Below are 57,671 nucleotides of genomic sequence, written 5' to 3'. Positions count from 1 at the left end.
CGGTTCTTGATGATGGCGAGTAGGTGGTCGACGCCGGTGACGGCAAGGTTGCCGATGCTGCGCTTGAGGTGCGACCAGACGCCTTCGGTGGGGTTGAGGTCCGGGGCGTAGGCGGGCAGCCGGATCACGGTCAACCAGTCCCGGCCTGCGATCATCTGCCGCATAGCCGCGCTGATGTGGGTGTTGAGGTTGTCCCACACGAGGACGATCGGGCCGCCGAGCTGCTGGTGGGCGGCGTCGAGCAGGGCGATGTAGTCGGCTTCGGCGAAACTGCGTCGCTCACCCTTGCGGCCACGGCGGGTGATGGTGCGGTAGATCAGGCGAGGGCGTCGGCCGGGCTTGTAGCAGGTCAGGCCCGCGATGGAGATCCGCCCGGAGCCCTTGCCGGAGGTTCGGCACGGCCGGCGCATGACCGCGTCGGCCCCAGGTTCGGGCCTTGGGTGGGCGCAGCGTCTGACCGGTCTCGTCCTCGAAGACGATCCACGCCCCGCGCTGCGCCGCTACCCTTTTCCCGCCGGCCACACCTCCCGCTGCCACGTCATGACCGCCGCCTCGTCGCGTTCGACCGGCCGATGCTTCGGGACCTGCACCGACCAGCCGATACGGTGCAGCAGATAGGGTGCCACGCAGCGTGTACCGGGTGTGGAACAGGCGGGCGATCAGGTCCGACACCCGCGCCAACGTCCAGCGTTGATCGTCACCGAACCCGTGCGCGGACGGCCCCTCATCCAGGGCGTCGGCCAGACGCCGCAGCCGAGGCTCGTCGAGGCGGCACCGGGAACCACCGGGCCCTTTCGATGCCAGGGCGTCCTCACCTCCGGCCCGCCACTGCTGCCGCCAGCCGTACACGGCGGTCTGCGAGACCCGAAGCCGCGCAGCGATCTCCGGCACCGACACCCCGTCGGCGAACCACCCGGCGGCCTGCCGCCGCACCGCCTCACGCTTGGCCCGCCCCCGGGCGGACAGACCACCACCATCGGGATACCTCATACTCATCGACCTACCCGCAACCAGCGAGACCACGCATCACAGTGGACCAAGCTGGCCTTTCAGATTCTGTAGCCCTGCACTGATGCTCATCAGGTCCAATAGGCAGTGCACCGGCCGGGGTGGGCCCAGAGTCACCCGCCAGGACCCGCTCCGGCCTCCAGTCCTGCAAGCGGATGCGGTTCGCTGGTCAGCGCCACAAGCGCTGCGGCCGCCTCGTGAATGGTCGCGCCGACGTAGATGGCGGTCGTGCCGGCGTCGCCACCGCTGGCTGCCGGCGTAGGCCCGTGTGATGGCGTAGCCAAGGTTTCTCGCCACCCACGTCGAAGTGGTGTGAAGCAGCCAGTGGGTGTTGATCTGCTGCAGTCGTCCGGCGTCGCGTCGCGCGTGCCATGGACCTATGCAGCGGGCGTCCACAAGCCCCTGCAGAACTGGCTACGAGCGGAGCACGTTGCGGTACGCGGAGAGCCTGCGCGCCGTGGCCGACGCATTGCGTCCCGTCAGTCCGGTTCCGCCACGATGATCTTGCGCATCCAGGGTGGAACCGTGTCGCGGTCGCCGTCCAGTAGCAGGGTGACGTAGCGGGCTTGCGGGTTTCTGTCTGGCGGGATGTCGTCCCATGGCGTGTCACCGTCGGTCGCCACGATGACGATGTCGGCCCTGGGCCGCAGCGCTGCCGAGGCGGCGAGACCGACCCGCATGTCGGTGCCTCCGCCGCCGACCAACTCGATGTCCTCGATGCGGCGCACCCGCCGGGCCGAAGTGCTGGCCACGTCGCAGGAGAACACCCGTACGTTCTCGCCCCGCATGTGCTTGACGATTCTTTTGATCTCGGCCTTGACCTGGGCGAGCATGCGGTTAGAGACCGAGGCTGAGGTGTCGATGACGATGTCTAGGCGAGGCGGACGCGGCTGCCGCATCGCCGGCAGCGCGATACCGGGCGTGGAGCTGGCGCGGCGCGAAACACGAGCGAAGGTGTAATCTCGCAGGCCGGCGATTGTGGCCCTGGCGCGGCTGACCACGCTGTGCAGCTCTCTGCGCCAATCGACTCTGGGTGTGAGGACTTCGTCGGCAAACCGGAGCCAGCCGGCTGGTACGTTGCCGATACCCTGCTGGTGGGTCTTAATTTCCTTGGCGACCTGGCGACGGATCATCTCGGCCCGACCTTCGCTGACACTCCCGTCGTCGACGTCGTCACCAGGGCCGTCCTTCTCCCAGGGCCGCTGGCTGCCGCCCGATCCTGAGCCGCAGTCGTCGCGTTGTTCACCGTTGCCGTCACCCTGGTTCTCCTGGCCAAGCTCGCCACGGTTGACGTTGCTCTCCTGCGGGTCTGACGCGTCGGTGCCGTCCAGGTCACTCACGCCGTTCGTCGTTCCCGGAACCCCCACAGGTAGCGCAGCTTCGTACGCCTCGCGGCTGGTGGTGGCTCGAACCGTATAGAGACCGTCCGGCACGGCTGCGAGCCGGAAGTCGACGTGCTGTGCGGAGACCACCTGCACCTCGGTCACCGCCGAGGGAATCACCTTGCCGTCGGCGTCGAGGACGGCGACGGCCAAACCGTCGGCGAACCGGGTGTCGTCGCCCGCAATCGTGATTTTGGAGGGTACTCGGTAACCCCGTACGACGTTATCCGGTAGCAGGGTGATGGACGGTGCCGTGACCGATAGCCGCGCCTGCGCGCTGTCAGTGCCGCAGGTGACCGACACCTCATAGATGCCGCCGGGCAGGCTCCGCCTCAGGTCGAAGGAGATGGTGGTGAGGTCGTGGACCTTCGCGCTCGGCTCCTCGAAGACCGTGCGCCCGCCGTCGTCGACTATCGTCACCGTCGTGTGTCCGGCGAAGATTCCCCTCCGGGACCGGGCAGCGATTTTCGTTCCCGGGCCGTGGCCTGCACGGAGCCGGTCCGGCAGCAGGACGAGATCGGCTTCATGGCGGGTCAGCTCGGTGGCGGCGGGGGTGTCGAGCAGGAGCCGGTACATCTGTTCTGCGGTCATGCCGCGGCGTGCGCCGGGGATGTGCTCCCAGAAGTATGCCTTTGTGGGAGGCAGCACGGTGCCGGCGTCACGCAGTGTCTCGTTGATGGCGGCGTCGCTGGCGGTGTTGTATAGCGGGTGGTGCCTCTCCGGCGCCATGAGCAACGTCCACCGCTCGGCGTGTTTGTTGATCACATGACCGAGTTCGTGGAGCCATGCTCCCGCCACCTCCTCGACGGTGAGGTTGAGCACGAAGTCGGGGTTCGCGTACATGCGCCAGCGCCGGTCCACCGCGCACGTCTTCACCGCGCCGGTAATGACTGGGGCCATGGCGAACAGCGCTGTGCGCAGGTATGGGAACTTTTCCCCCGCGACGGCGCGGCCAGCGGCCAGCCGTAGCGCGGCGTCCTTGCTGACATTTGCCATGAGTGCGATCCCGTCCAGCGTGCCTACGTCATGTCGATGGCTCGGCCAGGTCAGGCCGGCGCTGCAACGCCTCTGGTCAGCAGCCCCATTTCAGTGAGGATCGGCGCGAGTGCGCGCATGTGCTCCTGCGTTGGCAGTGCACCCCTCGGGCGTACATCGTTCTGCGCCCACCGCCGCGCATACATGAACGCCATGTCGGCAAGACCGGCGTCAGCGATCTTCGCGAGGATTGTGCCGCAGGCCAGCCAACGCTCCCCGGTGATCTCCCGGGACATGGCAGTGAACACCGACGCCGCCGTCGCGAAGACCTTGTCACCTCGAGCGACCGGAACCACATACGACTCAGGGTCGTGCAGGAGGCCCTCCGGGTCAGGCAGGTCCAGCTTCCGGAGGAACTCGGTGAACTCGCCCGCGGCCGGAACACCGATCGCTCCATTGAGGAGCATGACGACCACCGTGTCGTTGCAGCCTGCCGCCTTCGCAGTGGAATAGAGCTTCGCCGCCATCTCCCAACTCCGCGGCGTCGGAAAGGCACGACCAGCGTCCTCGGACGAGGCAGGCATCTTGGTGACCAACTCCGGGCGGGCATTGAGGAACGCGCCGATCAGCGCCTTGCCCTCGGCAAAGCCGTCCTGGACGGCTCGGTCGTCCACCCGGGAAATGGTCACCTTGGGCCAGCCAATCGTGAAGCCGTCGCGGACCACGTCGGCGGGCAGCGCCCACTCCAGGTGCAAGAGACGATTCGCCAGCGGCGGCGCCAGGTCCCAGCCGTCGGCGGCGATGTCCGGCGGATTCGCAGCAGCGACGCTGCGGGTGCTCGCCGGTAGCCTGATGTCGCCCACCCAACCAGTCAGAATCGGCCGCAGCAACGCGGCCTGGGTCGCTGGCGGGGTGGTGCTGATCTCGTCGTAGAAGACGATGCTCCCCTTGCCCTGCATACCGAACTCCACGACCCGCTTGGCCCAGTCTGGTGGAAGCTTGCGTGCCGTCCCGGCCACAGGGTCGATCGCCGGAATGCCACCGAAGTCAGTCGGTTCATGCAGCGACGCAATGACGGTCTCCACGTGGACCCCGAGATCCTCACCCAACCCCTCGATGACACTGCTCTTACCCTGGCCAGGATCACCCCACAGCACCACGGGAACATCGGCAAGCAGCGCGACGCCGAGCGCCGTGATCGTGTCTGCGTAGTGCTGGTTCATGCTGTCGGATCTCCTCGCTTCTGCGCTAGCCAAGATCATGGCGGAAGGTTCTCCGGCGGAACAACGGCCCCCAGCCGTCCCGCGTCGGGGTCCAAGAACCGAGGCAGGTGAGTCGCGGACTCGGCAGGGCGTATGGCACCCGCTGTGTGACCCTGTCCGAGTCCTCGCGTACCAGTAGACGGCATCGATAATCTGAATGGCTAGTCTCGACTGGTGCGTGATCGGCAGGACGGGTGGGGGCAGGCGAACATGTCGGGTGGCACTGCCGAGTTCGACAGTCAGAGGTGGATGGCGACGATTCCACCAGTGCTGGCGTCCGCGCTCACAGTGATCGCCGCAGTTGGCTCCCGCCGACCACCCGGCTCGGACGAGGATTTCCTCGCCTGGGTGACTTCCGGGCTGCCGCCAGCGTGGACGTGGTGCGACTACGTGGTCGCCAAGGGCCACAACTCCGGTGTCATGCACCAGATTCAGATCGTGGGCGACACCGTGGCGTTCGCTCACCATGATGTCCGGGGCCGGGACACGGAGTTGGCGGCCGCGTCCGCTGCGGGCAGGCACCTGGCCTGCTACGCCATGGAGGAAGCGCTGCGCAGCAATGGTCCGCTAACCGGAGCGGCGGCGCGAGGCCGGCGGATCGGCGGCGATCAGGCCAAACGTCTCAAGAACCTACGCACGATTTGGTTGGCGTACCGGTGGATGCACGCTGGGCATGACCTGCGTACCCTGCAGCCCCACGTCCTAGCCGAGGGTCCGAGTCCGCGACAGAGCGCCGAGCCAGGACCCGTGTGCTGGATCGCCGTGCCGCGGGCACGCCCGTCCCGCGCGAAAGTCCCCACGCTGGCGAAGCCGGGCCCGGCGCAGCTGACCTGGGCGGTGCCGGATCCGGACGCACCTCTACCTGCTGTGGTGACCGACGCGGTAGCCGTCGTCGCGCCGCACACGCGGGTGACCTGCGCCCGGGATGTCGTGGTTCTGGTGGAGCAGGGCCTGCCGCCGGTGCAGACCCGCTGCGGATACCCCACGGGCGGCAAAGCCCACGATGGGAGCATGCACCAGGTGCGCGTCGTCGCCGACACGGTGGTGACCCACCACGACGGTGCCGACCGTGCTGACGAGGAGGCAACGGCGGCCGGGCAGGGCCGTTTCCTGGCGTGTTACGCGCTGGCGGACACGTTACGCAGCGCCGGGCCGCTGACTCGTTCTGGGCGGCGCGCCGGCCGGTATTCCGAGGAACATCCTGGATCGCACCTATCGAGCAGTCAGGCGCGGCGGGCCGAGCAGTTGCGCACGATCTGGCTCGCCTACCGGTGGCTGCGTCACGGCCATTCGCTGGCGAGGGTCGAGCCGCTGCTCGTGCACGGGCCGAGCCCGGAACAAGCCGGGGAATGGGTTGACGCGGGCGTGCCCCTCGATCGGGTCATAGCCTGGTACGGCCGCCGGGACCTAGCGGCCTGCCTAGCCTGGGAGCGGTCACCGCACCTCAGCGCGGAGGGAACGGCCGCCTTGGACGCCGACATCGCCAGTCACGACGGCACACGGTCGGCTGCGGGATGGAGTGCCGTGGCACAGCGGGCTTTGCTGGGCGACACCACAGGCGAGCGTCCGCGCGATTGGGTCAGCGACGAAGAACTCGACGCCGCGCTGGCGATGCTTAAGGCCGATGTGACCGGCGTGGCGGGAACGGCCGGCGAGAGCCTGCGGACGCTTCTACGTCGCGACTGGATAACCGTCACTACGCCGGACGACTGCCGCACTTACCAGGCGACGCTGACCGCCCACGGCGCACGCCGCCTGTTTCGACTGCTGTGGCGCGTCGACCGCTATCGCCTGGGAGAACTCCGGCTACCTCCGGCGGCTCGAGCGAACGAGGCGATCGCGGACGCTTGGCGGGCCGCCCAGCTCGCCGTGCTGCTGTGCACGGTCGACGTCTTCCGGCTGACCGTGGACGACAATTCACCCGGCAATCGCCCGTCGATCGCCCTAACCAATCACTTCGACGGGACGGTTCGGCTCGACGACGTCGAACACATCGGCCTCCAGCGCACCAACGCCTGTCGGAAGCGGCTCGACCGCAACACCATCGCCACCATCACCCGGCTCACCGAAGAGCTGGCGGCCCGGCACGGCACCCCGATGACCGTTGACCTGCGCCGATTGGCCACGACCGGTCCACGAACCCAGGACGCTACCCCCGAGGTCAACTGGTACAAGACTCTGCCGGCGGTGCTGGCCGATGCCATCACCGCAGTGGAGCCGGGCAGATGTCCTCGATCACCCGACGAATTCATGTCCTGGGTGGCGGTCGGACTGCCCCCGCTGACCGTGGGCTGCGGCCAATCCACCGACGGAGCGCACCGCAACTGGGCGACCCATGAGGTGCGCATCATCGACAACCGGGTCGTACTAGCCGACCACAACGAGCATCAGCGCGAGCACGAAGAATTCCTGGCCGCCCTCTCCGGTGAACAGCTGGCCTGTTACACCGTCGAGAATTCGCTGCACGCTTGCGGGCCGCTGCCGGACGCACCAGAACGCGACTACCGAAGGCGAGTGTCGCTGATCGAGTCGTACCGCACAGTGTGGCTGGCATACCGGTGGCTGACGTCCGGCCACACCGTCCACCAGGTCGCACCGCTGCTGGAACAGGGGCCGAGTCCCGACCAGGCCAGCGTGTGGGCGCAAGCCGGTGTCCCACCCGAGCGGATCGCCGCCTGGTACGGCAGGCAGGATCTGGCTGGCTGCCTCCGCTGGACCAGTTACCCACAAGTCAGCGCCGACGCCGCCGCAGCGCTTGACCGACACGGCGTCGGGCCGGACGGCGTCGCTGCCTGGCAGGCCCGCGACGTGCCGGTTGAGGACGTCGCAGGATGGCTGGACCGCCTACGCGAGGGCACCGTCGCCGACCACGACATCGCCGGCTGGGCGGCGGCCGGCATTACCGGCGACACCTACCTGCAGTATGGGCTCACCACCATGACATTGAAGAGGTTCCTGACATGGCGCTCGACCGGCCTGCCGCCGCGGCACATCGGTGCTTACGAGGACGCCGGCGTCCCGCCCAAGGTCGTCAAGGGTCTCGGAACCGCGCTCGGTCTGGCGTCGGATCCGGTCAAGTACGTAATCCCCAACCTGGGCTACGGCCCGAACGCCTACGGGTATCCCCAGAAGGCCAGAGAAGTCGCCAATCGGCTGCTCTACTACTCAAAGGAGGGAGCATGAACAGGCCGCCCCGCGGCATGGCAGCCAACGAGCCGCACCGCCGCGCCATCGGTGGTAGCCGCGAATCGTCTCCGTCCTGACCTGGGCTCTCTCTTCCACTCAAGCGCAGGGTCACCCCCAAAGGCGCGACCGCTTCCTGCCCACACGTGCACGGGTCATCGTCCTGGTGGCGCTGCTGCGCGTTGGAAATGAGGCGTCGACTTCCCCCCACACCGCAGGGTCTTCCGGCTGTGTCCGACCTATGACCGGCGCCGGCGCCCGACAGGGGCCCGTCCGTCCTGGTGAGAGTGGTGGCACCGATCATCAGGGACGGTAGTCGTCGTGGAGAACGACGCGGGAAAGCTCGTAGCCGCCTTGGGTACGCCAGTAGTGCAGCCGGCGAGCGGCGGCTGATTCCCGTTGTAGCGCTACCCGCCAGCAGGTCGCGCCGTCGGGGCGGCGGACGTATGAGGTGCCGGCCTCGCCGGTGCGTAGTTGGTGCGCGTCGCGCCCGGCGAGGTGCTGGGCCTGACCGGTGAGCACCTCGACCACGACCGCTACGACCTTTGCCCGGCTGATGCCCTCAAGCTTCTCCACGGAGTCGAGGAAATCCGGGTTTAGGACGTACGTGGCTAGCGGCTTGGCCGCCTTCTCGGCGGCGGGTACGCGCTGCGCCCATTCACAGGTGACCTCGTAGCGGAACTGTTCCTCGGGATCGAGGAAGAGCGGCTCCCCCGCAGTCGCAGGCTGGTCGACGCGGCTCTGCGCGCTCTTGAGCTGCTTGATCAGCCGCTGCCGAGCCAGGTCGGCGCCGCGGTAGCGGGTCTGTAGCTGTCCAATGGACCGAGTCGCTTGCGCGCACTCAGCTTCCAGCTCAGCGGCTCGGCCTCGTAGACCCGTCAATTCGTCGGCGAGGGCCTTGCGGGTCGCCCGCTCGGCCGCCAGCTCGTTGCTCAGCTGTGCGACACGCGCCTGCTCCCATACCGGCATGGCCTCGGTGGGTCGCGCCATCACCGGTTGCTGCGCCGGCGAAAGCAGGCGGACCAGGTCCAACGGCGTCGGCTGCCGCGGCGCCACATTCCGCACACCTGGTGACGGTGGCGCCGCCAACGGCGGTGAGTGCGCCGGGGGCGAAGGCGCCGCCACCGCCGGGGGCTGCGGGGCGGGCGGACGCAGCCACGGCGGCCCGCCCGCAAGCAGACTCGGCGCGGGCTTCGGCCGCTCTTCGTCATCGACATCATCCAACCGCATCCGCAGCGGCTCAAGCGCTACAAGGCGGCCAGTGACGATCTCGCCGACGCTGAACAGGCCGCTCAGCGTGTCGATGGGGTTGGTGGTTACCGCCTCCCGGCCGACCTCGACCGCGAGGCCGGGCAGCAGCCGCACGGTGACCGCGTCATCGGTTACCGCGGCCACCTCAGCCAGAACCGCGTCACCGGTCTCGTACGCCTCGTTCACTCCCTCCAGGGCGCTGGCGAGGTCGGTAAACCGCAGCGCGGCCCGCACGTCCAGGCGCCGCGAGTCCCGGTCGTAGCTGCCCGCGACTGACTGCCCCTTGACGAGCACCTGGTCCAGCGTCACGCCGGGAAGGGTCAACTCCTCCCACACCGTCGCCGCCGACATGTCTTCCAATGTGACCAGCGCCCGCGAACCGATGACGCCCTGCACCCGTCCCGACCGCTGCTGAGACTCCGAACGCGGGCGGGGCTCGACGAGTCCAGCTGCCATGGCCGCTTGCAGCGCATCGCTGATCAACTGATCGGTGATGCGCTTACGGTCGTCTGGCGAGTAGGCGAACCGCAACCTGCTACGCCCAGGGTCAGAAACCCAGGCATGATCGACCGGGTACACCCGACCCGCGCCGCCGTACACCTGTGTCATGGTGGGCATCACGCGCGAGAATGCCCACGAGACGTCGCTCGTGGGCATCAGCACCACCTCGGCCAGGTCGCCGACCGCCTGCTTGATCTCGTCCGGATCACCGAACGGCTGGTCATACCCCGCCGGAATCGTCAGCACGACGACCGGCCACCGCCGCCCGGGCACCAACAACCGGTGCGCTAGCTCGCTGGCCTCGTCCTCCGAGGCGATGCGACATACCTTCGGCCGCGGCGCATCAACGCCGGCTACCTCTCTGTTAGCCGATCGCCCCATAGGACTCGACCACCTCTCCAGTTGAGTTGCATCGGCGGGTGTCGGTGATCGAAGTCACCACGCTCTGCGGGGGCCACCCGAGGCGGTGACCAGAAGGGGTATGCGGAGCAATAGCCAGCTCCACATCACCACACAGCGACGCCGATCAGCATGAGATCGTCTGCCCCGTCGCCCAACGGCGCTCCGGCTATCGGCTGCAGGCCCGCCCCGACCACATCGTTGGCATCGCGTTGGAGCCAGAGCCGCCCTACCGCGGCGTCGCCGTCACGGCGGGCGAGGACGACACGACCTTCGTAAAGGTCGAGTTGTCCGGAGGTGACGGGCTCGAAGATCTCGCCGGGCGCCTCCGTCACCAGGAATCGGCGAGTCGCGGTAAGGGCGGGCCCGACGTCCGAGAGCGAGACCCGCAGCGCCCCGACGGGCGCTTGGTCGTGCTTGCCGAGGAGGCGGCTGAGCACGTCCGCCGCCACGCCGCGACGCAACTGCTCGTGGTGACGCTCGTTCCGGAACACCCGCAAGCAGCGGTAGCAGCTGGTCTCCGGGCCGCATTCACAGTCGCGGACCCGCTGCAGGGCATGGTTGAGTACGTCCCGCAGCCGCTCAGCGATCCGCCGGACGTGGCCGGCTCCCCCGGGCACGGTGTCGTACAGCATGATCACGCTGCGGCCGGCTTCGGTTCGGTAGACCGTCGCATCGATGTCGTCGCGGGAGATCTCGAGCGCGCGCACCGCCCCCTCCACCAGTGCGTACGCGACCGATCGCCAGGCGTTGTCCTCGACTCCGACCACGATGGCACCATCGAAGCTCAGGTCGAGGACGTCCGTCTGATATTTGTGGGCCAGCGACAAGTTCTCCATGCGGCCACGGCACTCGCGGCCGCTGAGCGGACTCTGGTGATCAACCCGACCGTCGATAGCCCGGCCGGCGAAGCCACAGGTCGCGCAAACGAGGAAGCCGCGTCCCATCGCACCGTCGCTGATTGCCACCAGCTCGCCACGGGCACCGGCCCGGATGGTGATCGCGCCTCCGGCGAGGTCCAACTTGTCCGCGTAGAGCTCCGCGCCGGGAGACACGACATGGGTTGCGCCGTGCCAGGCCCGGCGCGGCGCGCTGGTGGGCCGCCGGCCCGTACCGCGCGCCGCGACGAAGCCGAAGACGGGAATGGCGTACTGACGGGGTACGCCGACGAGGGCGGAGCCGCAGGCCGGGCACTCCGGGTCGAGGCGGTCGATCGAGTCGCGGTAGTGGCCGCATCCGTCGCACACCGCGTAGTAGCGTCGCTCAAGGTCGCGTCCGGGCAGCCGGTACAGGCCAGCCGACTGCCAGACCAGTCCCCCGGCGACGACCTCCGCACCGGGTGCGTACTCATAGATGGCCGACGAGAGGTCTCTGGAAAGCTCCAGTTGCTTTGCGATGGGGGCGTCCGCGAAGGCCAGCCGCAGCTCGACGGTGTCGACGGGAAACCCGTACTTCGGCAGTACGTTTCGGTTGGCAAGCAGCCCGAGTAGTTCGCGACGAGTGATCGTGTTCATCACGCGGCCGTACCGCGCGGCCTTGTCGTCTTGGCGGGCGGTGAAGGCCTCCTGCCGCTTCTGCTCGTACGTGTCGACATCCTGCTGCAGCTCGGCCCGGACCGACTCCAGCAGGTCGACCAGGTGCTCGACCCACTCTTCGGAGTCGACGCCGATGATGTCGCGCACCTCGGCCGGCAGCACCTGCCGCAGCGAGTCGGTGACCCGCCCAGGAACTGGGTTAAGGAAGTCGCGGACCAACGTGACTGGGGCGATCCCGTCGTCACCTGGCAGGAAGAACTCCCCTGCCGTTCGCCAGATGGTGCCGTGGGACCGAAATTGGTGCCGGAAGAATGCGGCGAGCGCGACGGAGTGAGCGTGCCGCCGATCAATCCGCACGTTGGTCAGAGGCACGTACGGGGCCCGGACCTCGCCGGCGATCATCCGGTCGGGCTCGGCGAACCGAGAGAGGTCATGCGAGCGGCGCTGGGCATAGGTGAGCACGAGCGCGGCTGAATCGGTTCGGCGGCCGGCCCGACCGGCCCGCTGGACGTAATTCGCGGTGGTCGGAGGCATGTTGCGCAGCATGACGGCTTGCAGCTCGCCGACGTCGACACCGAGTTCGAACGTGGTGGAGCAGGAGAGGGCGTTGACTTCGCCGCGGACGAACTGCTGCTGGATTTCGGCGGCTCGTTCGCTGGTCCACTGGGCGGTGTGTTCGAGTATGCGCAGCGGCACTGGGTTCATGTCCCTGTAGACGTTGCGGTAGTGGTCCGGGTCGGTGTCCACCGCAGGCGACGTCCACGGTTCGAGATCGCCGGTGCAGGCCATGGTGGGGCAGATGGCGCGCACGTTGAACGGGGTGAGCTTGCGGCACCTGCTGCACTGCCACATGGTCAGGCCGCCGGTCGTAGGCGTGCAGGTGATCAAAGCGGAGTCGAGCTGATGGACCTGCCCGATGCCGGCTTCGGTGCCGGCGATCAGCCACTCGGCCTGTGGCCCCTTGGTCAGCAGGCGCCACACGCCCTCCAGCAGTTGGATCGGGTCCGCCTGCCGGTCGAGCCGAGCAAGCACGCGGGTCACGAAGTCGGCCCGCCGGTTGGTCCCCCTGGTCGGCAGCCAGCTGAGCACCTTGCGGCGCGCGTCGGAGCCAGTGCCGCGTACGTAGATCGGGCCGAGCCGCGGCTGGAACGCCTCGTCGCGGGGGTCCACTCCGTCAAGGGCGCCGACGGCGCCCTGGAGCCGAATCGATCGGATCAACTCGGCGAGCAGCGCCCAGACCTCCTCGTCGCTGAGGCCGAGGGCAAGCAGTGGCTGGGGTGGTAGCCAGGCAGGGTTGCGGGACATGTCCCAGGCGATGAGTCCCCTGCCCTCCAGGGAGTTGCGTTCGTCAACGCCGACAGCCTCGACCTGCGCCCAGAGGGCGACCTGCCTCTCCCGAGCCTGTCGGCTCTGCCGCCGTTCGAAGATGCCGTACCGGTCGGCTACTCGGGAGGTGTGGTAGACGACGTCGGTGAGGCGAACCTCGTCGTCGGCCGCCGCAGCGGCGACGGCACCCTCGTGGAGCAGCCGCCGACGCTGCACCCGCTCGTAGGAGTCTTCGAGGTACGGCGCGAAGTACGCCGCGGACTGCCGGCTGTCGCTGAACAGCAGCAGCTTGCGCCCGCCGCCTCGCAGGCCTTGCTGGACGGGATCGGAGGCCACGGGCAGCTTCTGATAGAGGGCGGTCGCCAGGACCGAGGCGGAGGCTTCGTTACCGCTGGCGAAGAGTCGGATTAGGCCGGCTCCGCGTCCACCGCACGCGAGGCAGGCCGTGAGCTCGTCGCTGCGCTGCCGTAGGAAACGAACCGCGCGCACGGCGCCGTCCGGGCAGCGCGGGCAGTTGGCTGCCTTACCGATCTGGAACACCCCGCACCGGGTGCACAGCGCGCCCAGCTCGCCGGCCGCCTGGGCAGCACCGCTGAACATCTCCTCGTCCTCGTCGGTCGCCACGTCGTCGACCAGCGCCATCCACACCTGCTGCTCGTCGCGGGAGCGGCGGGACCGGAACACGGTGAAGGTGCCGATCCGCTCCAGCGTGCCCATCAAGTAGACGGTGCCGCAGCGGCGGCAGGTGCCGAACTCGAAGGCGGCGTCGCCGCACCGGCCGCAGCGCTCGTGCCGGGTCAGACTGACGTGCGGCCCGTTGGCTCCGAGGCAGGCGAAAGCTCCTTCCGTCGCACGGGCGAAGAGGTGGTAGCGGGCGGAGAGCACCGGTGTGCCGTCCTTGTCGTGGACGCTGTTGGCCAGGGCGACCATCGACGCGGTCGCGGACGCGCCGCTACTGGGGAACAGGGCCTGGGCGACCTCGTGCAGCGGTATCGGCCCGTGGGCGAGCAGCGCCTTGAGCCGGCGAACGCGCTGCTCGTACGCCAGCGCCTCGGCGGGGTCGTCCCCGGCGTACCCGTGCTCGCGGGCGAGGGCCACGACGGCACCGGCGGGGTCCGGCGCGTTTAGCAGTTTCTCGTACGCCGTGGCGGGCAGGGGTCCCCACTCGGGCCCGGGCGGCAGCTGGACCCGGTCGGCGGTGACGACGTCCTGCCTCGCTTCGTCGGCGGGGTCGTACTCGAAGGGGACGGGGAAGAGGGAGGCAGCGAAGTCGACTACGGCTCCCATGTCGCTACCGACGGTCGCGCTCGTCGCGATGCACTGCACCGGTCGGCCCGAATCCACCCGGTCGGCGAGTCGGCGCAGCAGCATCGCCAGCTCGGCCCCGCGAGCCCCGTCGTAGACGTGCGCCTCGTCGACGACGATGAACTGCCAGTGCCCGGCGTGTTCGCCCTCGAAGAGGTCCATGTCCAATGGCCGCAGCAGCAGGTATTCAAGCATGGCGTAGTTGGTCAGCAGGAGGTGCGGCGGTCGCTGCTGCATCTCCTCCCGGCTGAGCAGCTCGTTGGGCAGCGGCCGCTCGCCAGGGTTTTGCTGCTCGAAGACCTCCACGGCCTCCCGGCGACTCCGGCGGGTCTCACCCGTGTACCGGCCAAAAGTGATGTCCGGCGCCTCGGCGAGCAGGCCCCGCAGCCGCTTCATCTGATCGTTGGCCAGCGCGTTCATCGGGTACAGCAGCAGCGCCCGCACACCAGGCCCGAGGCTGCCCGCCGCACGTTCGGCCATCAGCCGGCTCAGGATGGGGATGAGGAAGCTCTCGGTCTTGCCGGATCCGGTGCCGGTGGCGACGACGATGTTGCGCCCTGCGGTTGCCTTCCGGACCGCCCGCTCCTGGTGTTGGTAGAGCGGACGGTCCATGGCCAGTCCGGCGCCCAGGCTGGCGATGCCGGGATCGAGCACGCCCGCGTCGATGAGCTGCCGGGGTGTGGCGCTGGTGACGTAGGGCGGGGTCGCCTCGAGCAGTGGCCCCTTGGTGATCTCCTGGTTGATCGCGTCGCCGATCGCAGCTTCGAGCGCGGTCGCGAGCCGGGGATCCTTCGGCTCCACGAGGGAACGAAGATAGCGCCGGTAGGTGGAGACGATCGCGTCGCTGGTGGCAAGGGGGTCGAGGATCATTCGGCTGCTCCGGCTCCGGTCAGGAGGAACTCCGCGAGGAGAAGGTCGATGGCCACGAGACGAGGTGCGCTGCGGGCGAGCGTCGCGTGCGAAGGCAGGGTTCGTGGCAGCAGCCCGGCCGGGGCCGCGTGCCCTCGGGCGGCCAACCGCGCCACGAAAGCGAACGCCAGCGACAGCGCGGGGAGAGCGAGCCACCCTCGAGTCGGGTTGCGCGCCTGTAGCGCGGCCACCACCCGCGGGCCGCCGCACTCGGCCAAAGGCTTTTGCAGGGCGCGCAGCAGCCCCTCTGCGTTGCTGGAGAGCCGTCCCAGGCCGGGCCGCACCCGTACCTCGAACAGGTGGCGTGCCGCAGCCATCCGTTCGTCGGCGTCGAGCAGGCCGCCGGGAACGACTCGCATCGCCCGCCATATCCGGTCGCGTTCCTCGGCTGGCAGCAGCGCGAACCTCTCGGCCGACTGGTCAAACCTGCCGACCGTCTCGTGCGGATCGGGGCCGCCGGCGAGCAGGTGCGTTGCCACCTCCCCGCACACCGCGGCGATCTGCTCGCGCAAATCGGCTTGAGAAGCGATGTCAGGGAGCCGGTGAGCCGAGGCGAGCATTGCGGCCAGTGGGCTCGCCGTCCATAGCCGCGCCTCGTCGGCTGCACTGACGTAACTGTCGGGAGGCAGGGAGATGAGACCGGAGTGCACCAGGGGCGCGACCACCTGGTCGGCCGAGGCGCGGTGCTTGGTCAGCGCGGCCAGCGCGGCGGCCGGATGCGGGCGCAGGAGCGCCGCGGCGCCCCGGATGTTGGCCGTGACGCCTCGGGCATGAAGGTCGTCCGCACGCGGGTAGAGGTCGAGCAGCAGGGGCGCGATGTCCGGTCGGTCGGGCAGGGCACCTGCTCCGGCCAGGTACGCCGATACCGCCTCCCCCGCCGGGTCCTGGCCGGTCGGCTGCCACTCCAGCTCGGCGAGGTCGAAGGCGTTGTCGCGGCCGGGCCACTCCGGCCAGTCCGACGGCAACCACGGATCCTCGATGCGCAGCAGCGCCACGAGGGGACCCGCCGTGGTAACCCACGTGGGGAGCCGGTCGCTGACCAGGTCGGCGCTAAGGCGTGCGAGGTACGGCGGTTCCCACGGCGCATACACCTGGTACAGCGCGGCCGTCAGCCCTTCGGCCCGCACGCCGTCGACCAGCACCAGCCGGTCGTCCTCGAGGTGCACCGCGCTGGCGAGGCGTCGAGGTACGCAGCGCGCTGCCGGGAAGTCCTGCCCGTCAAAGCGGACATCGAGCTGGGCGAGCCCGTGAGCGCCGACCGTGTCGGCGATGGCCGCGAGCGGGAACCGGGCCATCGGCTGCCCGTAGGTCGCTCCAGACGGAACAGTTTGCAGCTCGCGGCCCCCGGAACGGACGATCAGCCGCGCGTCCGCCACTCGCGGCAGCCGCACCAGCAGTTCGCCCTCACCGATCGTCTCGGTGTCCAGACGCAGTGGCTGCAGCGTCCATTCGCCGCGGCTGCCTCCGCCAAGCCGTTGAAGCGCCATGTGGGCGGGCGTTACCCGCACGGTGGTCGCGCCGCCCGGGCTGTCGAGCTGCAGTTCAACAGCGGTGTCGGTGGGGCCTAGCTGGGTCATTGCGGGCGTGACCGATAGGCCGGTCAGGGTGGGGTCGGCCCGGACGGTGGCCGGCTCCAGTCCGTCCGCCGTGATCTTCCGCCAGGCGGGGTAGGAGATGACGGACAACCCCTCGCCGAACTCGAGCGTGCGGGCCAGGCCGCGGCCGAGCGGACCTCGGACAGTGATCTCGTAGGGGCCGACCAAGGGGCGGGCAAGGTCCCGCCACGGGTCAACCGTCGTGTCGTGGTCGGCGGAGAGGCTCTCGGTGTGCAGGACCTGACCGGAATCGGGTCGACGGATCCGGATCGACCAGTCGGTGCTCACGCCGGGCTCGGTCGGCAGGGTCAGCCGTGGGGCCGTCGCGATGACCGGTGCGCCGGCGAGGCTGCTCACTCCCGGCAACGGCTGGGCGAGCTGCAGCTGGGCGCGGCGGGCACCCTTCACCCGGCGGGCCGTTCCGCCACCAAGCCGCAGCTGCGACACCTGGCGAAGGTCGGCGCGGCGCAGCGTCCAGCCGAGCCAGCCGTACGGGGCCGGCACGTCGTACGTGTCGACCAGGTCGCCATCCACCTGCAGCTCGAGCGGCCCACCGCCGTCACTTTCTTGTGGATACAGCAACCAGACCGGCTCGGGCGGCAATCCGGCCGTCGCCGGCACCCGTCGGCCGTCTTCGGTGAAGACCAACAGGGGATCCCGCGGGTCGACAACATCCTGCTCGTACTCCTGGTCGTAGCCGGCCAACTCCACCGTCACCTGGCGGGCAGGGCGCGCGATGGCTACCGCCGTTGCCGGTGCCGTCTCGCTGGTGCCAGGCCAACGCGATTGGCTGACGACCGACTGGACCTCGCCATCGAAGCGCAACTGCCACATGACGCGACCGTCCAGTGCGTCGTGGATCGGCGGCAACCACACCAGCAGGCCGCGGCCGAACGGCTCCAACTCCAGGTGGGGCCGCTGCTGCGCCGCCTGCGCGGCCGATCCGACGCGCTCCGAGCTGCCCGTCCAGTCGAGCTGCTCCGCCTCCGCTAACGCCTGAGCTTTGGCAACCAGGTGTGGGGAGAGTCCGAGTCCATCGGCGGTGAACCCCGGCTGCCGCAGCCGTTCCAACAGGTCGAGGCAGCGGTCGACAAGGTCCGCCGCGTAGTCCTCGCCGCGCTGGATGAACCGCTGCACCGGCTTGTCGGTCCCGTTCAGGCGCGACTCACGGCCGGGCGCGAGCGCCCAGGCGAGGAAGCTCTCACCGGTGAGTCCGGGCTCGCGGGCCTGGCGGTGCAGGAGGAGATTCAGCAGGTCGCCGAGGCAGTATGCGGGGACCCCGGCGTGCATGAGGATCTCACCGACGTTGACCTGCGGCAGACCATGGAACCGGGCCAGCCGGAAGTGATCGAGGTTGGCGCGGAAGGCCCTCCCCCACAGCGTCTGGTCGACCTGGCCCGGCGCCTCGTTGTGGACGGCGCTCCAGTAGTCGCCGTGCTCGTATCCGACGGCACCGATCCCGGCCAGGCCGACGACCAGGCACGCGGGGTAGTGACGGATGAGTAACCGCTGCCGGTTGAGGGGTGCGGTGTACCAAAACACTCGTCCCAGGGCGCGGATAACCTCTTTAGCATGATCCTCCGGCGCGTCGATCTCCGCGACGAGCGACACCGCGCGCAGGGCCGGCGCCCACTCGGATTCCCGAAGCCGAAGTATCTCGGTTGCGTGTGACACGGTCTCCCTCATGCGAACTGGGTCGGTGCCGTCTGGCGACTATGCAGGCGAGCTGCGATGGATTCAAGACAAAGCGAACGCCATGGCATTTACCCCGCCTGATCGGCCAGCAAGGTGGGCCCGGTCGGCCACGACGGTGGGCGGGTCAGGTCGACCGCCGCCCCACTTGGGGGACGCGAGCCTCTACTCCGTGCCCGCCCGGTACGGTCCGACCCCGGCAGTTGGTTGAAATGCAGGCCACCGCCGCCACGCCACCGCCACCGATCAGCACGGCGCGGCCCTGTTGCCCACCCACCCTAGAGCGGCCGGCGGACGCGGTGCCCGCAGCGAGGTGCCGTCTACGCGTCGTGTCGTGGCCAACGCCAGCGTCCATGCTCCGTGATTCGCCCTCCATATGAGTTTCTACCAGACTCAACGAGGCGAACGGCACGCCTGCAACGACTATTATGGTTGTCGGATTACAGCCCCGTCGCGGCGGACCCGTGATCCTCATTGCTCGCTCCGTGGTTCCTCTCAGCCATCTCCGCTCCTGCTCGCCTCTCGCCGACGCTTGACCCACCGCAGGAGTTGCTGGTCAGGGTGTGTACGTCCTCTTGGGGCAATGAGTACCGACACCATCGCGAGCGCGGAAATGGCCTTCGGGGACTCGCCGGTCGATGCCTCCAGAGTTCAAAGCAGCGGCCGTCCGCACCACGTCCGAGGCCGACGCTGCCGCCACCTCGAGCACTACTCGACCCGCCGGCAAGTCGACACTGACTCGATCTTGACTCTGAGCTTTGCGCCAGATCGCGGGGATCACGCGGACGTTGATGATCAGCTAGTGTGGCACCGCACCAGCCGGATACGTCCACACAGGGGTCTCTCGCCTGGCAAGTAGGGGGATGATGATGGCCGAGGTCAGGGTGAGGCGGTTTGTCGTGTCCGCCCCACCGCCGGGTGTCCCCGTTGCGGCCGGTGATGTGGAGTTCATCGATAGTGGACCCTTCGAGCTGAACCTCGCCGACGTGCTGCGGGTCAACGCGCTAGCGGTGCCCTACCGTGGGTATCTGTTGACAGATTTGGTGCAGCACGAGATGTCCCTCGTCATGTCGCTGTTTGGTCACACGCCACCTGGCGCGGCTCTGCGTCGGCACGAAGCGTTCGACGGCTCATCGTCGCACATCCAGCGATTTGTCACAGAGGTGCTGGCGCTTGGCGCACTCACTGCGGTAGTGCGGGACGAGGACCCCAAGCTGAGTAAAGTCGCCCATTTCGACGCATTACCATTAGAGCTTCAGCGAGTGTATCCATCGAGCGGCATTCGGCCTGACCTTCGCTTCGCCGGCCAAGATGCGGTTCTGGCCGGCGAGGCGCGGGGCCGGAGTAGACCCCCGCCTCAAACCGTCCTGACCTCCACTGCTCAACGTCACCGACTGGATCAGCTACTTGACTGGAGCCGGCGACCCGGCTGTGATCCAGTAGCCATGGCGTGGAGTTGGATGCAGGAGAGCCGAACCACTATTGATTTCTTCCGTTTTGGCGAGGATGCCGCTGCGCCGTCCGCGGACCCAGCGGTGGTGCACCGCCTGGAGCAAACATTCCGAGATACCGATCCCACTCCGGACGAGTTTACAGAGAAGTATATGAATGCAGCTGTGCATGGCATCTGGACCAGCACTACGGGTAAAGCTCGGGAGCAGACCGCCAAGCAGCGCATCATCGATCGCACCATGGAAGACCGTGAAGACCAGCTCCTGGAAACGGCGCCCCGTCAGTCAGTTTCGGGAATGAGCTCGCGGTGGCGAGGGCGTTGGCGGGACGCTCCCACCATCGCAGGTGTGCCGGGGCCACGGCTGCTTCTCGCGGTCAGTCCTGAACGTGAGGGACGGGCCACCAACACTGCAGACGGCAGCCGCCTGTACCGCAGTCGGGAGATTGGCCTTGAAGTTTCCGCAGCCGGCCGTGTCCTTGTGGCGCTCGATTGGCGTAAGCGATCAGAGATCGAGGCAGGCAAAGCTGTCGAGCGTGAGCTTGAGGCCACGGACCAATGAACCCATTGAGCCGTTCTTGTGTAGCAGCTCATGTGGTCGAGCCTGACGAGGGCGTACGAGCCATATCCCCTACTCGGTCCCGACACGCACCTCAGTCAGGCATTCGGCGCGCTCGGAGGACACTTCGGACGATTGGTCAACTGTTGTAGACCGTACGGTGGCTCGCGGCGTCACCTGCGGGCGGGGCAGACTAGGCTGCCGGTGAGTCTAGTTAGTACTGCAACGGCAGTAGGCGAATCGTCTTCGGGTCGTGCTCGTTGGTCAGCTCGTGACGGACGTTGATGTCGACCGGTGGCATGCGGAACTGGACCAGCTCCATGCTCGGATCGGGGTGCGGTTTCGCCGGTCGGAGCCGCGTCGGCGGGCGCGGCAGTACCTGTGTGGGCTGGTCTCGGGCGTGGACCGGAAGAACGGGTGGACCCTGGCTGAGCAGGCCGGGGAGGTGTCGCCGGACGGGATGCAGCGGTTGTTGCGGTGGGCGGACTGGGACGTCAACGCGGTCCGCGACGACGTGCGCAACTATGTGGTCGAGCACATCGGCGACCCCCACCGGGGTGCTCATCGTCGATGACACCGGCTTCCTGAAGAAGGGCACCCGGTCGGCCGGGGTGCAGCGTCAGTACTCCGGCACCGCCGGGCGGACGGAGAACTGCCAGGTCGGCGCGTTCCTGGCCTACCGCTCATCCAAGGGCCAGGCGTTGATCGACCGGCAGCTCTCCTACCCGCGTCGTGGACCGACGACCGGAAGCGCTGCCGGGCCGCCGGCATCCCTGACGAGGTGGAGTTCGCCACGAAGGTGCAGATGGCCCGCACCATGCTCGCCCGCGCCCTCGACGCGGGAGTGCCGATCGGGTGGGTGACTATGGAAGAGGCCTACGGGCAGTCGAAGTCCCTGCGCGTGTGGCTGGAACGTCGGGACGTGGCGTATGAGTCGCCACCCGCCGCAACGACGACATGATCACCACCACCATGGGTATCACCACGACTGGAGGCCCTTCTGAGCGATCGTCACGGACATGAACGACTGGACTTCGTTTTACTCAACCACGGTGGGCGACGGAGCAGCTATTATTCATCCTCCAAAATTTGCTCCGTGGAACAGTCGCCCATTTTCACCGATTCGAGGAAGTCTTGCCAGAAGGTATCACCCTCGGAGAGAAAATCCGCCGATTCAAGAACTGACGGATCGAGTGAGGACGGATCCACCGAAATCAGAATACCGGCTACGCGGAATCCCGCTTCCTGCCACTGAGTGAAGCTTGCCTCAACATCACCGATTTCACCCTCACCATAGAATGGAAACGCATCAGTCAGCGCCTCGATACAGCGCTTGAACGCGACCATGTCACGATTCACGTGGAAGATTGAGGTGTCCAGCGCACCAACGTCGACAACATGAACCACACTCAAGGTGCTGGTATCCAGACATACCCGCTCTTCGTCTGACCCAGAAACCCCGAAGGCGACGAGTTCACGTCCGGATCTCGTTGCCACGATTTCAGCGACCGGCAAGGCAGAGTAGAAACCATTCAGCAAGTCAGCGGGAACACCAGCCTCCAGCACCAGTTTTGCACGGCGAGAGACGTCTACTGGAATCTCTATCGAGCACAGCTCGTAAATCGGCCCATTTTTCACGTTTGCAACACCCACCCAACCGCTGATCAGCCTTACCTAGATCCTACCAAGAATCAAACTGATCTTCAGCTTGAGCGCCTCATTGGATTTGGCGCGAATCGACGCCTGCTTGGCTCTATTACTGTGGTTCCATGGAAAACTCCAGGTAACCTTGGGAATTCCCCTGACTTTCGCCTGACATTTGTTAGCACAAGGGGCTCGCTCCGTATAAAGCGCCTTCACGCGCCGACTACCCGCCTGCTTCAGCACATCATCCTCGGCATGGACCCGCTTCCCTGAACGCCCTGTCAGGATTCTACCGTCTTCAAGAAGGACTGCCGCGTAGTTTCCACTCCTCCCCCTGGCCTTATCGAGGAGGCGTCGAGCTTTGATCGCAGCACTTAGTTCGTCCTCGCCGTAGGGAACGTAACTGCCAACCTCACAGATATCATCGGAGCCACCTGTGTTATGGACCAAGACATCAAAGTTGCCGACACGAACGTAGTAGGTATGGATGTCGTCGACGGTCAGGTTGTGGACGGCAGCAATGGCATCGTAGGCGACGATCTCAATCACGGTTGCGCGAGCGCCATCGAGGCCTTGCAACTCGTCACCCGACTTCAGATGAGCAGCCCCCAACCATCGCTTCTGATTGGCGATCCAGAACGGATGCTCATCTGTGGCAGTTACGACTCCGTCACGGGCACCGTCACCATCTGAGTCAATGACGACGTCGATGAGCCTCTTCGACCCATCCCCCTTGATAACGGCAGTTACCGGCCGGGCCCCCTCTTCGCCGGTTTCGGGATTGGCCGCGATAACAACGTCATCCAACTCAATGGATTCAATCTCTTTGTAACTGCCATCCGCGAGCAGCACGAGTGTTCCGGGCAGGAAGCTGTTACAGCCTGGTGATCTCTTTTTGGCCTTGCTTACCTGCTTGACCGCCCCTACACCCCGGGCAGCGGTCTTCGCTTGACGAACTCCAGGCACCATAGATGCCACGCCCATGGCGCAGGCCGCTCCGCTCCCGCCCGCACAGGTCTTGATGGTGTCGATAGCTCCCGCTACCGCCGCCACTGCTCCCGCAGCGGCGGCCACTACTTGAGCCGGGGGCGGGAGAACAGCCGAAACCATCGCGACGGCACCGGCGACCGCCGATATTGCCCCAGCATTGTTTACTACGGCCTTCGCTGCCGATACAGCGGCGCCCGAAACAGCCTTCCCTACTTTACTCGCCGCATTCTTCACGCTACCCCAGAAGAGACCGTCCGGGTCAGCGAAGGTAATCGGATTACTGTTGGCATAAGCGAAAGGGTTTAGCCGCTGCGGATCATACTCATCGGTCTGGGGATCCACCGAAATGAACGAACCCAGAGTGGCGTCATAAAAGCGGGCACCCAGCAACGACATTCCCGTCGGGTCGGCAATGCCGCCTACGAACCCGCGCTCCCCCGATGGCCAGAGACTACTGACCCCTTGCATCCGCTGATTACCATACGGATCGGCGTACTTTACGGTTTCGACCCTGGTTACCGAGTTGAGCGCCCACATCGCAGAATCGTGCTGATCCGAGGCGAGCCAAATGACATCATTGCCACTGGCGGCAGTGGAGGTTGATCGGGAGGCGATGATATCGCCGGAGTGCTCGTAGTAGCGAGTCCCAACAGTGTCCGAACCGACTATTTTCAGTTCTTGCCCGGAAACGAAAACAGTCGCCTGACTGCCGGGGTCAATCCGAGCTATCCGGTTCCCGTCGGCGTCGTAAACCATCCGGGTCACGCCTTGCGGACCAGTGATCTGTGAAAGGTTTCCCTGCTCGCTCCAGTCTAATGTCTCGGCGACCCCGTCGACCCGGCGGTAGGTGAGATTCCCGGTGGCGTCCCAGTCGTAGTGGTCGACCCGGCTGCCGGTGGTCACCGTGCGGACCGCGTGAGGCTGGTCGGCGCCCGCCTGGGCGTACCCATAGGCGGCGGTGGTGCCGGCCTGGTGGTCGGTCACCGAGGTGCGGGACCCGGCCTTGTCGAAGGCGTACGACTTCCAGTAAGGGGAAACCCCTCCCACGGTGCTGGCGTTCGGTGCGGGGGCACAGGTGTCGACGGCCTGGGTCCAAGCTTGGGTGAGCCGGCGGAGGTAGTCGTACTGGAAACACTGGACGTCGCTGTCGCCGGGGCGTACCTGGTCGTCGTTGTCCTGCGGCTGGTTGGCCATCGACAGGACGTTGCCGGCGGGGTCGTACCGGTAGGAGAGCGCGGCGACGTTGGTGACGGAGGCGTCCCGGTCGAAGTAGAACTCGGTCAACCGGCGGGTGGCGTCGTCGTAGACGTAGGTCTGGTAGGCCTGCGGGTTGCTGCTCGGGCCGAGGCGGCGTTGCAGCAGCTCGCCGTAGGGTGAGTAGGTGGCGGCGTCGACGTAGACGGTGTTGGTCCCCGAGGGGTAGGAGGTACCGCCCACCCGGGTGACGTTGCCGAGGTCGTCGTAGGTGTAGCCGATGATTTCGCGTTCGAGTGCGCCGACCTTCGGCACGCTCATCCGCTCGGGTGAGCCGTCGATCCGGTAGGTGTAGGTGGAGACGTAGGTGCCGGCTGCCGCGGCCAGGCCTGGCATGGCGGGGATCACCGATTCTTCGTCGGCGATCTGGTAGGCGTTGTTGTAGGCGAAGATCTCGCGGGTGAACTGGTGGCCGTCGACGATCGATGTCTGCTTGGTGAGGTGGCCCTTGGCGATGGTGTCGTAGGTCCACTCGGCGGTGGTCTGGCCGTTGACCAGGCGCTTTTTCTGCCGGCCGAGGAGGTCGTACTCGGTGGCGACGACGTGGCCGAGTGCGTTGGTGGAGCTGGTGACGTCGTCGGCGTTGTCGTAGGTGAGGGTGGTGATGCCCTTGTCGGGGTCGTCGGTGCGCACCTCCCGACCGCGAAGGTCGTACTCGTAGGTCCAGACCTTCCCTGTCGGGCCTGTCACGGTGGCGAGGTCACCGCGGGGGGTGTAGGTGTAGCTGGTCGTGTCGTAGGTGCCGCTCGGGGTGCCGGCCTGGTACTGCCGTAGTTCGGTGGTGCGGCCGTGGACGTCGCTGATGGTGGCCGTGGCGGTGTCACCCTGTGGTGGGGTCACCGCGACCTGCCAGCCGGTGGTGTTGCCGCCGTAGCTGGTGGTGGTCGCCCAGAGTTGGTTGTTGCCCGACCAGCTGGCTTCGCGGGTGACGCGGCCGACGGTGTCGTGGTCGAAGACGGTGCGGATGCGGTCCGCGCCGGGGTTGGCCTGCAGGAGGGTGGTGGCGGGTGGCCCGGTGGTCTGGGTGGGTCCGGCCTCGTATTGGGTGAGTCCCCGGTGGTCGTAGCCGGTCGAGGTCACCAGGCGGTTGCCGCCGAGGGCGTCCTCCTGGGTCTGCACTGGGCGGTAGAGCGAGTCGAAGAGGCCGATCTCGGTGAGGTAGGTGCCGTTGGGGCCCAGCCGCTTTGCGGTGACGGCCAGGGGTCCGTCGTTGCGGACCAGGTAGCCGAATTCGAGGTTGGGGGTCTGGGTGGCCTTCGACCGGCCGGGCAGCCACACCCTCGTCAGTCGCCCGAGGGCGTCGTGGGTGAGTTCGGTGCGTTTGTTGTTGGCGTCGACGACGGTGACGGGTTCGGCCCAGGCGGGTTGTTGGTGGGTGGTGATCTGGTGGCCGAGGGGGTTGGTGGTGAGGGTCTGGGTGACCGGTCCCGGCCCTGCGGGGGTGTAGGCCGTGGTGGTGACCTGTCCTCGGGCGTCGGTTTCGCTGGTGACCCGGCCCAGGGCGTCGTAGCTGCTACGGGCGGTGGTGGTGTAGACGGGCCCGCCGTCCCAGGTGTCGAGGATGTCCTCCCTCGTCACTAGCCCCTTGGACGGGGTGGCGCCGTGGGTGTTCGAGCCGTCGTGGTAGGTCCGGGTGTCGGAGACGACGTCGGCGGGGCGGGACGGGGACACCGCACACGCCTTGGCGACGGTCTCGACCCGGGTGACGGCCGCCCGGATCCAGGCGGTGTCGTTCGTGGCGTAGGTGGTGCGGGTGCAGGTCTCGTCACCGGTCTGGGCGGTGTCGCCCGTCTCCGAGACGCTGACGGGTAGCCCGTCGGTGTTGTAGGTGGTGGCGGTCTCGGTGCGTGCCCAGGTTCCGGGGGCCAGACGCTTGCGGGTCTTCTCCAGGGTGGGGCCGGTGAGGTAGGCCCGGTCGGTGCCGGCGTCGTGGGTGCGGCTGGCGGTCTGCCGTGTCCAGTACTGGGTGCTGGACGACTCGATGATGGTCGTGTCGTCGAGGGTGGCCTGCTCCAGTGGATTACCGGCCAGCGCGGGATGGTCGGGGTACGAATTGCCGTCGGAGTCGCTGGCCTGGACGCTGCGCCGGGTGCCGTTGGGCAGTGGCTGGTCGTCGAGGCCGCGGTAGAAGCGTTGGCGGGTGGTGAGGGGGGTGCCGCTGCTGGGGTCGCCGACCCGGGTGGTGACCTGGGAGTAGCCGCGCCACTGCCCGTAGGTGCGGTGCTTCTTCTTGGTGAACTCGTTGTCGTCGTAGGCCCAGAGGACGTTGGTGCCGCTGCCAGAAGTGTTGTACTCGTAGCGGGTGGTCGTGGCGGGCTGGTCGGCGGTCCGGTCGATCTCGGAGATCTCGGTGACCACGTACTTGTGGAACCAGTCGCGCTTGGGTTCAAAGTACCCGTCGGGGGTCCAGTAGACCGGGTAGCAGCGCCGGGAGTTGTAGGCGACGTTGGTAGGCAGATCGTTGGTGTCGCAGTCGGGTTCGGAGTAGGTGACGTGGAAGTCTGCGCCGGACTCGGTGCGGATGGTCTGGATCCGCCAGCGGGAGAACAGTGGTGCGCCGGCGAGGGCGTTTGCGCGGTTGGCCAGTTCGACACCGGTGAACTGCACGGCGGGGTCGGTGACGGTGCCGCCGACGTGGCCGGCGCGGACGATCTGCTTGAGCCACAGGGAGGCCGAGCCGGCGACGGTCGGTGCCTTGAACTCGTGGGTGAGGGTCCAGGAGTCGACGTCGGTGAAGGTGCTGGAGCCGGCGCGCACCTGGGTGGTGATCTTCGTGAGGCGTTTGGTGGTGAAGAAGACTGGTGCCAGTTTGTCGGTGCAGGGGGCGGCGGCGCAGTTCTTGTCCCAGGGCACGTCGGGCCAGTTGGCGTGGACGGGTTTGCCGTCCTCGTGGCACGGGGTGGCAAGGCAGCGGTCGTCGGTGGTGAAGAGGACCTTCGCGGTGGCGGCCAGGGTCGGGTGCGCGGAGTGCAGCCCGTACTCGATGCGGGTCAGGTAGCCGCCGCGCTGGTAGGAGACCCGGTTGTCCTTGTCGCCGGCCGCACCGTAGTGGCCAGTTTCGGTGCTGTAGTAGTACCGGACCGTGTTGCCGTGGACGTCGACCGCCTTGTCGAGCATCCACCGCCACGCCTGAGCACAGGAGGAGTCCTTGAAGTCGGTGGCATGGCACGGCTCGCCAGAGTGGTTGCCGAAGACGGGGACCGTCCAGCGGGAGTTGGCGGTGGCGACCTCGCTGGCGAAGTCGTACCGGGTGCCGTCGGGGGTGGTGATGGTCCACCGTTCGGTGGTGGCGGCGCTCGGGGTCGCGGCGCTGCCGGTCAGTTCGATTCTCCAGTTGCTGTCGTGCTGCGCCCGCCAGGTTCCGGTGGTGTCGTCCTTGATCAGTGAGGTGTTGGTGCCGTTGAGGGAGAGGGTGACGTGGGGTGAGTCGCCCTTCCAGCAGTGGTCGGCGGTCTCCTTGGTCTTGTTGTTCGGGTCGTCGCCGCTGACGGCGTCCCGGTCGTCGGTGCAGGTGACGTAGGTGCGTTCGATCAGGCCCGGGGTGTACTCCCAGCCGTCGCCGACCCAGGACGCCTGGTTGTTGGCGCCGGCCATCCGGCCGTCGACGATCTGGGAGGAGTAGTTCAGGGACACCTCCGGCAGGGGGCCCTCTGCCGGGGGGATCCGCACCGGGTTCGTGTAGGTGAAGGCGCCCGAGCTGTCTCCGGCGGTCCACGATCCGGATGCCTTGAGGTCGGTTGCCTTGTAGTCACCCTCGTCGGAGGACTCGTCGGCGGTCATGGCGAAGACGGTTCGCTGACCGCTGGCGGTGGTGATCTCGGTGGCCAGGGTGCCTGCCGCCGGGTCGTTGGTCGTCTCGACCCGCTCGGTGTGCTGGCACTCCGACCGGTCGGGGGTGGTGGCCGCGCAGGGGGGCAACTGACGAAGGGTCAACCGATCCCCCCACCCCGCCCCGTAGAGGTTCCGGAACCCGGTGTAGTCGAAGGTCGCCTCGACCGTTCCCGGTTGGCCGTCGACGACGATCACCGGCCCGCTGACGCCGAGCCGCTGGGAGTGCTCCTCGTCGAGGACCTGGACGTGCGTCTGGGCGGGGGTGCGGGCGCCGTCGACAGGGGTGACCGTCACGGGCAGCCCACCGGGCACGGTTCGTGCCATCGATGTCGAGGCCGTGCTAGCGGTGAGGGTTGCCCGGCCGGGCTGCGGCCAGGTGGTGTCGGTCGGCGGCGCCCACCTGCCGCCGTCATCGGGTAGGGGGGTCCGGTCGACGGGGACCGGCCGGGCCGGCTGGACCTTGTCGGCCTTGACAGCGCGGTCGCCTCGCGGAGTCTCGACCGCCTGGGCGGGTTGCTCCACCACGGCGAGAGTGGAGGCCACCAACACGGTGATGGCGCTCAGGGCGACCAGCCGTCGGGGGCCGGACAGGGTCGGGCGGGGCTGCGACATGACACCTTCCTGACAGGGAGGGGGAGGTCGGTGGGCCGGGGTGGCAGACGAGTGGGGGTGGTTCCACCCCTGCGGTGGGTCAGTCGACGCTCAGGCCGGCGATCCCGTCAGGGTCGAGGGTCGAGGTCCAGATGCGGACGTCGTCCACGACCCCGCCCAGCGGCGACCAGCGTTGCCCGCCGGTGTCACCCTCACAGCCGATCAGCAGCGGCCCGGTGGCTGCCCACGGGGAGGCGGGGCCGTCGGTCTCGCCGTGCAGCACCCCGTCGACGTAGAGACGGACCTTCCCGGCGAGCAGGTCGTAGACGCCGGTGAGGTGGGTCCACCTGCCCAGCTCCGGGGCCTGTGCGGACTCGGCGGTGTGCCAGGTCGGGGTGCCGCTGCCGGTCGAGGGCAGGGCGAACTGCCAACGGTCGGTGGCGGCGGCGTACCTGAGGGAGAAGCCGCCCCGGGCCGGTCCCGCCTGGGACACCAGGACGTGGTCTGCGGTGGTCTGTTCGAGCATCACCCAGGCGGCGACGGTGAAGGAGGCGTCGGTGCTTACCGCCGGGCCGGAACTCTCGGCGCAGGAGGTGCCGGTCAGGTCCAGGCCGAGGGCTCCGTCGCGGCCGAAGCCCCGGTCCCGCGACCAGGTGTAGGTGCCGTTGACGGTCAGGTCACGGCCGTTGCCGGAGACGTCGGTCAGGTGGGTCGGGGTGTCGCTGGCGGGGCCGTCCAGCGGCCAGAGCCCCGCCAGCCGCACCCCGGGGTTGCCGCCGTGGACGTCGGCGACCTCGGTGGCGGTGAGGGCACCGCGCCAGGCCCGCGCGGTGGAGATTGCCCCGGTGACGTGGTCGGCGCGGGTGGCGGCGTACCAGGAGCAGCCGACCGTGAGGGCACCTTCGGCCCGCCAGGGGGCGGCGGTCCGGGTTGCCGTGGAGGCGAGGGTGCCGTTGACGTAGAGGCTCATTCGGTTGTCGGTGGCGTCGTAGACGCCGGTCAGGTGTGTCCAGGTGCCGACCTGGGCGGTCATGGGGTTCGGGGAGCCGGTCCACTCGGTGGCGGAGGTCTCCTGGTCGGTGGCCTTCATCGCCATCGCCCAGTAGGGCGCGCCGCCCGAGTGCCGGGTACCGAGGTACCAGCCGCTGACCCGGGTGCCGTCCTGGGCGAGAACGGTTTGGTTGGTGGTGCCGGCTTCGGCGAGTTTGACCCAGGCGGCCACGGTGAAGGACTCGTCGGTGCGCAGGACCGGGCCAGTGACGGTGGCGCACTGGTCGCCGTCGAGCTGCATGGCCGACTCCGGGCGGCCGTACTGGTCGTCGACCCAGGAGGCGGTCTCGGGTACCTCCGCGTCGGCGGAACGACCGGTGGCTTCGGTGCCGCTGCCGCGCATTCGCCAGTCCCCGACGAGACCGGCGGGCAGTTCCGTCATGGCCCGTCCGATCAGGCTGTCGCCGAGCAGCCCCTGCCAGACACCCACCTGGTCGAGCGACCCGTCAAGCCGGTTCCATGTCGTGGTGGCGCTGCCGGCGCACCCGAGCAGGAGGCGAGATTCCCCGTTCCAGGGCGTGAAGGTGAAGGTGTTCTCGGCGGCCAACGTTCCGTTGAGGTACAGGCGCATCACTCGTGCCACCGGATCGACGGTGGCGGCGAGGTGTTGCCAGACCCCGACGGCGGGTGCGGCGGCTACTGCGGAGGCGGCGCCGAAAGCGGCGGTGTCCCCGTTGGTCACCGACAGCCGCCACTGGTCGGTGTCCTTGGCGTAGCCGAGCACGAAGGCCGGGGCCGTCGAGCCGGTCTGGGCGATGACCGCAGCGTCGTTGCTCTTGGAGGCCAGCTTCACCCAACCGGCAACCGAGTACTCCACGTCGCTGCGGATCACCGGGGTGGTCTCCGCGCAGCTCGTGCCGTCGAGGTTCAGGGCTGCGGTCGGATGGCCTCTGCGGTCGGTGCCGTAGCCGACGCCGCCGTCGATCGTCAGGTGCCGGTCCTGTCCGGAGTCGTCCAGGCCGTCGCCGTCGAGTCGCCAGGAGGCCCGCGGCTGGACCTCGGTGATTCGGCCGGTGAAGAAGTTGAAGGCGGTACGGGCCGAGTAGTTACCGGCGTGGTCCTGGGCCCACACGTAGACCACGGTCCGCCCGGCTTCGGGCGTGAAGGTGATGGAGGCCGTACCGGTGGAGGCGACGAAGGTTTGCCTGGCGTCGACTCCGATGCCGTAGGCGAACTGCTTCACGCCGGATCGGGCGTCGGAGGAGGTGAGGCTCAGGGTGACCGGTTGGCCGACGACCGGTGTCGCCGAGGTCCGGGCGACGACGGGGGTAATGGGAGGGGTGTGGTCGAGGCGGAAGTGGCAGTTGCCCGTCCATGCGGTGTTGTCGACCCCGTCGGTGCCGCGGACCCGCCAGGTGTAGTTGCCCTCGGCGAGTTTGGGGGTGGTCCAGCCGCGTTCCGCTCCGGAGTTCGTCCAGGCGGAGGTGTGGTCTGCGGGGCTGGTCGGACCGTTCAGGTCGAACTGGACCCGGACGGTTCCGTCGCCGTCGTTGGCCTTGCCGTAGAGGGTCGGGGTGGTGACGTTCAGCCACGGCCCTGGGGAACTCGTACTGCAGGTACCGCCCGGGGCGGTCCGGATCGCCGCCGGGGAGGCGGGCTTGTGCTGGTAGGTGGCCGTCAACCGCACCCGGGTCGGGTCGAACCGCGCCCAGTGACCGCCGTTCTCGGAGGCCATCCGCAGGCCGAAGGTGATCGAGGTGAAGTCCGAGTCGGCGTGGCGCTGGACGTGGTGGCCGATGTTCGAGCCGTTGAAGGCCATCCAGTTCGGTGCCTGCCCGCAACCCCCGTTGGCCTGGCCGACCTTGGTCTGCAGGGCGCCGCCGTGCAGCCACTTGTCGCTCATGCCGTTCCAGCTGGCGGTGTTACTGACCAGGGAGTTCGTCTGCCAGATACCGATGGACTCCCCCGCGCACCAGCCCGTATGCAGCAGGTAGGCGTCGACGCTGGTGGTCCCTGTGATGCGCTTGCCGCGAAGGACCGAGACGTCGAAGTAGAAGTGCGACCGCCAGATGTCCGAGTGGTTGTCCCAGTTCGAGCCGACCCGCGCCGCCTCTCGGGGATAGGAGGTACCCGAGGTCCACTGGCTGTTCGGGCTCGAACTGTTCACCGGGGCCCAGTTCGTCCACCGCTTGTCGTAGGTGGGGTCGATGAAGATCGGGAAGCTGGGCTGTTCGAACACCTCAGGCGCGGCCGCGACGGTCAGGGTGCCGTCGCCGACCTCGACGCTGACGGGTGCGACGGTCGCCGAGTCGGCGGGTCCGTGGACCGTGGAGCCGGCTGGGACGACCTGCCGTGAGTTCGGGCCCTGCCGCTCGGAATCGGATTGGCTGGTGGGGGGTTTCGAGTCCCATGCCGTCGCCGGGGGCGCGGCGGCCAGCAGTCCCTGCGGCCCGGTGATCGTCACCCCGCCCGCGACGGAGGTGACCTCCGCCGAGCCGCCGACGACGTAGTGCGTGGCGCGGACGGCGGGGTTACTGGCCGCTGCCGCGCTCTTGACCACGAGCAGGTGCGAGAAGCCCGCCCGGTCGGCACGGACGACCAGGTCGACGTCGGTGTAGACGTTGGGGTATGTGATGGTGTCGCCAGCGATGACACCGGTGGGAAGCGGTGCCGACCAGCCGAGCGTGAAGTCGGCGCCCGCACCGGTCATCGTTGCGAAGGGGCCGGAGCCCCCCGGTGAGAAGGCGACGTCGGCGGTGGAGGCCACCGGACGGATGAGACCGTCGTCGTCCACCTGGAGGTTGGTGCCGATGGTCCGCCATCCACCGTCCTGGAGGGTCCACTGCGGTTCGAGCCACGACTCGAAGGCGAGATCACCGGAGGGCTGGGCGAAGGCCTTCGTGGTTTCGGAGGCTGCACCCAGGACCTCGACGGCGATGTCGCATGCCGCGGCGAGGGCGAGGGCCTGGCGTTCGGTACCTGCCGTGGCGGTACCGCCTTCCGCCACACCGGCGGGACAGTTGCTCTCCCCGGCGCTCGCCCGGTCGGGTGACCCGGCGACGGTCAACGAGCTAGTGATCAGCGAAAGGACGAGGGCGGACGTCAACCAGGCAGGGCGTACCGAGGGCAAGATGGCACCTTCGCGGATTAGCTCGAAGCGGATCTTGGCCGACACCCTACTGAGGCCCTGACCAGCACAAAAGGGAGTCGATCAAAAACTCATTGCCGTCCGTGACCGATTTTTACCTCCCTGTCACGGATCGATCTTGGCGTTCAGGATCACCTCAGGAAGGCCGCCGACCTGCGACATCGCGTCGGGGAACCTGATCCGCAGAGGACAGATGTCGTTTATGTCCATAGTCACACATGACGTCAGTGAGACCGAGCAGTCCAAGATCAGGGTATGTCCCACTATCCAGATCCAGATCGTTTGGCACTCATACCGCGAGACCGGCGAGACTGGCAGCAGCGGCGGCTTCGCGAACTGTGCGCCCTGCCCTGCCCCGAGGGCAGATCTACTCCTGGGCCAGGGACCAGTCCGCGTCGCCGTCGGTCACGGTGGCGTCGCTGAAGGCCGACGAGTTGGCGCGCGGCCACGTGCCGCCGGGGAACGACGACGAGTCGACCGCCTCGCCTCGTAGGAGGATCATGGCGGTGGCCTGGGCCGAGAGGAACGCGGTCAGAGTCGCGATGGCTGTAGCGATGACGGCTGTGCTGTAGCCGGCTTCGCCGATGATGAGCGCTACCCCGGCCCAGGAGAAGACCGCTGAGCCGAGGGCTGCGATGGCGACGGAGGTTGCCAGGATCAGCTTCGCCAGCACCACGGCGAGGGTCCCGTAGAAGGCCGCTCCGGCTGCAGCGCAGGTCAACAGGTTGACGGCAGTACTTGAGGCGATCGATCCGATCTGGGCTGCGGCCTTGGAGTGGCCTTCCACGCTGCCGACGTAGGCGTCTCGCGCTTTGCCCGACCAGTCGGAGTCGTCGACCACCAGGTGCTGAGCGGTGAGTGCGCTGGATACCCCGGTGGCGGTGCCGCGAACGTCCATCCAGTTCCAGGCGTCGACGAACATGAAGATCGGTGCCAGCTCGCCCTGCAACAGGTCGAGGTAGAGGTCCTTGATTCTCTTGCCGGCGCTGACGCTTTCCCGGCCCATCGTCAGGACAGCGTCGGAGACGTGCGCGGGCATGTACCAGCGGCCAGCGGCAGCGACCGACGCGGCCGAGAGCGCGCCGAGCTGCCGGTCGAAATCGGCCAGGCCCGCTCGGATGTCGGCGATCAGAGCCTCGTACTGCGCCCGATTGAAGTCCACCTGGCCAGCCTGTTCAGTAGAGGTTGTTGAGTCGGTGGGCGTTGCTGCGGTCTTCCTCGTCGTAGGTGTCGGCGACGAACCGCAACGTCCGACCCACCTCGGCCAACGCTGCTCTCCCCTCGTTGCAGCGCCCGCTGACCTGCTCGACGACGTCGTTGTACGGGGACACGATGAGCTGGAACAGCCCAGCTTCGACCCGGTTCAGGCTCATGGCGGCGACCTTCGTGCCGATTCGGCCGACGGCGGCGCTCTGCCCGTCCCACTCGATGGCCTCTTGGCGCAGCGTGTTGGTGGCGACGGAGACCTGGTCGCGACTCGGCGACTTCATCAACGCTCCTGGGGCCGAGGGCTGGCATCGGCCAACCGCACCAATGTCGCAAGCGCTTCCTGGGCGAGGCCCTCCAGGTTCTCGGCCTCGCGCCGCTGATGGGCTGACCGCTCCCGGAGGATGGCGTGTGCCCCATGCAGAGCCTGGCTCAACTCGGCGTTGATCTCACGGGCTGTCCTGGTCGCTGCCCACGCCGGCTCGATCTCGCAGCCCCGCAGACCGTCCGTGGACAGGGCAATGCTGACAGTACGTTCACGGTTGCGGCCCATGGCCGGCTCTGGTGGCGTGGCGCTCTGTGCACGTACCGCCTGGAAGGTCGTCAGGATCTCCTCGTTCAGCGCGAGGTGATCCCGTCCCGGCCCGTAGACGGGCACCTGAGGCAGCGGAGCCAGAGGCTCATCGGTGTGTTGACGATCACTGCGAGCCTTGAACCGATCCGCCTCGGCCGCCCATGCGTCACTGTCGAATCCCGCAGCCCATGCCCGCTGCCCCTCGGCTATCGCGTCTTCGAACGCGGACAGCACAGCCGATCCAAGATCCCGGGGCTCCACCCGACGCTGCCAGTCCGGTGCCACCTCGATCGCGATGGGCAGCCCTTCCGCTCCGATGGACACCTCGGCTGCTCCGCGCGCATCGGTGCCTGCCGTCCGACCGGGTGGCGGCTGGGACTGCACCGACGCCAGCAGGGCAGCCAGTTCCGTGGTCTGCTGGTGGAGCCGACGTAGCTTCTCTACCACCTCGTCGCTCATCTGCTTACCGCCGTCCTTGATCGCGTAGGGGCAGACGGGCAGCAGATCGTATGGCCAGCCCGCCGAGACCACTGAGCGAGAAGATGCAGTGGGCTAGCAGCCAGAACAAGCCAGCCCACTCAGCGGTGACGAGGAATCCCACCGCCAGAGTGGCCAGGAGGCCCGCCGCGATCAGTGAGGCGATGCCGACTGCTCGCCGAAAGCCGGATGACACTCGGGCCTCGTTCCAGAGCGCCGTCGCCGCCAGGAGCACCGTCACCACCGACGCGACCAGCACCGCCTGCGAGCCCGTCAGTCCGAAAGCCGCATCATCGGCGACTTCCGCAAACGACCTCACCAGCAAGGTCATCACCGGCAGCTCAAAGACCGGCCCGGCCGCCAAGAGCAGCAACAACGTACGGCTTGTACGGTTGCCATCCGTGATCGACGTCGCGCTCAATCTTCCCCCGCCTGCACGCTGCCACCTGACAATACTGTGCAACCGATCAGTGACTCATGGTGATTCTGCCAGTCTGCCAGATCGGTCGACCAACGGGCATCGTCCGGGACAGTGGGGTGGGGGGGTCAGCTGAAAAGGACTGTTGTCGGCAGTAAGCGCAATGCGTACCACCTGTGCTGCCGGTGCAGTGGAGACCAGGCTAGACCGGGGCCCCGGAACTCCGCTCTGCCTGCCCCGGGGCCGACCGTTGACCTGCTCGTTCAGGTCACCCACCCGCTGTCGAGCATCCGCCGGCCTCCTACGAGGCCTTTCGGGTGCGGGATCTCGGTCGAGGCACCGGACGTACTACCCCACGGTGCACTCCCACCCGCACCCGACGAGGCATTGCCCAACGCGCTCGCACTCAACGGCGTTCCGCTGACCTGGACCGGGGAACGCCCACAGGCGATGGCCTGTGTCGGATGCTGCTCCACGCCCGCCCGCCAGCACCAACACGCGATGCCCCTGCTCGGCTCGGCCCGCTACCACACGGCACCCCACTCGGCGGCGCCGATTCCGCCGTCGCGGTGCGCATGTTGCGAGGCGTCCATCCAGTTCGGCGGCGGCGAGGGCTCCGTTGGCCAGCAGGATACGGCCCGGCCAGGCGGCGATCTGATCGGGTTCGCTGGGTTCGGCAAGCTGCCAGGGATGAAGCTCACGACCGGTTCGAGGGGACAGCCGGCGAGACACCCAACCCGTGGAGCGGGACCTGGTGGAGGTAGAGCTGCGTGGCGAAGGCACCGGGCGCGGTCCCCCGGTCGGAGATGACCAGGGCCGCTCCGTTGAACACGCCATGGAGTCAATCTTCGGGGTGCGGCCCGGTCGGGACCTCGGCCACGATCCGCATCGGCGGCTGCTCAGTTGGCGTGGCCGGGTGGCAATGCCTCCGCGGGCAGAACCAGTACCGTCCCATCCGCCCGCTGAACGAGGCCGATCTCGACATCGGGCAGTTCCGAGGCAGCTACCGATTCCTCGCTCGCGAGTTGCCGTAGGCGGCCCGGCCAGGCGAGCAGGCTGTTCACTTCACCCTGCGTCAGCAGTCGATTCGTGAAGCTCTTGGTGGGAGCGCGGAGTTGAAGTTCCGCCAGATCGACCAGGAGCGCGCGTAGATCACTCTGGAGTTCGTCCACGCTTCGCTGCTCGTCCTGCAGCATCGCCGTGAAGCGGCGAAAGTTGAGCTCTGGAGACTTCTGGGCGTGCTCCACAGCTTGAAGGACCGCGACCCGACGTTTCGTGGCGATGGCCAGCGAGGCGAGCCGGAGCTCGATGCGGAAGGTGCCGTTGGGCTGATCGATCCCGGGGAACGCCTTGATGAGATCGGCGATCTCCACACCCTTGGACGAGAACGCTGCGAGTTTCGCCCGCCAGGTGGCGGCCCTGCGGGTGGCGGCGGCGATGGCGGTGTCGACGGTGTGCACTGCGGCGTCCAGCCCCAGGGAATGTCCGGCCTCACCCTTGTCCAGCAGGAGCGCGGTCGCTCTCTCGACGGCTGTCGTGGCGCCATTGAGCCGGTCGCGTTCCGCGTCGAGGTTGTCGGCGGTCAGCTCCTCGAGAAGTTCGGTGACTCTTTCCATGGCCTTGCGGCGCTGCTCTTCGGCGTACAGGCTCGCGGCGGTGGCGACGGCAAGGAGAACGAAGGATGCTGCAGCGGTGACCATACCGGCGCCGGTAGCGGCTCTTGCGGTGCCGCTCATCACCCCGGTGGTGCTTGAACGTGACGCGTCGGCCACCATTGGGACGAAGGTCGCCTTCCCCACGATCCCCGTCTTGCCGAGGATGTCACCGTAGATTCCGTTGACGCCGGCCTTGGCCGGCATGAACCGGACCATGCCCTCGCCGAGCTGCGCCGCCACCGTCCTTGGTACCACCATGCGGTACAGCGTCTCCGTTGACCTTCCGGCGCCGACCATGCTCATGGAGGCATTCGCCGGCACCTTCAACAGGTTCCGCAGTGCCACGGCAAGAGGCGAAGCGGCGTCAAGGAGCCTTCCACCTCGAAGGTGGACCTCCGAGGGAAGCGGATAGGCCTCCACCGTGACGAGCGGCGTGTCGAGAAAGGCGGCGAGCGCCTGCCGCAGCCCCGCAAGCCGTGCAGGGGTCATTCCCTCGTAATCCACGGGGAGCTGTGCGGCACGCGAGATCCTCTCGGGATCGATCCGTCGCCAGTGTCCAGACCGGCACCTGCAGATCGTCCGTCACGCGTTTCCGCCGATCCTAGTCGAGGCGAGCACCTTCGGAAGACTAACCACTCGCGACGACCGCAGTACTGCCGGCCACTTGGTGACCCGAGATGCAGGCGACGGGTCTCCCCTATCGACATCCAGATCGGATAGGGAGCGGGTTTGTGGTCATCGTAGGGCCTCCGGCGGGTGCGTCCTGAATGCCGGATCGCGGTAGACACCTGGGCCGCCGATGGTGGTGGTTGACCTTGTCGCCGTGTCGAAGTCATCGGTGGCGCGTCGGGTGGGGGTGATGCTGAGGGTCCGAGCTGCCAAGCTGGTCGTGAGGGTGTAGGTGGTGGCGGTGGCGGCGGTGATGATGGCGAGTGGCCAGGGGGCGTGGGTGGCGTTGGTGGTGGGGTCGGTGGCTCCGATGGCGACGGCGATGACGGCGATGACGCCGTTGAGGGTGAGGTGGTAGGCGAGTGCGGCTTCGAGTCCGCCGGTGTGGGTGGTGAGCCAGCCGAGGGCGATGCCGGTGGTGAGGACGCCGAGGGTGCCCCATCCGCCGGGTCCGTGCAGGGCGGTGAAGATGGTGGCCTGGACGGTGATGGCGGGCCAGGGTGTGCGGGTGAGGCGGCCTACCGTTTGGAGGATGACGCCTCGGGTGACGTATTCCTCGGCGGCGACCTGGCCGACGATGAGGCTGAGCAGGACGGCGAGGGTGATCAGGGAGGGGCCGAGGCCGATCCAGGTCCGCGACGGCGGTGGTGATGTTGTGCTGGTGTCGGGGACGGCGAGCAGGACGGTGAGGGATCCGGCGCAGAACACGACAGGGACGCAGACTGCGGCGATGACCAGGCAGACGGCCAGCCACCGCCAGCGCAGCCGCCCAGCGACGCTGCTGAGGGTGCCTACCCGGCGTTTCTCGCCCCAGCGGACGGCGAGGAGGGTGGCGGGCAGGATGCAGGCGATCTCGGCGAACGACAGGACCAGCCCGGTGTAGGGGCCGAGGACGGGCAGCCCTTCCGGTGGGAGGTGTCGGGTGATCCGGGTGACGGGGAGTTGGGCGACCTGGGTGCCGATCAGGACCGCCGCCATGGTCAGCAGGGAGCGGCGTCGGGGGATGTGCTGGCTGAGTCGGTGGTAGGGGGTGCCGGTCGCCGACACGGACGAGGGCATGAGGGTGGGATCTCCAGGGCGTGGAGGGGCGGGCACGGGCCGGCACCAGACCGGGCGCGGTGGGCTGGTGGGGTTCAGCGGCAGGTGTGGGGTGTCGGCGGCCAGGTGAGGGTGTCGAGGTGGCAGACGAGGCACCACCCGCAGGGCAGAACCTGGTCCAGCCGGGCGTCCCCGACATGACGCGCGACCGCGGCCGGAGAAGGTGGCGTGACGGCCTGGCCTGTGACCTCCGAGAACAGCAGTGCCATACCGATGACCATGAGCAAGAGAGAGCGCGCCTTCCGTGGGACATGACGACTGGCGTCGCCGGCCGGTCAGCCGGCCGGTGGCGGTGGTCGGGGTGCCGGTTGTTTCTGGTCGCGGACTGGCGAGACCGCCGTTGTGACTCGACCGGGCCGTCTATCGGTGGCAGGTGTGTTGGAGGCGGCAGGCGGTTTCGTCGGCGATGCGGCGGTGTAGGTCGGCGAGTTGCTGGTCGGTCATGCGGTTGAGGTCCCTGTCGTTCGGGGCGGATGACGGGGTGGGGTGGCCCTCGCCTGGGCGTGGGGTGCTGTTGGGTGCGTAGTGGAGGCCGGGGCCGTTGCCGTGGGTGTTGGCAGTGCTGCCGCAGCGCAGGATGCTGCCGTCGGTGTGGTGGAGGCAGGTGGGTGTGTCGCCGGTGAGGGTGCCAACACCGGTGGCGCGGTAGAGGATGGTCTGTCCGGTGCCGAGGGTGGCGGTCCACCGGTCACGGCCGGTGGGGATGATTTCGTAGACGGTGATGGTGTGCCAGTTGGGGAGGTCCTGGTAGTCGGCGCGGATCCGGTCGGCGATGGCGGTGGGTGACACCCAGGTGGGGTCGAGGCGGTGCACGGTCAGCGGCGCCAGCCTGAGGCCGGAATGTCGGGCGGGGACGGTGGTGATGGCGGAGATGGCGGTGGCGGATCCGCGTGCGGTCATCGGGGTGACGTAGGTCGGCCGGCCGTCGGTGGTGAGGGTGTATTCGGCGGTGTTGGCGGAGTTGACGTCGTCGTCGGGCAGTTCCCAGCCGGCGCGGCGGAACAACCAGTCGGTGAAGGATCCGGTGGCGGTGGTGGCGTCGCGTTGCTGCGCGGCGAGGCTCAACGGATACGACGGGCCGGGCACTCCGGTGGTGTCGGTGGTGATGGTCAGCTCGCCGGTCTTCCCGTCATAGAGGGCGACCCCGGCGGGTTTCTCGGTGACGACCAGGATCCCGCTCTGCCGTTTGAGGGGCACGACCACGATGGGCCGGTCGTGGTCGCAGTAGGCGTAGATGTCGTCGGCGGTGAAGCGCACCCACCGCTGGTGGGTGGAGATCTGGCGGCCGAGGTTGTGGCCGAACAGGCCGCCGGCACGGGCGTCGGCCCGGTGGTGGTCGAACTCGCACCGCCCTGCCGGGCCCTGCCCGTCGCCGGTGGCGGGGGTGGTGAGGACGGTGGCGTAGCCGGCGAGCATGCCCCGCCGGGTGACCAGGGTGGCATGGCGGCCCTGGTCGGGCAGGTGGGCGTCGCTGACGATGTCACCCCCGTCCGGTAGGGCGGATCGGGCCTGTGCCTGGGCGACCTGGAACGGGGTCCGGCCGGCGAGGTCCGGAACCGGGGTGGTGGTGACGGTCAGGGTGCCGGCCAATGTCCGGTCCTGCTGGTACTGGGTGTGGGTGATCCACCCGACCGCCACGATGGCGCCGATCAGGCAGCCGGCGAGGCCGAGGCCGATCATCGGTCGGTTGTCGTACTCGTCGAGGCGGGCGCCGAGGCTCCCGAGGCCGGCGGCGATGGCCAAGCCGACCGCGACGGCGAGCGCGACCGGGAGGATGGGGCGGAGTTCCCAGACGGCGATGGTCGTGTAGTAGGGGGCCAGCCCGTAGCAGCCGGCGGCGAGCAGGACCGGGCCGCCGAGCAGGAGCGCGGGCTTGAGGATGCGGTTCACGACGTGGGCTCCGTTACCGGCTCAGTAGTGGTGTGGAAGTTCAGGTGGGGTGCGGGGGGTCTACGCAGGAGGTAGCGAATGGTGGAGGCCCTGACCGGGGGGATGAGGCCGACCGTGTGCCAGCGGGTATCGGCGGGGTCGGCCTGATAGCCGTGATCGCCGAGGCTGGCGGCAATGCCGGGCAAGTGCGCGGCGCCCCACACCATGACCACGTCGGTGTCGGTGGCGATGGCGGTGGTGACGGCGGTCGTGGACCGGGCGTCGAGCAACACCCGGTCCAGCGCCTCTTTCCGCGGGTCAGGATGGGGGCGGCGGCCGTGGGGATCGTTCCCGTGTGCGACGGCTCGCGCGATGTGGCGCAGGCCGAGGGCGAGCAGCGCGTGGAAACGGCAGTGCTGCCAGGGCTGGGTGTCGGGCCAGCCGAGGCGTTCCCGGCTGGTGGTGAGGTGGGCGCGCATGGTGTCGTGGCCGACGGCGCGGATGATGTCGAGGTCGGCCATGTCGACGGTGCGCCAGGTGGGACGGTGCAGGACGGGGTGTTGGGAGACCCAGCCGAGCATGCTCATGCGCAGGGCCTCCAGTTCACGGCTGGCCGCGAGGTCGTCGAGGACGGCCCGCTCCTCGGCGGTCGGGGTGCCGGCGGGGGTGAGGTGCTGGGAGCCTTCGTGCTGCACCTGCCAGCCGTCGTGCTCGTAGGCGGTGATGTCGTCCAGGAGCACCTGGTAGTAGCCGGGCTCCCCGAAGTGAAAGGTCGAGACCACCAGCAGCCGGTGCCCGGTGTCCGGGTTCCTGAACGCGGTGACGGGGGTCTGGAGAGCGAGAGGGCGGCGGCGGCCGGTGGGGGGTCGCACGCGAATGTGGGGCAGGGTCATGGTCCTCAACTCGGTAAACAGTCGGGCTCGGTGTTAGGAAGGCCGACCCCAGCCGGCACCGGCCGGGGCGGGGCGAACGACCTGGTCGTGTCCGGCGGGTTTCCGCGCCGAACGCACCCCGCCGTGTGGGTTTATGGCGGCGGGTGGGACCGGCGGCCGTGTGTGAACAGCTCGTACTGGAACAGCGAGGTGGGCGTCGTGGTGAGGGTTTCCTGGTGTGCCAGGAGGGCGCCGGTGGTGTGGTCGAACGTCAGCGTGGTGGTGGAGGCCCCGGCGGTGAGGCTGACCGCGGTCCCGGGTCGGCCGGTGATGTCTGCGGCGTCGGGGTCGTGGCGCAGGGTCGGGATGGTCGCGAGGACCCGTAGGAGGGTGGCCCGCTGGTGGTGGTCGAGGTAGTGGGCGCGGTTGATGCTGACCGCCGCGGTCAGCAGCACGGTCGGTCCGGCCTCCGGTGGTGCGGTGGCGCGTATCCGGTCGGACAGGGTGGCCGGGTCGGTCGGGATCGGTTCGGGCAGTGCGGGTGGCAGTTGTCCGGGCATGTGCTTCTGGCGGGTGGGTGTGGTCTGGTCGAAGATGGTCAGCTCGGTGGGGTCGGGTAGGCCGGTGAGCAGGGGTCGGTCGGGGGCGCGTCGGTCGATGGTGAGGCCGGAGCCGTCGGGGTGTCGCCAGCGTTGGGTTTCGGTGCGGGCGAGGACGGTGGTGGCTCGGGCCCACTGCCAGGTGTGCAGGTAGGAGTAGGGGCCGGGGTGGGTGTCGTCGGGCGTGGCCGTGAGCCGGTCGGCCAGTCGGAGTAGCGGGTGGTCGCTGGCCTTGGTGGCCGGTGTGGTGGCGACGGCCGACGGGGTGGGTGCGCCGGAGTGGTGCGGCCTGGTCGACTCGGGCCCGGCAGGCGTCGAACAGGCGGTGGCGGCGGTGAGGATGACGGCACCGGCTGTGCAGCCGGCGACGGCTCGGCCGAGACGGGGCGGCCGACGCGGGGCTGCCGGTCGGAGGACAGTGGGGTTCATGACAGGGGCCTCGCTCATCGGTGGCAGGTGTGGTGGAGGCGGCAGGCGGTTTCGTCGGCGAGGCGGCGGCCGGTCGGCCGCACGGGGACGTGGGGCAGGGTCATGGTCCTCAGCTCGGTGAACGGTCGGTGTGTGAAGGGCCCACCCGGCCGGTGACGGCAGGGCCGAGGCGACCTGGTCGGTGCCGGACGGTGGGGCTGGGTTTCAGCCGGCCGGCGCCGGGTGGGCAGGTAGGGGGCGGGCGGTGCGGCGCAGCGGCCACAGCGCGGGCCCTGCGGGTAGGTGGAGGGGCAGGTCGGGGTGGTATCCGCACGCGGTGAGGTGGTCCCGCAGGCCGGTGGTGGTGACGACCGTGTCGACCGGCAGCCCCTCCTGGTCGGCACGCTGGTGGCGGTGGTCGAGCAACTGTCGGGCGGCGCCGATTCCGCGCAGGCTGGGGTGGATCCACAGGTAGGTGAGCCAGTGGTGGGGTGCGGCGGACCGGTAGCTGTCGACCGTGGTCTGGAGTTGCGCGTAGCGGACGGGGGCGCGTCCGGTGTCGGGGCCGAAGTGGTGCCGTGGGGGCGGGACGGTGTCGGGGTGGGTGTGGTGGTGCCACACGGCGACGCCGGTGACGTCGTCGAGCACGTCCACGTCCCCGTTCTCGACGGCGTGGGTGATGTCGGCGGTGAGCAGGGGATGGAGGTGGTGGTAGCGGTCGCGGGGTGTGGCATCCGTGGGGAGGAGCCATCGGGTGAGGGGGTCGTGGACGGCGGCGGCGGTGAGCATCGCCGCGATCACAGCCACATCACCGGGCAGGGCTGTGCGGAAGTGGTGGACTACGGGCACGGTCATCGGATGGGGTCCTCACTGAAGCAGTCGACAGGCGGGAAGACGGTGCTCGGGAACGCGGCGGGCAGCCCGGCCGGCCCGGGACGCCACATGCGCCAGACGGCGGGGCCGTCGGGCAGGGTCAGGGGCGGGCAGGTGTGGTAGCCGAGCCGCTGGTAGAAGCCACGCCGGGGGCTGGTGGTCGCCACGTAGGCGGCCACACCCTGCGCGTCCAGACGCCGGTGGTGGTGGTCCAGGAGAGCGGTGCCGAGGCCACGGCCCTGCCGGACGGGACGGACGGCGAGGTGGGCGAGGTGGTGGTGCGGCGTGTCGGGGTGACCGACCTCGAACAGCGCCTCCATCAGCGCGAACAACGGCCCGTACCGGCCGGTGGCCTCCGCGAGCGACGCCTGATGCGTGGGGGCGGGTGGGGGTGGCGGGCGCAGGCGGGGGTACCAGACCGCCACCGCGCTGCGGTCGGCGACCGTGTCGACGTGCCCGTGCTTTAGGCCGTGGGCCAGGACGGCGGTGAAGTAGCGGTGGTAGATGGTGGGGCGGTCGGTCGGGTCGGGGATCAGCCAGCCGGCGACCGCACTGTCGTGGAACGCCTCCGCGAGAACGTCCGCGAGGGCGTCGACGTCGTCGGGTGTGGCCTGGCGGATGGTCACCCGGGCAGTGATGGTCATCGGAGGGTGCCCGGCACGGGTTCACCCAGCGGCGACACACTAGTGGTAACCAGGGCTGCGAGGGCAGCGAACAACTCGTGCACCGGCGGCTGCACATCCTCGACCACCTCCCGCAGGTACACGCGGGCACGCAGTGAAGCCCCGGCCAGGAGCGCGGTGTCGAGATGCGTGTGCAGAACCAGCCCGGCCAGGATCCGGTCACTGTCACCCAACGGAGCGCGGTCCCGTAGCTGCTGGGACAACCGCACCCACGGCCACGCCGCATCAAACCGGTCAACGGGCCGGTAGCCGGACGGCCTCCCCCGCCGCCACCACCGACGGGCCGGATAGGCAGTCAGCAGCCCGGTCTGGCACATCCGGTACGCGACCTGACTGTGCGCCGACTCGGCGACGAACGCCAGCCACACCCGCGTCGACTCCGGCTTCACGGCCGCGATGCGGTCCAGCAGCACACCCTGCACCATGTCCGCCGGCCGGTGGCGGTCGCGCACCTGAACCTGCCCCTGGTCGAACGTGATCCGCCCGCTGACGTGCAACTCGGCGAGCAGCGCGGCGGCCAGCCCGTACGCCGCCACCGGACGGGGCAGCCGCGGCTGACCGGTGTCGTCGTGAGCGAGGAGGTGGAACTCGTCGGCGAACCGGTGCCCGTCACCACCCCGCGCCTGGAGACACCCGGGTGCGGTAGTGGGCGGGGCGTGGCGGGGCACGTGCGAGCGGGCGGCGGAGCGAGTGGTCACCGCAGCGGACCTTCCTGAATCGAAACGGACTCGTCAGAGGGGATGCCGAGCTGGTGGAGCAGGAGACGGCCACCCGGGTGGTCGGCCAGTTGACGGACCGCCCAGGTCTGCTGCGGGCAGGGGCCGTCGGCCGGGCAGGCGGGGCAGACGCCGCCGTCGGCGTGGGCGCGGACGGTGCGGGACGCGGCGGTGAAACGGTCGGTCGGGTGACCGCTCTCCTCCAGGCGCGTCATGACCCACCCACTGCGGGAGGGGCCGGTAGTGCTGCCGGGTCGAGGTCCACGACCACCGGCAGGTGGTCACTGGCGGCACGGCTGACCGGGGTGTCGACCACCGTCATCCCCGACACCGCCCGCAGCACCGGCTTCGTCGCGTGCACCATGTCGATCCGGCGAGCGATACCCCGCACGCTGTACGGACACGACGGCCAGTGCCCCGTCGTCGCCTGCCACGGACGGCGGGCATGCGCGGCCACGTCGTACAGGCCACCGGCCTCCCACACCGCCGCCGGCCGCCGATCCGCCCGGTGACTGGTCCCCGGATGGGTCGGCTCATGGCACTGATGCACCAGATCCGGCCACCACGGATGACCGGTGTACGGGTCAGGATCGTAGAAATCACCGTTCACCCGGGCCGCGCCGACCGCGTTGAAGTCCGACCCGACCAGCACCGGCCCCGCCGGTGCGGTCACGGCCGCCAGGGCGGTCTCGGCCTGGTCCAGACGACGATGCCGACCGAACGCCGGAGCGTGATACGACGCGAACGTCACCGGACGGCCCGCCACGAGGAAACCGAGGCGGACCAGGGAGCCGTAGCCGACACCCCGCCACCCACCATGGTGGTGCACGGCGGGGCTGTAGGTACGGAACGTCTCCGGCAACGGAGTGAGACCGGGACGCCACAACAACGCCACATGCAGGGTGTGATCGCCCACCGCGACCGCGTGGACCGCCCGGCCGCCGGACTCCTGCACGGTCGCGGTCAAACCGGTTCGCTCCCCCACCTCGGCCACCAGCCGGCCGGCACGACCGGGCGGGCACTTCAGCTCCTGCACCGCGAGCACGTCGGGTTTGATCGCGCGGATGGTCTGGATGACCTGCCGCTGCCGCTCACCCTCCCGCGCGCTCTCAGGAGCAAGGGTCAGGTCGAGCAGGTTGTAGGTCGCGAAACGCAATCTCATGGCACATGGCCTCCTGACGCGAATGGTCGGCCTGACTACACCTGCGTGATCCGGCCTCGGCAGCACCGCTTGCTCCTGTTGCTGTCTGTTGAAACCATTCGCTGGGGTCGTCGGCGTCTATTCGGTCGCTTTTCCTTGCCAGCTTTGTTCTCAGGCCAGTAGACCCACGCCGACGCATGTCGGAAACCTTCGACGCGAATCTCCGACGCGGACCCGCCCGCCTCCAACTAAGCAGGGCCGGGCCGCGCGACCGGGTGTCGTCGTCTCGCGGGAACAATGACCACCGAACCCCGGTCACGTCTCAAGTTATATGGACGGGGGTGGGCGAAGAGGCAACCGCGTCCCGCAGATCAGCGGGACGGAGTTCCGAGTGCGGGGGCGAAGCGGGCAGCAATCAATGCCGTCGGGCATCGGTTTTGGCTGGGGTGGAGGATGTTGGACAGCTTCGACGTGGAGATTCGACATGCGATCCGCGTTTGAGAGGTGGTTGCCGAGTCGCGTTCCAGTCGACGTCAACGACTTTGGCATCGATAGATCAGAAACCTGGTCGCACGTTGACGGTGACCACCGGCAGTGTGCGGCGCTCGCTCACGGCCCGTGTCGAAACTCGGTGTCGAGGGTGTTCGACATGCGTCAGTGACCGATTAGCTGGACGGGAAGTCCGGCGAGGCGGGCCAGACGATGGCAACGCTCCGGGAATCGGGCGGGCGCTTGGAGGGGTCATGAGTAAGCGTCTGGTCGTCGATACCCGTGCCAGTTCCTGTTACTTCCGTACCTCGGTCGACGACGGCCAGCGCAAGGCGCTGGTGCAGATTACCGAGCGGTGCAACCTGCACTGCGCGCACTGTTTCGTTTCCTCGACGCGGATCGGCGTGGACATCACGCTCGATGACATGGTCGAGGTGGTTCTGCCCAGGCTGCGGGCCGCTCGGGTGACCCGGTTGACTCTCACCGGTGGGGAACCTTTCGCGCACCCACACCTGGTGGAGATCTGCGCCGCATCGGCGCGGCTGGACCTACCGGTGAAGATCTGCACGAATGCCACTCTCACCAGCGACGAGCAGATCACCGCCCTCGCCGAGCTGGGCAACGTTCGGGTCAACGTCAGCTTCGACGGGTTCCGCCCCGCCTCGCACGGCCGCTTCCGCGGCAGCCGCGACTCCTTTGAGGTCACCCGCGCGACAACGCGCAGATTCGCCGATGCCGGGTTGCTGCACGGAATCCTGTCCACGCCCAACGTGCTCACCAGGCCGCAGGAGTTCACCGAGCTGGCCGCGTTCGCCGCCGAACTGGGCGCGCAGTATCTCTTGATGAACCCGCTGTCGAGCTTCGGCCGAGGCGTGAAGTCCCACGGCCGGCTCGCCCCCCCCCCGGAGCAGACGATGCGGGCGATCACCGCCGCCACCGCGCCGCTGGCCGACGACGTCGAGCTGGTGCCGATCCGGTTTCCGAACGACGACCGGCCGCTGGCTGGCTGTGACGCCGGCACCCTCATCTACGTCTTCGCCAACGGCGACACCGCCGTCTGCCCCTACCTGGTCTTCGCCGCCAGGACACCGCAGTCCCGACATGCCGACCGCGAGTTCCTGGTCGGCAACATCCTCGAAGCCGAGGTCGCCGATGCCCTCGACCGGTACCAACTCCACGACCGCTACCCGGTCGGGGCCAACCCGACGTGCGGCGCGTGCGGCTTGAACAGGTCGTGCGGCAAGGGCTGCCCGGCCGCCGTTGTCGCCGCCGGCGAGCGGATCGGCGCGCCGGACGCCGAGCAGTGCCCACCCGAGGCCGCCCGGCTGCCGCTGATCCCGATCCCACAGGTCAAGGCCTGACCCGCCGTGTTCGTCGTGATCGAGGGGCCCAACGGCGTCGGCAAGACCACCGTCGCGGGTCTGCTGACCAAGCGGTTACGTCACCGCGCCGGTCAGCCCGTACACCTGACGAGCGAGCCGACCCGGACCCGCCTGGGTGAGCTGCTGCGCGAGGCCGAAGGAGTCATCCACGGGCGAGCCTTCGCGCTCGCGATCGCCGCCGACCGCACCATGCACGTCGAGGACGAGATCATCCCCGCGCTCGACGCCGGCATGATCGTGGTCAGCGACCGATACGTGCAGTCGTCGCTGGTGCTGCAGCGGGTCGACGCGGTCGACGTGCACGAAATCTGGAGCTACAACCGGTACGTCCTGCAGCCCGCGATCTCGATCTACCTGGTCGACGACCCGCAGGTCATCGCCGCCCGGCTCGCCGAGCGGCCCCGCCTGAGCCGGCTGGAAGCCACCGCCACCCCCGAGCGCGAGTTGCAGTTCTACACACAGGCGTTCAACTTCCTCGGGCGCCAGTCGTGGCACCAGGAGCGGATCGACTGCCAGGACCGGAACCCGGACGAGGTCGTCTCCGCCATCCTCGACACGCTGGACCCGCTGCTCGCCCCACGCCCAGTGGCCTGACAGGCTCGCCCCGTGCTGTCGATCCTGACCCTCAACATCCAGGCCACCTCCCGGCAGCGCGCCGAACCGCTGCTGCGGTGGCTCGCCGCCCGCCCGGAGCAGATCCTCCTGCTGACCGAGACCAGCGGCGGCGACGGCAGCACCTACCTGCTCGACCAGTTCCGACACGCCGGATACCAGATACTGCGCACGCCCCTGCCGGGTGACCGCGGCGCGGCGATGATCAGCCGTGTCCCGGTCACCGCCCGGCCGGACATCACCGCCGGGCTGAGCATCCCCGGCCGGGCCGTCGCCGCCACCACCCACACCGAGCCGCAGGTCACCGTCCTCGGCGTCTACGTGCCCTCCAGCGACCGCGCTAACGACAAGGTCGAGCGCAAGCGCGCCTTCGTGGACTCCCTCGTCACCGTGATCGGCGCCCTGCCGGTCGGCGAGCGGGCGCACCTGGTGCTCGGCGGCGACTACAACGTCATCTCGCGCGATCACCAACCGCCCTACCCCGGGGTGTGGCTGCCGTTCGAGTACGCCCTGTTCGACGCGCTGAACGCCGCCGGGCTCACCGACGCCCACCAACACCTGGCCCCTGGCGTCCAGCAGCACAGTTGGTTCGGCCGGGCCGGCAACGGCTACCGCTACGACTACCTTCACGTCGGCACCGGGCTGCTTGACCAGCTTCGCGCCGGTGAATACCTGCAGGAGCCCCGCGAGCGGCGCCTCAGCGACCACGCCGCGGTCACCCTCGGTCTGGAGTTGCTGGTCGACACCCTCGACGTGCGGCCCGTGCCGGGGTCGGTCGAACCGGCGACGCTGTTGTAAAGTCCCGACCGGGCAGCGCGGATTAGCGAGTCGTAGGTGTCGAAGGTGCGCCTCAGCGACAGGCCCAGCCCTGCAGCGAACCGATCGAGCTCGGCCTGGATCCGCTCTCCCGGCTCGTCGGGCGCGACGATCCGTTCGATCTCCAGGAACGCGCCAATGTCGTCAACCTCGTCCACGCACAGCGACATCGACCCGAGCGTGGACGTGCGCCGGGTCTTGCGGATCCGCACCGTCGGGTAGAAGCCCATCTGTTGAAGAGCGGCGTGCATCTGGTCCCGGTCGGCCACCTCGGTCTCGTGCTCGACACACGACAGTTCGTTAGCCACCGGCGTCTTGACCGTCAACAGGTGTCGCCCTCGCTCGGTCCGCAGACGGGCAAACGGCTGACCGATCTTCGACTGGCCGTACTCCCAGCCGACCCGCGCGTACGCCTGGTCATCCTGCGCGACCGGCGCCGACAGCACCACACCACGCGCCGCCAGGGCGGCTACCAGGACCCCAGAATCGGTAACCCGGTACTTGACCTCCACCTCGGAAGCAGTCACCACGGTCGCTGGCTGATGGATGTCGACACGCGTCACATTGTCCCAGCCTACGGCCCGCCCCCACAGCACGGCGCCGCGCCGCGCCAAGCCCACGCCGGCAGGGTCGGCGCCTGCCCGCGCTCACGACGTCGGCACCCCCGACGGAGCACGGTCGCTAGGCGTCGGGCTTGAGAGAGCGCATGAGGGCATGGAGTCGGGGTGCGTCAGGGGCTGGTTGCACGTCAGCAACCTGCTGCCAGCCCCACCGGCCATAGATCTGACGGGCTGGTGCAGTGGGTTCGGCCAGCAGGATGGCATAGTGTTCGGGCCGCCGGTCCAGCAGCGCGGCGAGAAGAGCACGGCCAAGTCCCCGGCCCCGTCGAGCCGGGTGGACGACCAGTTCGATCACGGCGAACTTTGCTGAAGCGACCAGCTCGGCTGGCGGTTGCGGCGTGCTGGTGCCAGCCCACCAACTTCCCTCCCTGAACGGCAGGCCAAAGGCGAAGCCCACCAGGACGCGATCGGCGTCCGCGGTGATGAGCGAGAACCCGGGGCTCTGCACTTGGCGGTTCGTGCGTTGCAGGAAGCGGTGCCGCGTGAACAATGGGCCGCCGTCGTAGGGAGGTTCCGCGTACACCATCTCGTAAAGGTCGGCGATGGCAGTGATGGTCGAGCCGGCGTCAAGTCCTTCGTGACGGCGTAGATGGATGCCGTCGAAGCCGGTCATGCGACGTCCGGTGAGGCAGAAGCGGTCAGGATCTCGCGAAGCCCGGCGACCGATGACCGACGCCGTTGCTGTTCGGGAACCGCGTCGAGTACCACGTGTCCGAGGCGGACGACGAGCGCGGTCCGGCGTGACTGCGGCAAGGCAGTGATGGCCTGCTCCGCGTGGCTCGCGCCGTCGTCAAGGTGGCCGTCCCTGATCAGGCACATCGCCGTGTGCAGGTGAACCTGGGCGCGAGCAGCCGGGGCCCAGCCCGGCATGAGGGCCAGGGCCTGCTGTTGCGCCCGCAGCGCACCCTTAGTCTGTCCGAGGTGGCTGTAGACGTAGCTGAGGGCGTGCCACAGACGCCGCTGCGGCCACTGGTAGATGCTTCCGGTATCTGCGGTGACACCACCGGTCAGCTTGCCGAACACGTCGGTCAGCGTGTTCGTGTAGATCTGTGCACGGGTTGCGTCGCCCACCAAAGCACAGGCTTGCGCACTCGCACAGAGCGCCTCAGCGGTGCCCGGATAGGCTCGCCCGCCACTGATGGCCAACGCCTCGTCTGCGCGCTTGACCGCGATCGTGCGTGACGAGCTTGGGTCGTAGAGGGCATGGACGGCGGCCTGGCCACGCACCCACACCCGGATAGCCGGATCCCCGCAGGTGTCAGCAGCCGTACGACAGGTACGCCACCACCTGCGCGCCGTCTGGAACTGGCCGGTCTTCGCCAACGACATGGCCATGACCGCCGCGAGCTGAGCCCCGACACGGGACAGATCCGCCCGACGGCTGCCACGGCTACCCGCGAGCGTCTGCTGAAGATCTGCCAGGTCACCGGCCAGATGCAGCATGAGTGACGCTGGCGGCAACGTGTAATACGCGCGCCCGTACTCCTCGCCGACCTCCTCCCACTCCGCCACGTCGACATCTCCCGCCTCCTGTCCAGACATCGACGAGGCAAGCCCGGTCCGGATCACGTCCAGGGCCGACCCACTCACCCCCGCAGCAAGGGCGGTGATCGCCTGCTGAAGAAGAACACGACGCAGCATGTCGCCCTCCATCCCATCGCTGTCGCCGCCCGTTCCACCGAACGAACGTCTAGCGGTATCACCAGCCTGGGACGCCTTGTCGCCGCCGCGCAAGCCACCAACGCGCACCTCCTGGATCGCAGCTTCGACGACAGCCTCAGGCCGGACGGCCGGAAAACCCGCCGCATGCGGAGCCGGGACAGACACGGCCGACGGATCCGCGGAGGTCACAGAACCGACGTCGCCCATCGGCGGCAACCGCCCGCGGTCCCGGGACCACTCGGGCGACCCGACCGTGGCGATCATCTCGGAGTCGAGTACCGCCGCCCATCGGGCCCGACGCGCCGCCTCGGCCTGCTCCTGCCGATGCTGTGCCTCCACCGACCGGTAGTCGTCGTAGCCCGCGATCAACTCGCCGCCCGCGTGCAGAAGCGATTCACACTGTGCCCAGAAGACCCGGTCCACCACCTGCCGCCCGCACTCCACGTTCGCAACAGTGCTGCGTGTGCTGTGCACCTGCCGGGCCACATCGTGCTGCGTCAACCCGCGCGCCCGGCGCCATCTGGCCAACGTCTGCCCCAGCGCCCGCTTCATATCCCTGAGCCGCTGCGGATCCACAAGCAACCCCTTCATCGCCGTCCATGCAAGCGGACCGATCGAACCTCGAACAGTGAAAACTATGCAGACCGTCACCGCAAGAATTGCTTCTCTCGGTTCAGTAGGTGTCACTGTGCCAAACTCCAACGGAGTGCCGCCGGCATCAGGTCAACAGAGCTCAGAGCGTGCATCCACGACCAACTCGCCGGAGGCCATGTGGTGATCGGGATGCGGCTAGCCTCGATCATTCGCGGGGTTAACGTGTTAGTGCAGCCCGCCAGATTAATCCGTGCAGGTCGATGTGGTCGTGGGCGGGTCTCCTGGTTCCTTCCGCGCTCGCGGCTCGGATCGCTACATCCAGATCCAGGGCGGGCCGTTTCGTATACCCGGTGGGGCCGGCGCGGTGACGTGCCGAACAACTTCGCGTATACGTAGGCGTAGTCGTCGCTCTCGTCAGGGCCGAGGCCGGGGCTCTTCGGGCAGTGAGCAGTGCCGTGGGGCGCCGCGGCTTCGGTGGAACGCCCACTCGGTGGTCCAGGCCGCGAGATCGTGAACCCACCCCAGGTTGCTCTCGCGGGACTTGGTCGACCACTTCGAGGCGCTTCTGGTGGCGAAGTCGTCCAGGACCTCGCGGTCGATTGCCGTCCAGGCGGGGAACTGCGCCAGCCACTCCTCGGCCTGGCTCGCGGTGTGGCCGCTGCCGATGAGCCACTGCACAAGCAGCGCCAACTCGACCCACGGGGCCGACCTGGTGGCCCACGCCCAGTCGACAATGCGCAGGCCACGTGTCGTCACGATCAGGTTGGCGGGGTTGAGGTCGGAGTGCACGAGCATCCCGCCCTCCATCGCCGGATGAGCGAAACCGAGCCGGTTCGCCGGCGTGAACCAGCGGCCGTCGGGGGCAGGCGTTTCCTGAAGGCCCTTCAGCGCCGAGGCCAGCAGGTCCAGATCGGCGCTGCCGGGCGACAGGTCGGGGTGGGAGCCGTCCAGGTGCTCGACTCCCACCACCAACCAGCCGCCGCACTCGAAGTGCCACAGCACCTCAGGCGGATACCCGTTGATCGCGCTGGTTGCCGCCAGCTCGAAGCGAAGCGACCGGACACCCAGGTCACCCGAAGCCGCCTTGACGAAGACCCTGCCCGCCGAGCCGGTGACGGCCGACGCGATCTCCGCATGGTTACCGTTCGAAGCCGGGTCCACGTCAACGATGCCACCGACTCGCTCGGCGATCCGCGCCGTCACGGACTCGGGCAGGGCGGTCCAGTCACGTCGCACGGGTTACCTCCGTCAGTTGCCCGGGTTGGGCGGGCAGCAGGACTCCGCCTCGCCGGCCCAGAACTCCATGTCCACCCGGTAGCCGGTCTGATGGAGCGCCGCCAGTGTGAACGCGACGGCGGTCCCGTCCATCATCCCCTCGGTGAGGATGGGGATGTGGTGCACGAAGCCCTCGGCGATCTGCTCGCACGCGGCGGCGTACGGCACGGTGTGCTGCAACACGGAGTGCCACACCGCGTCGACCGGGAGGGTCGGCACGACCCGGCCGATCGAGCCGTCCGGCAGCGGCATCCCGAACTCCGGGTTGTCGACGTTCTCGGCGTGCGCCTTCAGGAACACGCAGAACTGCTCGACGGCCCGCTCCGCGTAGGTCCGGGTGACGTGCTGGTCGGCGGCGAAGTAGTCGACCAGCTGGCCGAACGTCTCGGGGTCGACGAGTGTCCGGGGGTCGGCGGCGGCGGTCCTGGTCGACTGGTCTGCGGTGATAGTCACGACTTCTCCTTCAGCCTGTGCGGTCAGCGGCGCTGGTTAGCGCCGGATGCGGAGGTAAGGGGTCTCCGCGTCCGTGCCTCTCCTTCGGTGAAGCGATCATGAAACTGATGTGCGGGATGATCTGGACGGCGGGCCCCTCACCCTCGGCATGCCCCCTCACCCTCGGTCCCTGGCCTGTGCCGGCGCGCAGCTCACCGACCATGACCACGCTCGCTGCGGACATCCCCACTCAACGCCAGCCGGCATGATGTCGAACATCCTCGACACTGAATTTCGACACAGAACCGCCCCATCAGCCCACACCCGCCACTCGGACAGCTCCGGGTGCCTCGCGTTGTCACTACCGCTGTACGCCGCTTCTCCCGAGGGTTGTCGCGGCGGCGACGCCGTCGGGGACTGCGTGGGAGAACGGACGCTGGAGGGCCAGCCGCGCGGCGAGGGTGCCGAGGAAGGTGTCACCCGCTCCGCTGGTGTTGATCGCGTTGGCGTGTTGTGCGGGCATGAGTGCGGAGTCGTCAACGCGGCTGCAGGCGGCACCGCGCGGGCCAGACCCTCCGACCAGCTGAGTGAAAGCGACCTGCCCCTGCTCCCCTACCCTGCCCTGCCAGAGGTAGCAACCGGCCACGGTGATGACCCGGCCCCCGAAACGGATGGGACCTTGCGCGGGTCTGGAGAGGACGCCACGCTCACCGCGATGCCCAACCAGTCAGAGGCACACTACGACCACACCCGCCTGTCCCCCGTCGAGCGTGGCGAACCCACCACCTGACAGCACCACGAACTCAAAAGCGGCACGACAAGCCGGAACGGTTCCAACACCGCGTGCAGAGCGGCGGACGGTGGCGAGGGGTCGGCGGTCAACGGCCTGACCGGTCGCCTTCGGTCCCGGCATCCCTGTCCGAGCCAGCCGCTATCCCTGTCCGGCTCTGAGCAGCGAGTCGTAGGTCTCGGTTACCCGCTCCACCGGCACACCCAACGAACACACCCGCCCGTGCAGGCGCTCCTGGGTCGCCTCACCCGACCCGCCCACTGCGACCAACGCCTCCACCTCCACGAACACGCCCAGGCCGTCCACCACGTCGACGCACACCGTCGCGTCGTCCCACGACCCCACCCGCCGGGACTTCACGATCCGCACCGTCGGCACGAACCCCATCACCAACAACGCCCCGTGCATCTGCCCACGATCGGCCACCACCGTCTCGTGCTCCACACACACCAACTCGTTCGACACCGGCCGCTTCACCGTGAACCAATGCCGACCCCCCTGCGTCCGCAACCGCCCGAACGGCACACCCCGCTTCGACATCCCGTACCGCCACCCCACCGGAGCGAACGCCTGATCATCCTGAACAACCGGCGCCGACAACACCACACCCCGCGCCCGCAAAGCGGCCAGCAACGCGTCCTCGTCAAACACCCGGTACTTGACCTCAATCTCCTGCGTCACCCGCACCTCGACCACGCCGGCAGCCTAACCACGAGAACGACGCCGCCCCGGCCACGCCACGCACACCGTTCACGCCCGCCCCCGGCGGACTGGCGGAAAAACATAAGGGCCGGCGAGCCCAGGCCCGGCGGGAGAGCACGACGGATACTCTGAGCTTGTGCACGCCCCCCGGCTCGGCCCGCGGGTGGCGCTCTCCGGACCGCGAAACCGCCGTCGCTCGTGGATACCGTCGCAGCCGTCCTGTTGGTCTATCTCACCGCGCATTCGCCGCTCGACCCGCCGGGCCCGGCGTTCGAGGGTCCGCCCTGGATCGTATGGTCGACCGCTGCCCTTTTCGGCGTTCCGGTCGGAATCAGTAGACGGGCCTACCCGATAGATCCTCAGAACTGGCGAATTACACGATCTACGTTCCAACACGAGGCGCGAGGTCGTGCCCTTCAGTGCACGCCGCATTCCACATCAGGAAGGATCATCGTGGTAACTACCGCCGCCGCTGAGTCGGCACATGCCGACGCCCTCCGTCAGGTGCTGGTCGAGGAGCTCCTGGCCGCAGGATCGATCACCGCCCCGGAGGTGGCGGCGGCCTTCCGCGCCGTTCCTCGGCACCTGTTCGCGCCCGAGGTGCCGCTGGAGCAGGCGTACGCGAACGACGTCGTCCGGACGAAGCACGACGAGCACGGGGTCACGATCAGTTCGGTGTCCGCGCCGTGGTTGCAGGCGGTCATGCTGGAGCAGGCGCGGATCACACCGGGGATGCGGTGCCTGGAGATTGGTTCCGGTGGCTACAACGCGGCCCTGATGGCGGAGCTGGTCGGACCGGGTGGTGAGGTCACGACGGTGGACATCGACGCCGACGTGACCGACCGGGCCCGCCGGTTCCTGGACACCGCGGGTTACGGACGCGTCAACGTGGTCCTCGCCGATGCCGAGGGCGGGGTACCGCAGCACGCGCCGTACGACCGGATCATCGTCACGGTGGGGGTCTGGGACGTACCGCCGGCCTGGTGGGACCAGCTCTCGGACGACGGCCGGATCGTCGTGCCGTTGCGGATGCGAGGGCTGAGCCGCTCGCTGGCGCTGATCCGGGAGGGTGACCACCTCGTCAGCGTGGATCACGAGATGGCCGGCTTCGTCGCGGTGCAGGGCGCCGGGGCACACGCCGAGCGGCTGGTGACGTTGCACGGTGAGGAGGTCGGCCTCCGCTTCGATGACGACCAGCAGGTCGACGTCGAGGCCCTGCGTACGGCACTGCGCCAGCCCCGGGTGGAGAAGTGGTCCGGAGTCCGGTTCGGCGGGATGGAGCCGTTCGACGGGCTGTTCCTGTGGCTCGCGACCAGCCTGGACCGGTTCTGCCTGCTCAGCCGGGCCCGCACCGAGACGGCCCGCGAGCTGGTCGACCCGGCCTCACCGATCGCCACTCCCGCGCTGCTCGGTGACGGCGGGTTCGGGTACGTCGCCTTCCGGGAGGTCGACCCGCAGGAGCAGACCTACGAGTTCGGCGCCTACGGCCACGGGCCCGATGCGGACGGGCTCACCGACCGGCTGGTCGAGCAGATCCGGGTGTGGGATCGCGAGCACCACCACGGCCCGGGCGCCCGCATCAGCATCCACCCCGGGTCGCTGCCCGCCGCCGAGCACCCCGCAACCCGGCTCATCCCGAAACGGCACACCACCGTCAAGATCTCCTGGCGCCCCTGATCTCCGAATCCTCGACGGGGAAGGCTGGGGACACGTACCCGCCGGATACGACGCCGCGATGCTTTACAGCTACAGCCTGCTCACACTTGAGACCGCTGACGAGGTCCAACGGGAACTGGCCCACCTACTCGCCACCCCTGCAGGCCGCCAAGCTGAACGTCAGCATATACAGTCCGACACGTCACGCCACGCCACGCCACCAAGTCGACGAGGCCACGAACCTCCGACGCTCTGACCAGCACAGATGCACAACCGCCGGACCGCTGCAAAAATGACCTCGGCAGACGCTCCAAAAGGCGCTTTGACCTGCGACTTAAGGTTCGGGTCGCTCATCACCCCTGGAGGGATCGCAACAGGTCCTTGATCGGGATGTGGGCGAACATCTTGAGGTCGCTCATCACCCCTGGAGGGATCGCAACCCGGAAGCTGTCTCAACCATCCCCGCCCCGGCGTTGCGGTCGCTCATCACCCCTGGAGGGATCGCAACACCTGTGGGTGCTGGTGACGTACCCGGCCGGGGTGCGCGGGTCGCTCATCACCCCTGGAGGGATCGCAACCCGACCCGGCTCCGGCCGCCGCCGC

At 68.4% G+C, this 57,671-nt stretch carries 36 protein-coding genes and 3 pseudogenes (1 of these 39 running past the window's edge); 7 read left to right on the top strand and 32 right to left on the bottom strand.

What is annotated here, in order from left to right; all coding sequences use genetic code 11:
- The 5 genes and pseudogenes from AWW66_RS09980 to AWW66_RS09970 form a co-directional block, all read right to left on the bottom strand.
- Positions 1 to 410, bottom strand: the 5' portion of a protein-coding gene (locus tag AWW66_RS09980; protein WP_396890716.1) for a transposase. 79 nt of this gene lie to the left of the window's left edge; only the first 410 of its 489 coding nucleotides appear in the window; the start codon lies at positions 408 to 410; the stop codon falls past the left edge of the window.
- A 90-nt stretch (positions 411 to 500) separates the two neighbouring features.
- A complete protein-coding gene (locus tag AWW66_RS36390) occupies positions 501 to 626 on the bottom strand; it encodes a winged helix-turn-helix domain-containing protein (protein WP_396890717.1) in 126 nt (41 codons plus the stop codon).
- A 145-nt stretch (positions 627 to 771) separates the two neighbouring features.
- A pseudogene (locus AWW66_RS36385) lies at positions 772 to 990 on the bottom strand (helix-turn-helix domain-containing protein); the annotation flags it as partial.
- Between the two features lie 497 nt (positions 991 to 1,487).
- The gene (locus tag AWW66_RS09975; protein WP_067363148.1) at positions 1,488 to 3,386 is read right to left on the bottom strand and encodes a DUF2201 family putative metallopeptidase; all 1,899 of its coding nucleotides are present in this window, start codon (positions 3,384 to 3,386) and stop codon (positions 1,488 to 1,490) included.
- Between the two features lie 50 nt (positions 3,387 to 3,436).
- Complete coding sequence (locus AWW66_RS09970; RefSeq protein ID WP_067363145.1) at positions 3,437 to 4,588, bottom strand: ATP-binding protein; 1,152 nt, start codon at positions 4,586 to 4,588, stop codon at positions 3,437 to 3,439.
- Positions 4,589 to 4,801: 213 nt separating this feature from the next.
- Here AWW66_RS09970 and AWW66_RS09965 point away from each other — a divergent pair, with 213 nt between their 5' ends.
- Complete coding sequence (locus AWW66_RS09965) at positions 4,802 to 7,810, top strand: hypothetical protein (RefSeq protein WP_157527330.1); 3,009 nt, start codon at positions 4,802 to 4,804, stop codon at positions 7,808 to 7,810.
- Positions 7,811 to 8,113: 303 nt separating this feature from the next.
- On the opposite strand, the gene AWW66_RS09960 is transcribed toward AWW66_RS09965, so the two are convergent.
- The 3 genes from AWW66_RS09960 to AWW66_RS09950 form a co-directional block, all read right to left on the bottom strand.
- A complete protein-coding gene (locus AWW66_RS09960) occupies positions 8,114 to 9,808 on the bottom strand; it encodes a hypothetical protein (RefSeq protein WP_245648114.1) in 1,695 nt (564 codons plus the stop codon).
- 260 nt (positions 9,809 to 10,068) lie between these two features.
- Complete coding sequence (locus AWW66_RS09955) at positions 10,069 to 14,997, bottom strand: DEAD/DEAH box helicase (RefSeq protein WP_067363135.1); 4,929 nt, start codon at positions 14,995 to 14,997, stop codon at positions 10,069 to 10,071.
- Positions 14,994 to 18,242, bottom strand: coding sequence for a hypothetical protein (locus tag AWW66_RS09950; RefSeq protein WP_211271898.1), 3,249 nt, complete (start codon positions 18,240 to 18,242; stop codon positions 14,994 to 14,996). Before AWW66_RS09950 ends, AWW66_RS09955 begins: the two co-directional genes overlap by 4 nt.
- Before the next feature lie 944 nt (positions 18,243 to 19,186).
- Between AWW66_RS09950 and AWW66_RS33565 the strand changes: the two genes are divergently transcribed.
- Positions 19,187 to 20,335: a hypothetical protein gene (locus AWW66_RS33565; protein WP_157527328.1), complete on the top strand. Its 1,149-nt coding sequence runs from the start codon at positions 19,187 to 19,189 to the stop codon at positions 20,333 to 20,335.
- Between the two features lie 268 nt (positions 20,336 to 20,603).
- A pseudogene (locus AWW66_RS09945) lies at positions 20,604 to 21,298 on the top strand (IS701 family transposase); the annotation flags it as partial.
- A gap of 105 nt (positions 21,299 to 21,403) precedes the next feature.
- On the opposite strand, the gene AWW66_RS33560 reads toward AWW66_RS09945, so the two are convergent.
- The 17 genes from AWW66_RS33560 to AWW66_RS09855 all read right to left on the bottom strand — a co-directional run bounded on the left by AWW66_RS33560 (position 21,404) and on the right by AWW66_RS09855 (position 46,125).
- Positions 21,404 to 21,985, bottom strand: coding sequence for a hypothetical protein (locus tag AWW66_RS33560; RefSeq protein WP_157527326.1), 582 nt, complete (start codon positions 21,983 to 21,985; stop codon positions 21,404 to 21,406).
- A 21-nt stretch (positions 21,986 to 22,006) separates the two neighbouring features.
- On the bottom strand, positions 22,007 to 28,663 hold the full coding sequence (locus AWW66_RS35950) for a polymorphic toxin-type HINT domain-containing protein (protein ID WP_067363125.1): 6,657 nt from the start codon (positions 28,661 to 28,663) through the stop codon (positions 22,007 to 22,009).
- 79 nt (positions 28,664 to 28,742) lie between these two features.
- The gene (locus AWW66_RS09930) at positions 28,743 to 32,738 is read right to left on the bottom strand and encodes a LamG domain-containing protein (RefSeq protein WP_157527324.1); all 3,996 of its coding nucleotides are present in this window, start codon (positions 32,736 to 32,738) and stop codon (positions 28,743 to 28,745) included.
- A gap of 409 nt (positions 32,739 to 33,147) precedes the next feature.
- Positions 33,148 to 33,942, bottom strand: coding sequence for a hypothetical protein (locus AWW66_RS09925; protein WP_067363119.1), 795 nt, complete (start codon positions 33,940 to 33,942; stop codon positions 33,148 to 33,150).
- A gap of 13 nt (positions 33,943 to 33,955) precedes the next feature.
- A complete protein-coding gene (locus AWW66_RS09920; protein ID WP_067363117.1) occupies positions 33,956 to 34,270 on the bottom strand; it encodes a hypothetical protein in 315 nt (104 codons plus the stop codon).
- On the bottom strand, positions 34,270 to 35,019 hold the full coding sequence (locus tag AWW66_RS09915) for a hypothetical protein (protein WP_067363114.1): 750 nt from the start codon (positions 35,017 to 35,019) through the stop codon (positions 34,270 to 34,272). The genes AWW66_RS09920 and AWW66_RS09915 overlap by 1 nt, the downstream gene beginning before the upstream one ends.
- Before the next feature lie 4 nt (positions 35,020 to 35,023).
- Positions 35,024 to 35,413 (bottom strand): hypothetical protein, encoded by a 390-nt coding sequence (locus tag AWW66_RS09910; RefSeq protein WP_067363111.1) that lies wholly within the window; start codon positions 35,411 to 35,413, stop codon positions 35,024 to 35,026.
- Positions 35,414 to 36,354: 941 nt separating this feature from the next.
- Positions 36,355 to 37,599 (bottom strand): hypothetical protein, encoded by a 1,245-nt coding sequence (locus AWW66_RS09905; RefSeq protein ID WP_245648112.1) that lies wholly within the window; start codon positions 37,597 to 37,599, stop codon positions 36,355 to 36,357.
- Between the two features lie 246 nt (positions 37,600 to 37,845).
- A complete protein-coding gene (locus AWW66_RS09900) occupies positions 37,846 to 38,838 on the bottom strand; it encodes a CPBP family intramembrane glutamic endopeptidase (protein WP_067363109.1) in 993 nt (330 codons plus the stop codon).
- A gap of 399 nt (positions 38,839 to 39,237) precedes the next feature.
- Entirely contained in the window at positions 39,238 to 40,767 is a 1,530-nt protein-coding gene (locus AWW66_RS09890; RefSeq protein WP_083978364.1) for a hypothetical protein, read from the bottom strand.
- The gene (locus AWW66_RS09885) at positions 40,764 to 41,618 is read right to left on the bottom strand and encodes a hypothetical protein (protein ID WP_157527322.1); all 855 of its coding nucleotides are present in this window, start codon (positions 41,616 to 41,618) and stop codon (positions 40,764 to 40,766) included. The genes AWW66_RS09890 and AWW66_RS09885 overlap by 4 nt, the downstream gene beginning before the upstream one ends.
- Before the next feature lie 152 nt (positions 41,619 to 41,770).
- Entirely contained in the window at positions 41,771 to 42,646 is an 876-nt protein-coding gene (locus AWW66_RS09880) for a CU044_5270 family protein (RefSeq protein WP_067363104.1), read from the bottom strand.
- A 204-nt stretch (positions 42,647 to 42,850) separates the two neighbouring features.
- The gene (locus AWW66_RS09875) at positions 42,851 to 43,480 is read right to left on the bottom strand and encodes a GNAT family N-acetyltransferase (protein WP_157527320.1); all 630 of its coding nucleotides are present in this window, start codon (positions 43,478 to 43,480) and stop codon (positions 42,851 to 42,853) included.
- The gene (locus AWW66_RS09870; protein WP_067363099.1) at positions 43,477 to 44,142 is read right to left on the bottom strand and encodes a GNAT family N-acetyltransferase; all 666 of its coding nucleotides are present in this window, start codon (positions 44,140 to 44,142) and stop codon (positions 43,477 to 43,479) included. The genes AWW66_RS09875 and AWW66_RS09870 overlap by 4 nt, the downstream gene beginning before the upstream one ends.
- Positions 44,139 to 44,849 (bottom strand): GOLPH3/VPS74 family protein, encoded by a 711-nt coding sequence (locus tag AWW66_RS09865; protein WP_281179581.1) that lies wholly within the window; start codon positions 44,847 to 44,849, stop codon positions 44,139 to 44,141. The genes AWW66_RS09870 and AWW66_RS09865 overlap by 4 nt, the downstream gene beginning before the upstream one ends.
- Positions 44,850 to 44,875: 26 nt before the next feature.
- Positions 44,876 to 45,112 (bottom strand): hypothetical protein, encoded by a 237-nt coding sequence (locus AWW66_RS09860; protein WP_067363093.1) that lies wholly within the window; start codon positions 45,110 to 45,112, stop codon positions 44,876 to 44,878.
- On the bottom strand, positions 45,109 to 46,125 hold the full coding sequence (locus AWW66_RS09855) for an endonuclease/exonuclease/phosphatase family protein (protein WP_157527318.1): 1,017 nt from the start codon (positions 46,123 to 46,125) through the stop codon (positions 45,109 to 45,111). Before AWW66_RS09855 ends, AWW66_RS09860 begins: the two co-directional genes overlap by 4 nt.
- 656 nt (positions 46,126 to 46,781) lie before the next feature.
- Between AWW66_RS09855 and AWW66_RS35205 the strand changes: the two genes are divergently transcribed.
- From AWW66_RS35205 to AWW66_RS36215, 3 genes and pseudogenes are all read left to right on the top strand, one after another.
- Positions 46,782 to 47,888: a radical SAM protein gene (locus AWW66_RS35205; protein ID WP_067363088.1), complete on the top strand. Its 1,107-nt coding sequence runs from the start codon at positions 46,782 to 46,784 to the stop codon at positions 47,886 to 47,888.
- A gap of 15 nt (positions 47,889 to 47,903) precedes the next feature.
- On the top strand, positions 47,904 to 48,503 hold the full coding sequence (gene tmk / locus AWW66_RS09845) for a dTMP kinase (RefSeq protein WP_211271897.1): 600 nt from the start codon (positions 47,904 to 47,906) through the stop codon (positions 48,501 to 48,503).
- Positions 48,504 to 48,515: 12 nt separating this feature from the next.
- Positions 48,516 to 48,983, top strand: a pseudogene (locus AWW66_RS36215) (endonuclease/exonuclease/phosphatase family protein); the annotation flags it as partial.
- 164 nt (positions 48,984 to 49,147) lie between these two features.
- Here the strand turns inward: AWW66_RS36215 and AWW66_RS32580 are convergent.
- From AWW66_RS32580 to AWW66_RS09810, 7 genes are all read right to left on the bottom strand, one after another.
- Positions 49,148 to 49,957, bottom strand: a complete 810-nt coding sequence (locus AWW66_RS32580) for a class IV adenylate cyclase (RefSeq protein WP_245648099.1) — start codon at positions 49,955 to 49,957, stop codon at positions 49,148 to 49,150.
- A 61-nt stretch (positions 49,958 to 50,018) separates the two neighbouring features.
- On the bottom strand, positions 50,019 to 50,570 hold the full coding sequence (locus AWW66_RS09835) for a GNAT family N-acetyltransferase (protein ID WP_083978362.1): 552 nt from the start codon (positions 50,568 to 50,570) through the stop codon (positions 50,019 to 50,021).
- Complete coding sequence (locus AWW66_RS34315) at positions 50,567 to 52,210, bottom strand: helix-turn-helix domain-containing protein (RefSeq protein ID WP_245648097.1); 1,644 nt, start codon at positions 52,208 to 52,210, stop codon at positions 50,567 to 50,569. Before AWW66_RS34315 ends, AWW66_RS09835 begins: the two co-directional genes overlap by 4 nt.
- 417 nt (positions 52,211 to 52,627) lie before the next feature.
- Positions 52,628 to 53,449 carry a phosphotransferase gene (locus tag AWW66_RS09825; protein ID WP_067363079.1) on the bottom strand — a complete coding sequence of 274 codons (822 nt, stop codon included), beginning with the start codon at positions 53,447 to 53,449 and terminating at the stop codon, positions 52,628 to 52,630.
- Between the two features lie 12 nt (positions 53,450 to 53,461).
- Entirely contained in the window at positions 53,462 to 53,941 is a 480-nt protein-coding gene (locus AWW66_RS09820) for a glycine-rich domain-containing protein (RefSeq protein WP_067363076.1), read from the bottom strand.
- 340 nt (positions 53,942 to 54,281) lie between these two features.
- Complete coding sequence (locus AWW66_RS35945) at positions 54,282 to 54,566, bottom strand: PfkB family carbohydrate kinase (protein ID WP_281179580.1); 285 nt, start codon at positions 54,564 to 54,566, stop codon at positions 54,282 to 54,284.
- A 285-nt stretch (positions 54,567 to 54,851) separates the two neighbouring features.
- A complete protein-coding gene (locus tag AWW66_RS09810; protein WP_245648093.1) occupies positions 54,852 to 55,406 on the bottom strand; it encodes a class IV adenylate cyclase in 555 nt (184 codons plus the stop codon).
- Positions 55,407 to 55,865: 459 nt separating this feature from the next.
- Between AWW66_RS09810 and fxlM the strand changes: the two genes are divergently transcribed.
- The gene (fxlM, locus tag AWW66_RS09805) at positions 55,866 to 57,089 is read left to right on the top strand and encodes a methyltransferase, FxLD system (protein ID WP_067363073.1); all 1,224 of its coding nucleotides are present in this window, start codon (positions 55,866 to 55,868) and stop codon (positions 57,087 to 57,089) included.
- Positions 57,090 to 57,671: the final 582 nt, after the last annotated feature.

The sequence above is a fragment of the Micromonospora rosaria genome, assembly GCF_001567585.1.
GTDB classification, from domain to species: Bacteria; Actinomycetota; Actinomycetes; order Mycobacteriales; family Micromonosporaceae; genus Micromonospora; species Micromonospora rosaria.
The sequence above is the reverse complement of the archived record's forward strand: the minus strand, read 5'-3'. Positions and strand labels throughout refer to the sequence as shown.

What these genes read in the sequence shown, in the direction of transcription:
- AWW66_RS09975 (WP_067363148.1), bottom strand. Translation starts at nt 3,386, where the DNA reads ATGGCAAATGTCAGCAAGGACGCCGCGCTACGGCTGGCCGCTGGCCGC.
- AWW66_RS09970 (WP_067363145.1), bottom strand. Translation starts at nt 4,588, where the DNA reads ATGAACCAGCACTACGCAGACACGATCACGGCGCTCGGCGTCGCGCTG.
- AWW66_RS09955 (WP_067363135.1), bottom strand. Translation starts at nt 14,997, where the DNA reads ATGATCCTCGACCCCCTTGCCACCAGCGACGCGATCGTCTCCACCTAC.
- AWW66_RS33565 (WP_157527328.1), top strand. Translation starts at nt 19,187, where the DNA reads ATGATGATGGCCGAGGTCAGGGTGAGGCGGTTTGTCGTGTCCGCCCCA.
- AWW66_RS35950 (WP_067363125.1), bottom strand. Translation starts at nt 28,663, where the DNA reads ATGTCGCAGCCCCGCCCGACCCTGTCCGGCCCCCGACGGCTGGTCGCC.
- AWW66_RS09920 (WP_067363117.1), bottom strand. Translation starts at nt 34,270, where the DNA reads ATGAAGTCGCCGAGTCGCGACCAGGTCTCCGTCGCCACCAACACGCTG.
- AWW66_RS09915 (WP_067363114.1), bottom strand. Translation starts at nt 35,019, where the DNA reads ATGAGCGACGAGGTGGTAGAGAAGCTACGTCGGCTCCACCAGCAGACC.
- AWW66_RS09905 (WP_245648112.1), bottom strand. Translation starts at nt 37,599, where the DNA reads ATGACCCCTGCACGGCTTGCGGGGCTGCGGCAGGCGCTCGCCGCCTTT.
- AWW66_RS09900 (WP_067363109.1), bottom strand. Translation starts at nt 38,838, where the DNA reads ATGCCCTCGTCCGTGTCGGCGACCGGCACCCCCTACCACCGACTCAGC.
- AWW66_RS09880 (WP_067363104.1), bottom strand. Translation starts at nt 42,646, where the DNA reads ATGAACCCCACTGTCCTCCGACCGGCAGCCCCGCGTCGGCCGCCCCGT.
- AWW66_RS09875 (WP_157527320.1), bottom strand. Translation starts at nt 43,480, where the DNA reads ATGACCGTGCCCGTAGTCCACCACTTCCGCACAGCCCTGCCCGGTGAT.
- AWW66_RS09870 (WP_067363099.1), bottom strand. Translation starts at nt 44,142, where the DNA reads ATGACCATCACTGCCCGGGTGACCATCCGCCAGGCCACACCCGACGAC.
- AWW66_RS09860 (WP_067363093.1), bottom strand. Translation starts at nt 45,112, where the DNA reads ATGACGCGCCTGGAGGAGAGCGGTCACCCGACCGACCGTTTCACCGCC.
- AWW66_RS35205 (WP_067363088.1), top strand. Translation starts at nt 46,782, where the DNA reads ATGAGTAAGCGTCTGGTCGTCGATACCCGTGCCAGTTCCTGTTACTTC.
- AWW66_RS09835 (WP_083978362.1), bottom strand. Translation starts at nt 50,570, where the DNA reads ATGACCGGCTTCGACGGCATCCATCTACGCCGTCACGAAGGACTTGAC.
- AWW66_RS34315 (WP_245648097.1), bottom strand. Translation starts at nt 52,210, where the DNA reads ATGAAGGGGTTGCTTGTGGATCCGCAGCGGCTCAGGGATATGAAGCGG.